This window comes from Pedobacter sp. GW456-11-11-14-TSB4 (assembly GCF_059424425.1).
This window is the reverse complement of sequence record NZ_JBWKZK010000001.1, coordinates 173014-230684: the sequence shown is the minus strand read 5'-3', so window position 1 is coordinate 230684 and position 57671 is coordinate 173014. Positions and strand designations below refer to the sequence as shown.

The window sequence follows — 57671 nt, the reverse complement described above, 5'->3', positions numbered from 1 at the left end:
GTCAACCCGAATTTGGAAGCAGCAACATCAATTAGAGGAAAGTACCCAACACAATGATGTGCAGTTTTTAAGAAAGTTTAGTAAACTAGTTGAAACGCATTACAAGACACTTCATACCGTTGCAGATTATGCCGAACTGTTATTTGTAACGCCAAAAAACCTCAGTAAAAAAATAAGTTTAATTAGCAAAAGTACTCCAAACGATATTATCAAAGACCGAATAATACTAGAAAGTAAACGTCTTCTAGCGCATACTAAAATGACGGTTAAGGAAATTGCATACAGTCTCAATTATGAAGATGATGCTTATTTTATTCGTTTTTTTACCAAGCACACAGGTTTGTCTCCAGTTTCATTCAGAAAGCAATTCTAAATCATTAGCTAATTTTGATGCATATTTAAAATAGGCATGCTTTTGAAAATTGCTTACCCTGTTTTATTGCACTATTTATATTGAAACAATCTTTCTTCTATGGTTTATTCCCCATTCTTCCATCGACGATAAAACCTTATCTAATGTCCTACTATATTCGGTCAATTCATATTGTACTGTTACAGGTTTTGTATCATTAACTGTGCGGCTTACTAATCCATTCATTTGCATTTCGTGTAATTCTTTAGATAGGATCCGGGGAGATATTCCAGCATCTCTTGATAATTCATTAAAACCTTTTTTTCCACTTCTTAATACCGAAATCAATACCAATTTCCATTTTCCTCCCACAACATCTAATGTATCTTTTATGGCCATCCTGGCTTTTGAGCAACTTTCTGGAGTATGTTCTTTCATATACTATTCTTTTAGTAAGTACTATCCTTTTTGTAACAGATAACAAAGGTATAGCAATATTTCTCAGATTTGCATTTCAATTTAAAATTTAAAATTATGTCACAAAAAACAATTACAATCATTGGGTGGGTAATGACTATTGGTCTAGCGTTTGTATTCTCAATGAGTGCTTTTATGAAAATTATACTAAATGAAACGGCAATAGCACAAGCTGCATCGTTTGGAATAGATGCTGCTACCTATAAAATCATTGGTCTTGTGGAAATCATTTCTTTGGTACTTTTTCTCATTCCTAGAACTGCCGTTTTAGGTACTCTTTTGCTAATTGCTTATTTGGGTGGAGCAATCGTTACACATCTTCAGCATCAACAACCCATCATAATGGCCGTCATTTTTCAAATTCTATTATGGGTAACCGCTTTTGTTCGTTTTCCTGAACTGAAACAACGCTTACTTTCTACTAAAAACTAATAATTGCAAACTTCTCAAATAGAGGAGATAAATATTCAAAAAAGCACGGCATTATTGTCGTGCTTTTTCTGTTTAATTAACAATTATACCCCTTTTAAATTGCTAAAATTCAGCTTTTTTATGCAAAATGAGAAAAAAGTGCAATGCAAAGCGAAAACTGTCCATTGTTGCCCTTTCCTATTTGACGCAACTTTGCTTTATCAAATAGCACTAACAATTTAAAATTTAAAATTATGAACAAGTTAACAGTTAAAGACGGAACAGAAATTTATTTCAAAGATTTAGGAAGCGGACAACCAATATTTTTTCATCATGGTTGGCCATTATCATCAGACGATTGGGATGCACAGATTATGTTTTTCTTAGAAAAAGGATTTAGAGTAATTGCACACGACCGACGCGGACATGGCCGTTCTACGCAAACGTTCCAAGGAAATGATATGAATACTTATGCAGCTGATGTAGCTGAATTGGTAGCGTTTTTAGATTTGAAAAACGTAATTCACGTTGGACATTCAACCGGGGGCGGTGAGGCTATTCGTTACGCAGCACAACACGGAAATGGTCGAGTAGCAAAAGTAGTTCTGATTAGTGCTATCACTCCTTACATGGTGGCCGATGAAAACAATCCAAACGGTGTGCCTATGTCAGTTTTTGATGATATTCGACACAATACAAGACACAACCGAGCTCAATTTTACAATGATTTAACCGTTCCTTTCTTTGGATTTAATCGCGATGGTGTTGAAATTAAAAAAAGTATTCAAGACAATTGGTGGAGACAAGGAATGATGGGTGGCATCAAAGCGCAATACGATTGTATTGAAGTGTTTTCTGAAACTGATTTTACAGATGATTTAAAAAGCGTAACCATTCCTGTTTTAGTGTTGCACGGCGATGATGACCAAATTGTACCTTATGAAACTACTGCTGTAAAAGCTGCCGAATTATTGCAAAACGGAAAGTTAATTATCTATCCTGGTTTCTCTCATGGTATGCCAACTACAGAAGCCGAAACCATCAACAAACACATTCTTGAATTTATTAACGCATAACAAGGAAAAAAGTGCAATGTAAAACGAAAAGCATCCATTGATTTGCAACTCATTTCACTTCAAATTTGCCTTATCAAATAAAAAAATTAACAATTTAAAAGTTTAAAATCATGAAAAATTTAATTTTATCAATAGGACTATTTATTACAATAGTAACAAGTACAGAAGCATTTTCACAAGAAAAAAGAACACCAGCTTCTTTTGGCAGAGCAGAATATATAGAAGTAGAAAAAAATGTAAAACTACACGTAACAGATCTAGGCGAAGGGCAACCTGTCGTTTTAATACATGGATGGCCATTAAGCGATGCGATGTACGAATATCAGTATGCTTATTTCATTGAAAAAGGATACAGAGTAATAGGAATTACTTTGAGGGGTTTTGGCTTATCAGATAAGCCTGCTGGAAAATACAATTATGATGTTTTTGCAGATGATATCAAAGTAGTTTTGGACCAACTTAAAATAGAAAATGCAACTATTGGTGGTTTTTCTATGGGCGGAGCAACAGTGTTACATTATGTGGCAAAATATAAAGCGGCTCATGTTTCTAAAATGGCTTTGTTTGGCGCAGCTGCTCCAATTTGGACTAAAAGGGCCGATTTCAATTTTGGCTTTTGGACAAAAGAAGATGTAAATGGTTTAATTAATTTGAACAATACCAACAGACCTCAATTATTAGCCAATTTCGGAACCATTTTCCCTGCTAATGAAACAAGCGTTTCTGCCGGTCAAGGTGCTTGGTTAGGAACTATTCAAGCACAAGCTTCTCCATATGCTATGGCCGAAGGTTTAAAAACGTTAAGAGATAGTGATTTGCGTGATGATTTGAAAAAAATTAATATTCCAACATTGATCTTACAAGGTAAGTTAGATAAAATTTGTTCTTATGAATTAGCAGAACAAATGAACAAAGGCATTAAAAATTCCAAATTAGTACCTTTCGAAAAAAGTGGTCACGCTTTATTTATTGAAGAGTTAGAAAAATTCAATACCGAATTATTAAATTTTATAAAATAAAAATAGAAAACGAGAAGGCTGATGTATTAATCAGCCTTTTTTTATACATAAAACTAATGAAATATCTTATTTACATTTTTGGTTTAATGGTACTGATTTCTTGCAACACTAATAAATCAATTGTTATTAATGAGCTGAATTTACCTAAGCCAATTGGGGCATACAGTTATGCGACGTATCATAAAGAATTAATTTTTGTTTCTGGACAAATTGGAATAGATCCGCAAACAAATACTTTAAAAAAAGGAATTGAAGAACAAACCTTTCAAATTTTCAAAAACTTATCAACTATTCTAGAAAACAATGGTTCTGATTTAAATCACATTGCCAAAACAACCATTTTTTTAACCGATATAAATCAATTTGAAACTGTCAATAAAATATATAGCAAGTATTTCTCTGTTCAATTTCCTGCCAGAAGCACTATAGTTGTTCTTGCATTACCAAAGAATGCCAAAATTGAAATAGAATGTATTGCGGTAAAAAAATAAGTGAATACTATTCGTTAAACTTTTTCAGAATCAATGTCCGCAATCGCACTTCGTTCTCATCGCCCCAATTTCCAATAGCCGAAATCACTGGAAGTAGTGTTTTTCCAAAATCAGTTAAGGAGTATTCTACTTTTGGCGGAACAACGGGATAAATGATTTTGGTAACCAATTCATGCTCTTCCAATTCTTTCAGCTGAATATTCAACACTCTTCGAGTAGCATCAGGGATTTTACGTTGCAATTCGCTTGGTCGTTTATGGCCTTCATTGATAAACCATAGCAAACGCATTTTCCATTTTCCATACAACACTTCTCCTATCAAATCCAAACCGCAATTTAAGTTGGGCAATGTTTTTCTTTCATACATACTACAATATTACAGCAATGTTCTAAAACGTACAATAGGGGAAAAATTTATCCCATAGCGAATCGTATTTCCGTAATTGACTGATATTCTTATATAACCCAATTTTGTACAAAAAAATAACCAATGGAAAATACATTTAATTTCAATAACGAATTATCAGGGAAGGTGGCCTTGGTAACAGGAGGCACAAAAGGAGCTGGAAAAGCAATCGCCGATCGATTATTAAAAGCGGGAGCAACCGTGATAATAACTGCAAGAAACGCGCCAGAAGAGCCAAACGAAAAACTACATTTTATCGTTGCTGATCTAAGTGATCCAACAGCAACTCAAAAAATGGTTGGGGAAATATTATTAACTTATCAAAAACTTGATATTCTTATTAACAACCTCGGTGGTTCTGAAACAAAAGGAGGTGGATTTTCGGTTTTAACAGATCAAGATTGGGAAACAAGTTTACAAACAAATTTGCTTGCACCTGTTCGCTTAGATAGGGGCTTCTTACCTCAAATGATTGCTCAAAAGAGCGGTGTTATAGTTCATATTGCATCTATACAAGGTAAATTACCGTTGTATGACAGCACTTTGCCTTATGCAGCTGCAAAAGCCGGATTGATCAATTACAGCAAAAGTTTATCAAATGAAGTTTCGCCTAAAGGTGTTCGGGTATTAACCGTGTCGCCAGGGTGGATTAATACTACCTCTTCAAAAGCAATGATGGAGCGAATTGCAGAAAGTTCGAACATCACAATGGCAGAAGCTACAAAAAGTGTAATGGATGCTTTAGGTGGAATTCCGATGGGTAGACCTGCGGAGCCAGATGAAATTGCAGAGTTTGTAGGTTTTCTGGTTTCGCCCAGAGCCAACTATTTAACGGGAACTGAATATGTTATTGATGGAGGAACAATACCAACTATTTAATCATTTAAAATAATAAAATCATGAATTTACCAATTGTAATTACAGAATTAGCAAAAGCACAAAACAATTTCGACAGCGTTTCATACGCCAATTGTTTTACAGCAACAGCTGTAGTTTTTGATGAAGGAAAAACACACAATGGAAAAGTGGCCATTGAACAATGGATTAAAAAAGCAAATGAAGATTACCAAGCTAATATGAAGCCTCTGGAGTATTCGGAAGTGGAGGAAATCCTAAAAGCTGAAGTTTCTGGAAATTTTCCGGGTAGCCCTGTAGTATTATCTTATCATTTCGAATTAAAGGATGGATTGATAGATTCGCTAAAAATAACGGGATAGGAAAAAAAGATGGTGAACAATTATGAAGTTGCGGGGCAAATTAAAACTAACATTTCGGTTTTTTAAATAATCGCTACGTGACTTTAGCTATCTGTATTGTCAATTAATATGGCCCGACTATGCTCAGCGTGGTAGGTTTTGCCATCTGCAGGTACTTTGTAATATAAACCCGACCGGATGAAAATCATTTTATTGCCAAGGATAAGAGGGAGGGAAATAAAATATTGAAAGGAGGGCGGGACAGAAATTGCCGATGTTGCATTGACCTTCATTTTCACATAAGCCTTTAAACAACTAACCAAATAACCAGCTCAACACCTAACCAATTAACCAACTTAACCTCTATCATCTCAACCCTCAACAAAATTTCACATTAACCCTTTGATTTTAAGAATAATCTCCCTACATTTGCAACCCGTTTTAAAGCGGAATTAAAAATTAATTAAACATTTAAATAACAAAGATGAATCAGTACGAAACTGTTATCGTTCTTACCCCGTTGTTATCAGAAGATGTTGCGAAAGAGGCTTTAGCCAAATTCAAAAGCATTATTACTGATAGCGGAGCCGAAATTGTTGCAGAAGACAATTGGGGTTTGAGAAAATTAGCGTATCCGATTGCAAAAAAAGCAAGTGGATTCTTTCACCTTACAGAATATAAATCTGATGGTGAAGTAGTTAGCAAATTAGAATTAGCGTTAAAACGTGATGAGCGTGTTTTACGTTTCTTAACTGTAAGATTAGATCGCCATGCGATTGCTTATAGCGAGAAAAAACGTAGCGGAGCTTTTAACAAAAAACCTAAGAAAGAGGAGGCTGGAGCATAATGGCAAAAGATCAAATACAATATGTTACCGCTCCAAAAGTGGACGATAACAGAAAAAAATATTGTCGTTTTAGAAAAAACGGTATTAAATATATCGATTACAAAGACGCAAACTTCTTGTTAAAATTCATCAATGATCAAGGTAAAATTTTACCTCGCCGTTTAACTGGTACTTCATTGAAATTTCAACGTAAAGTTGCTCAGGCTGTAAAACGTGCTCGCCACGTAGGTTTGTTACCTTTTGTTACTGACCAATTAAAATAAGCGCAGAGAAATGGAAATTATTTTAAAGCAAGATATCAAATCACTAGGTGAGAAAGATGATATCGTAACGGTAAAACCAGGTTATGGTCGTAACTACCTAATTCCACAAGGATTTGGTATTTTGGCTACAACTTCTGCTAAAAAAGTGTTGGCAGAAAACTTAAAGCAAGCTGCTTTTAAACAAGATAAAATTAAAAAAGATGCTGAAGGTATTGCTGAGCGTTTAACTGATGTGAAATTAAGCATTGGTGCTAAAGCTGGCGAAACTGGAAAAATCTTTGGTGCTGTAAATACAATTATGATTGCTGATGCTTTAAAAGCTAAAGGCTTTGAAGTTGATCGTCGTCGTATTACTTTCGAAACTGAACCTAAAATGGTTGGCGAGTACATCGCAAACTTAAACTTACACAAAGAAGTGAAAGTTAAAGTTCCTTTCGAAGTTGTAGCAGAGTAATATAGCTAATACTAATAAAAAAGTCCTTCATGATTTTCATGAAGGACTTTTTTTATGATCATTCTCGTCATTTCGAACGAGTTTTTCACGAGGAGAAATCTGTTGCACTCTCGATAGATAATGGTGGATACCGTAAAACAAAAAGCAATACAATTTAATAACAGATATCTCCTCGCTGCGCTGCGTTCGGTATGACGATTTGATTTGCTAACTCCCAGCTGGCGTAGTCGGCCTAATCTCTACTTTACTCGGTAAAGTTCTAGCTGGCATTTTTAACATGCTTACCACCAATTCGCCAATATCTTCTGGTTGTATTTTCCAGCTATCTTTTTCTTGATCTGGTTGGTGATCATTAAAATAAGTAGCTACGGAACCTGGCATGATGGTGCTTACTTTAATGCCATGTTTTCTTAAATCTAACATTACGGCTTGGGTAAAACCTGTTAAGCCAAATTTACTGGCATTGTAGGCAGAGCCACCTGCAAAAAAGTTTGTTCCAGCCAGGCTAGAGATGGTAAAAATATATCCTTTTGTCTTTTTAATGGCATCAAGCGAAGCTTTAATGCTGTAAAAAACTCCAGTTAAATTGGTGTCTATAGTTTCATTCCAGTCATCAATACTAATATCTTCTATGCTTGCAAAATTACCAACACCAGCGTTAGCAATTAATACATCAATTTGTCCCCATTTTTGGAGTACTAAATTAACAGCATCTTGTTGTGATTGATAATTTTTTACATCAGCCTCAATGGCTAAAACATCTCCAAAAGCAACTAGCTTCGCGGCGGCTTCATTGGCACTTTCTATTTTTCTACTTGTTATGGCTACACAATAGCCTTCTTTTAAAAGTGATTCGGCTACACTGTATCCAATTCCTTTACTTCCTCCTGTGATAACGGCAACTTTCATAATTTTTAATTGTTTGTTTTACAACGTATGTGTGGGTGCAAATGTTTGTGTTTAGCTTTTAGTGTTTTCTAATAATTTGCCTTAAGTAAAGTATTAAAACAAAAAAACCGAATGACAACACAAAATAAGCGATCGTTAAAATTCCACTTCTTTTCTTTGCTTTTTTTGTTTCATTTTCAAACTGCTCCATAATTCTGAAATGATAACCTCTAACGTTTAAGTAATAGTACAAAAGCAAGAGAAGCGGACAGATCGGTATTAAGGGCCAAAAGTAACCATGTGTTTCTCGGGTTGGGAATATGATGTTTTTGCCCAAGATAATGTCAAAAACTAGCGTGAATAAAGTTAAGATATTGAATAAGAAAAATACTGTGAGAGTAGTTAAAGTCCTAAACTGAGGTATATTACCGCCATTACTATAGTATTTATACATTCTAAAATAATAATAACTAAAGAGGTATTTCATTTACAAGTTATTTAGTTAGTGAAGATACAAAATCAATAAATTTAAATAATTATTTACCTTTGCCCAAATGGCAAAAAGAAAATCAGCTACTGCTAAAAAACCAAAGTTAATTAAACGAATTGCAATGATTGCGGCTAAAGTTTTGCTTTGGTTCGTAGTTTTTAGTGTAGTTTGGGTTTTGGCTTATCGGTTCATCAATCCGCCTATTACTGCTTTAATGATACAGCGTAACTGGGAGCGTAAGGCAAATGACAAGCCCGCCAAGGCTGAACGTAAATGGGTTGATTTTGAAGATATTTCTGACAACATGAAACGTGCTGCGGTTTCTGCAGAAGATCAGTTGTTTTTAAAGCACATGGGTTTTGACATTAAAGCAATTGAAAAGGCCTATGCTAACAATGCCAAAGGTAAAAAGATAAAAGGTGGCAGCACCATTTCTCAGCAGACTGCTAAAAACGTTTTTCTTTGGCCTGGTAGATCTTACATTAGAAAAGGTTTTGAAGCTTATTTTACCTTGCTTATAGAATTGCTGTGGAGTAAAGAACGCATTCTAGAAGTTTACCTAAATGTAATTGAAATGGGAGATGGTATTTATGGAGCCGAAGCTGCTGCACAAGCCTACTACGGTAAATCTTGTACAAATTTAAGAAGAGGTGAAGCAGCTCTAATTGCCGCATGTTTTCCGAACCCTAGAAAGTGGAGCCCAAAAAAGCCAACAAGTTATATCAGACACCGCCAGTATTTAATTATGCGTAACATGAGAAGGTTAGGCCCGATGGATTTTTAGAGTTTGAATGAGTGGATTTTGAATGATAGAAGTTTAAAGTTATCAGAAATATTCCTTCACTCTCTCATTCTCTCCTTCAAAATTTCCTAGTCGTGGTCTCTATTCCATCTCACTTTTAAGCCGCCATTTCCATCGTCAATAGCTTTTAGGTGTAATACAATTCCTTTCATTCTGGCTTGTCTACGTTCCTCTCTATTTGTTAATTCTTTATCTTTTGCTGGGTTTCTTAAAGGGATATCCATTGCAATATCTGTACCTCTTTCTAAACCATAAATACCTTTCATGTTAAAGTTGAGTACACTGGTATTTACTTGCATCGGACTGATCGTAATCTTATCGCCGTTTAAAATCAATGTGCCATCTAAGTTTTCTATTGCAATATTGGTAAAACCTCTATTTGCGAAAGCCAATTTTTGTACCATTTGTAAAGGCTCAAAATTAATCAAGGCTGCTTTGCTCAGATTAAAAATAACTTTACCATACATCGATCGTTTTACAATAGTACCATTATCTGTTATGCTACCGTTGGTATTCACCTTGGCTGATAAGTAACCCCTTAAGTTTTGATTGGTTATAGATGTCTGACCAAAGTTTTCGAAACCGTAAAAGAATTCTTTCACGTTTACACGACTAACGACAGCATTCATGGTAAATTTATTAATTGCACCGGTTTGCTTTAAATTGCCAGTCATGCTTAAGCTACCGCCAGCATGATTTACACTAAATTTGTTAAAATAAATTCCATCTGTGAGCATAGCGATGTTTGCATTTAAATTTGTGGCTACAAATTTTTTATAAATGGCCCTGTTTACATTGAGCTGGATATTTACTTTAGCTGCTTCTAAAACTGCACTCAACTGATCGGAAACCTCTTTAACCGAGTTTTTAGATACAGGCTTTCTAGTCACCTTTTTACGGGTTGCCAAAAACGGCATAAACTCATTTAAAGATAATTGCGGACTATTCAGCTTTAAATTCACCAATATTTTAGAGGGATCTGTATAATAGAAGTTTAGAAAATTCTCGATAGACAAGCTCATATTTACGATACTGTTGCCTAATTGAAACCGGCTTCCAGTAATATTTAGATCTTTCTGATTGAAATTTAAGGTAAGCGAGCTGTTTACCAATTTCATATTTCTTGGGATGTAAGTAATGTCGGCATCTTTAATGTCAACTGTGCCAGAAATTATGGGTTTAGTAAACATAAAATTATCAATATCAGCTTTGCAATACAGTCTCATGTTTGCAGTGCCTTTTTTAAAATTAAAAGTTTCGCCACCTATTGATTGGTTTAAATTTGTTAACGGAAACTCGGCTGTTACCAAGCCAGCAGCTAAAGGTCTGGCTAAATTAGTGATTGAAAAAGTATCAATTTTTAAAGGTGCATTGTAATAATTGCCAGTAAGCTTAAAGAAACGAATTGCCGAGTTTTCATCGCCGATAGGTTTGTTAGCTACATCTCTGTTTTTAAAAGTCCCTGTAAAACTACAATCGGTGAGTTTGCCGCTTGGTATGGTAATGGTGTTTTTCTTAACGGTCATTCTCACATCAATTAGCGGATCTGAGCTATTTTTACTTCCATCGTCAATAATATTACCTATTACCGCAATCGGTTCGTCAATAGCAAATTTTAACAGTTTAGACGAGATATTTGGCGAGAGTAAGATTGCGATGTTTTTATACAAGATTTCATCTGCTCTAACGCTAATAGCAAACGCAGATTGATCTTTAGCCAAATCTATTTTAGCGCCAATTATAAATTCATCGCCACCAATTGATAGCTTCTTAGGTTCAATGGTTACCGCTTTGGTTTCATTATTGTAATGAGCAACCAAAGTACCTTCTAACTGTTTGTCTTTTAAAAAGCTGCCCTTTTTAGTGTTAAAAGCAAAGTTTTTAACTAAGGTTTTTAATTTGATATTGCCATTCCAGCCCGAATCGGGGTAATCGATATTGCCATTTAACTCCTGCACCAAAAAATTAAACAGTTTTAAACGTTTTTGGTTATCTACAACCAAATTCACATTGTTAAAGGCAATCTTCTTAATTTCAAAAGCTTGTTTATCTTTTTCGCTAGCGGGTTCGCCAGCTTTTTTGGCCTTAAACATGCTGGTATTGGTATAGCCATTGCTATCGGTATAGAGGTAAACGCCAGCGTTATTGATGCCAATTTTATTGATTTTGATATTGCCAGCAATTAACGAGAAGATATTTAAAGAAACATCGATGTCTTTCGCATTCAACAAATCATGTTTATGTTGTGCCCATAAACTATCTCTTAATTGCACTTTTTTTAAAGAAACCGAAACACCTGGAAATCCTTTTAACAAAGTTGTTTCCATGCTACCTACTTCAATTTTACCATTTACATTGGCATTAAGTTGCGTTAAAATGGTATTTAAGATGGATTTATTATTGTGGTTGATGTAATAGGCCGCACCTAACCAAACCACTACAATAAGAGCGAATAAACCTGCTATGATTTTTAAAGAGACTTTGAGCCAGCGTTGCATAAATGGGGATTAATTATTAGTTAAGATAACAAATATCTTCCACTTATGTTTATAATTCAATTATTTGTGAAATTTTGGAAAGCAGGTGATTGAGCTTTTAGGAATAGGTAGTCCCGCTTTGCGCTACAATCTTTTACCCCTAAATCCCCTGAAGGGGAATGGTAAAAGGATTTGCGCTGCAATCGGGTTTAATTTACGCAGGTTAGTGCAGTTATGAGGGTTTGTTGTGCACCAGTCTTAGTTAAATAGCCCTGATAGGAACGAGCAGGAGCTCGATTTTTATCGGGCGACTAAAGTGGAGAGCAGGACTAACATTAATCAGTGCACTGTCTCTGCGCTTCAAATAATTTTAATACTAAGCGAAATGATCGGCAAATACCAATTTATGCCAACTATCTTTTAATGGCACTTCCCATTTCTCTTCAAACTCTGCCAAGTTTTGTACGAGGTTGTTAAAAACAATGGTTTCTGGCGTTACTTTTTTAATGGTAATTAAAGTTTCGAAATCTTCTTTACTGATGACGTGTACTTCGCCATCAAATTTATAAGCAATGTTAAAACGATCAAATAGATCTACACCGTAGGTACTTTCAATTTCTTTAATTAATCTCACCGACGAATCGATTGAGCAGCCAGTTACCGGTGATACTTGTTCATCGACTGTTAAAACAATAAAAATATTGTAGATAATTTCTGCCTTTGCTTTAAGTTGCTGTCCGTGTGCTGCCCATTGCGCTGTAAACTCATTAAGCTTATGCTGAATTGCCTGAGTTTCAGTTTCGGTAAACAGACGGTTGCTTTGGTAGATCCAAACTTTAGAATGTGGAGAAAAAATCATATTCAAATTTACTATTTTATTTAATTTACTACTACCAAAACTCCCTTGTGATGAAAAAGTTTACATTGAACTTAAAAATTGTGTTTTCTTTTGCTGTTTGTATTGTTTTTTGCGTGTTTACGGCTTTTAATGTAGCCGAAGAAAACACCATGCTGATACAAAATATATTGACTAAATACTACAATAATGATGATGAGGCAAGGGATATTAAGCGTTATGAAATTAATGTTACTAACACTGGTTTTTGTAGGTATCGTAAGGTTTTTAACAATGGAAAACAGGAGTATTTTGCCTTTAACTTCGCCCGTTTAAAAAGTATTGATTACTATGGCAGCACTTTAAAGGGGAAGCTGTATTTGCATACCAATGGTGATGACGTGATTGTACAAACGCGTAACGATAGAAAAGGTGATGTAGATTCGATGAGCAGGTTTGTGGTAATCCCTCTTAAAAATATTGACGCCGATGAATTGAATGCTCTGGCAGAGAATTTTAAACGAATGAATACGAAGGTTTTGGTGCAGAAGTAGATGGTCTGTCGGTTTCGTCATTGCCAACTCGATTGGCAATCGTAATGCGAAATAACTGACATCTAGCATTACGATTCCCGCTTTTGCGGGAATGACGCACATTCTCTTACAACCCGTTCGCTCTTGCGGTAATCTCCGCAATGTCTAAAACTTTAACTTCTTGCTCTTTATCTTTTAGTTTAACACCATCGCTTAGCATGGTCATGCAAAACGGACAACCTGCAGCAATTACTTGAGGCTGGGTTGCTAAAGCTTCTTCAATTCTTTCGATGTTTACGTCTTTTGTGCCTTTTTCTGGTTCTTTAAACATTTGTGCACCACCAGCGCCGCAGCATAAACCATTGCTTTTACAACGTTTCATCTCTACTAGCTGCGCATCTAAAACTTCTAAAGCTTTACGCGGTGCTTCATAAACACCATTTGCTCTACCCAAATAACATGGGTCGTGGAAGGTGATTTTTTTACCTTTGAAGCTTTCGCCACCTTCTGATTTCAGTTTACCTTCGTTAATTAAATCTTGGATCAGTTGCGTATGGTGAATTACCTCGTAATTGCCACCTAAACCCGGGTATTCGTTTTTAATGGTATTGAAACAATGCGGACAGCCGGTTACAATTTTTTTGATATTGTAGCCGTTCAACACTTCAATGTTGGTCATGGCTTGCATTTGGAACAAAAATTCGTTACCCGCTCTTTTTGCCGGATCGCCAGTGCAACTTTCTTCAGTTCCCAAAACGGCATATTTAATGCCCACATGATGTAAAATCTTGCAGATGTCTCTTGTAATTTTCTGTGCACGCTCGTCGTAGCTGCCTGCACAACCTACCCAGAATAATATTTCAGGCTCTTCGCCCATAGCCATCAGTTCGGCCATTGTTGGTACTTTGAATTCCATTTTATGAGTATCTAGTAGTAAGTATTGAGTATCAAGTATCAAGTATCAAGTATCAAGATTTCAACTTACTTATTTTAACATTTTTATAATTTGTTTTCTTTTATCTTCCCATCTTTCCAACTTCCCGACTTCCCGACTCCGAACTATCCCTGTTCCGCCCAATTCAATCGATCTGCTGGAGAGTATTTCCAAGGTGCTCCATTGTTTTCTACATTGCCTAACATGGCGTTAATGCTTCCTGGTGCTACCGATTCTTCCATAACGGCATATCTTCTTAGCTCAACAATAATTTCTAAAGGATCAATGTTAATCGGACAGGCCTCAGTACAGGCATTACAGCTCGTACAAGCCCAAATCTCTTCGCGGGTAATGTAATCGTCTAATAAAGCTTTTCCATCCTGATGATCCGCTCCATGTTTATCAATGTTTTTGCCAACCTCTTCCATGCGGTCGCGGGTATCCATCATGATCTTACGTGGAGATAATAGTTTGCCGGTAATGTTAGCGGGACAAACAGAAGTACATCTGCCACACTCGGTACAGGTGTAGGCATTCATTAAGTTTACCCACGATAAATCGTTTACATCTTTGGCGCCAAATTTACCCGGGGCAGTCTCTGCAGGTACAAACGAAGGATCGAGCATGGCTTTAACTTCATTGGTAACGCTTGCCATATTGGTAAATTCGCCCTTTGGCTCTAAATTAGAGAAGTAGGTATTTGGAAATGCGAATAAAATGTGGAAATGTTTGGAGTAGGGTAGGTAGTTTAAAAAGGCAAAGATCCCTACAATGTGGAACCACCAACATGCTCTTTCAATTACAACTAAAGTAGCTGCATTGGCAGGTAACAAACCTTGTAACCAGGCACTGACTGGATATGAACCAGCAGCTACATAATGTGCTTCGCCTAGGGCTTGTAATTTATAATCGGCACCATTCATGATTAAAAAGGCCGACATTAATAAAATTTCTACAATCAGAATATAGTTCGCATCAGACTTTGGCCAAGTTTTCATCTCTACACCAGAGAAGCGTTTTAATTTTACCACATTACGGCGAATTAAAAATACCACACAGGCTAATAAAACACCTAGCGCAAGCAATTCAAACGATCCAATTAAGAAATTGTATAAACCGCCCAAGCCACTAAAAACACGGTGCGTACCGAAAATACCATCAATCATGATTTCTAAAACTTCGAGATTGATGATGACGAAACCTAGATAAACCACCAAGTGCAATAAAAATGGAATAGGACGAGCCGCCATCTTGGTTTGTCCGAAGGCAACTTTAAGCATGGTGCCCCATCTTTTTGCAGGTTGATCGCTACGGTCTTTTGGGCGACCGAGTTTAATGTTGCGTATTACTTTACGCACATTAAAGCTAAAAAGGCCAACGCCTGCGATAACGAGTAGGATAAAAATAATTTGTGCTGCCATATTTTTTTACTTAAGCTAAGGCTAAGTTAAAATATTTTAGATGAATATATATTACTATGCATGCATAATTTTAAAAATTTAGAATCGATATGAATAATTTGAAAATTTTATTTGAATGTAAGTGATTGATATTTAGTGAGAATAGGTGTTTTTAAATAAAATAAGTGAAATTAATTGAAAAAATATTTCTGTTTTTAAAAAAAGAAGCTACATTTGCATTCCCAAACGGGACGATGGTGCCTTAGCTCAGTCGGTAGAGCAAAGGACTGAAAATCCTTGTGTCGCTGGTTCGATTCCAGCAGGCACCACCTTTAAAACCTCAGAGAAATCTGGGGTTTTTTCGTTTATAAGTGGTTTGCTAAATGCTGCGAACTTTCATTTGCGGGATATAAATTTTAGCTTCAAATTTAACTATAACGAAGTTTCATTATTTAAATAATCAGTCTGATTTAAGTTGGTTTTTCAAATACAAAAGCCTTTTTAAAGCACATTGGGGTAGGTTGATTTATAAATAGGAAAAAACTCAACTATACTATTACTATGCTTCATCTATACTTGATCCATACTTGAACTATGCTTAAGCTATAGGGGAGCTATGGAATGAGGGATTGAGATTTAACTTTTGGTTAATAATTTTGAAGGGGGGTTCCGAGTAGTATTTAGGTGAGTTTAGAGATTAAACTCTATCTCAGCTTTCCAGCTTCTTATCGATAACCCAAGGAAGCTTAACTTCAAATTCCACTTGGACAAGGTTATCGTTGTTAGTGAAATAACTAAGGTCATTTGCATATCTAAAGCCTAGACTGAAATGCTCGTTTATTGGCGTCATAGCAAATGTAAAATTATTGGTGTTCGGCAAAGGTACCTCACAATTTTTACCTTCAAAACTTCCTTTAAAATAAAATATCCCATTGTACACGAGCAAACCATCCTCATCTTTATACATTTTCCATACCTCACTTTCCTTCCTGTAGTCAATACCCAATTGATTGAAAAGTGATTTAATCATACTTGGGAATACAATCTCTCTATTTGCCAAATAGTTTTTGCAATCTGTGCAATCGCAGTCGGCTGCACTACCATTCGCAATAGACGAATACGTTGTTAAGGTAGCTTCTCGGTCTACAGTTAAAGTCCATTCTTTAAAATGTAAGATGACCATAATTTAATTCTTGTATTATCCAAAGCTACCTAAAATACCGTTTGTTTTTAGTGGGATTACAAATCCCAAGAATAGATGGTTCGAGATGCCTTTCAGAACATCTCGAACAGCTGGATAGTTCGAGATGCCTTGCAGAACATCTCGAACAGCTGGTGCAAATAATATGGGGTTCAAGATGCCTTTCAGAATATCTCGAACAGCTTGGATAGCAGTTTTCGTGTTATCACCTATTTCATGGGCTGATACAAATTTGGGATATACAGCTAGCTAATTGATGACATTTTCAGCTACGTATTTAATTATTCCTTTCACAAGCTCCTTAGTCACTTCTTTTTTTGCTTCCGTCAAGAACTCTCTAATATACTTTGGCCCTTGCTTTGCTATCTTTCCCCAAATCTTTATCAATCTTTTAAAAACCCACTCTCTGGAACTTTTGGTAAGTCCATCTTGCAATAGTGTTATTTCTGAGGCAATTATTTTGATTTCAGACAAGTTATCACTACCTTCATCAAAATCTAATAGTCTTAACTGAAGATTCTCTAAGTAAGCATCCAGATGCAAAATTTGTTGTATAGTAAATGGATTGGCGTTAGCTTCATCATCAATCAATTCAAAATCCGCATAAAACTCATCCTCGAATGACTTTAAAATTGGATCGTCGTAAAAAGATGCTGTATTATCATATTCTTGTAACAGTTCAATCCATTTATTAAATTGATCATGAAAAGCGTTGACATCAAACCAATGGTGGTATTCTCCAGTATCATTCAAGCTTCTTGGTGTACGCCTAACTAATACCTCATATGTTCCCTTTTGTTTTGATAATCTAAATTGTTCTATGACAAATTCAAAATTTGAACTATGATCCTTGTCAACCACATGCAAAAAGTAATCCTTAGGATCAATGACCTCAAACTTATCCCCTTTTAGTTTTACAAAAGGTTCCAATGCTTTTAAGATTGTTAATGGAAGGTCTTTTTTGTTTTTCATACTGGTATAAGTTATTAGAATCTACAATTCGATTTGAATATATGGAGTTCTATTAAATGTGCCAAAATTATTTTACTTAATGAATTACGGAGAATCACAGATTATGTACTAAAGTTGTATAACCCAGCTAGTGCGAGTTTGCAACTCGTACTAAAACAACATCAAAAAAAGATAGCCTGATCAAATCAAGCTATCCTCTTGAAAAATTTATTCCTTCGGCTTCAAAGGTTGTTCTTCTTCGACGACATCTTTGCCGTTGTTAAACTTGTTAATTCCTTTTCCTAAGCCTTTCATGAGCTCCGCGATTTTTACCGCCAAAAAACTATGATTGGTTTATTAGTAAGGGATAGGAGTAATTGGCTACTGATCGTAACACCTTGCTAAATATGGTGGAAAATTCTTCTCCAACATTTAAATCTTTTAGTAAATTTAACTTAACCGCCACCCTCACCGTGCCCGAATAGGTTCAACAACATGGAGGCTGAATGCAAGGCTCACCCCAATAATTTTATTTAACTTTAGGGTTAAAAATCCAGCCATCGCAAATCTGCAAACGTTATAAGCCATTTTAGGACTACATGAAGCAATGACAGAGACAAGACGAAATAGACGTAAAGAAAATCGAAGTAAAGTGAAACTTTCAAAACTAACGTTTCACAAACTAGAATGGCTAGAATATATCACAATCGGTATCGGACTTTGGTTTTTGCTTTACCCAGAGCCTTACGACATTCTTTTTACTGCTTTATTGTGTATGCCAGTACTTGGACTCATACTCAACGGTATAACTGGCAGACCTAGTATCGCGAGCCTTGTAGAAATATCTAAAGATGATGATGGTACGGATAAATACGATGTTGCAGACTTTATAGACTTTGCGGCTTGGATAATACTGGTAAGAGTTTTAATTGACTATGAATTTGAAAGTTTTTACAGTATGGTAATTCCTGGGGCTATAGGATTTGCTATGATGTTGGCTATACTATTTTCTACTCATAAGCTGATAACGAACACAAACAAAAGTAAAACTTGGATATACTTATCACTTATTTTCAATGTTTTTCTCTATAGCTACGCTGGAGTTTATGGAGCAAACTGTGTTTATGATAAATCTGAACCGATGGTCTATGAAACAAAAGTACTTGATAAGAGGATTAGTAAAGGAAGAAGAGGAAGAAAAACCTATTACATCAAGGTTAATCCGTGGGGACACCATTATGACAAAGAAGAAATATCGGTTGCTAGTAGTCAATATGAAGAAATTAAAATTGAACAGACCATAAAAATTGACCTTAAGAAAGGACTATTTAATATCCCTTGGTATTACATTGAGAGTGATTGAAAATAATATAAAAACAGCTTATAGAAGAGTTTTTGTATCAAGGGGTTTAACCCGAAAATCTAAGCTATTGCGAGTTTGCAACTCGTACTGAAATAACGAATCATATAAACTTGAGTCGATTATTAAATAATGATGTGGCGGGTTTTTAGAACTTTTAATAATAGCGGTCGTCACCCTGAATTTATTTCAGGGTCTTTCATGCTGGAAAGATGCTGAAATAAATTCAGCAGGACGAGTCGGCTATATTTGGAGCCAATAGAGCAACATTATAAGAAATTAAATCGAACTCAGGTTATAACTAAAAAGGATAGCCTGTTTTACCAAGCTATCCTCCTAAAAAAATCACTCCTTAGGCTTCAAAGGTTGTTCTTCTTCAACGCCATCTTTGCCGTTGTTAAACTCTTTAATTCCTTTTCCTAAACCTTTCATTAACTCGGGGATTTTTTTACCTCCAAAAAGCAATAAAACGACTAAAACGATGAGAATAATTTCTTGTGTGCCTAAAGCACCTAATATAACTGCAGTTAACATGTGTAATTTTTTTAAAATGAATAATTGATCTTAAGCCAAGTGGCGAAAGAAAACATCCCACAGGTGTGGGCAAATGATAAAAATATTAAACTGCTAACTGCGGCGGTGGAGATTCCAATACCTGAGTGTGATCTGGGTAATTTACCTGATAACTGTGGTTGTGCACAATTGGTTGTGCGTTAAAAATAATTTTTGCTGGTAATGGCGTACTTTGGTAAAAAACAATAAAAGTTTTTGCTAGAGCATGATGTGTTGCATTCTGATTTTCTGGAACATCTTTTTTAAAGACATATTCTAAAATCAACTCAGATAAACTTTCTATTTTATTTAAGCTCAAGTCTTCCTGATAAGTAAAAGCACCATTAATGTAATTTTGGTGTGTGGCGGGGTCTATAGACAGGTTTGCCAATTGTAAGAGCATAAGCCAACAACAGCACTGTTTTAAAACCGATTTTATTTTGCCAAACATCATTTTATGCTGTAAATATAAAGATAAGCCAAAAGAGAAATTTAATTTGAGCGTAAAAAGAGAGTTTGCCAAGCGCATGTTAAACGCTTAGCCATTCGGACAATTGCTACAGCGTTTACCTTTGAGGTATTTTTCGCAACATTTCTTTTTCAGTTTTTTCTTCTTGTCCTTATCTTTCTTCTTGTCTTTGTCTTTTTTCGACATGGCTATTTTAGCTTTAAAAGTTTGGTTATGGGTATAAAAAATCACAAACCAGGTGATTTATAATAACCAAAAAAGGCACACATTGTTTAGATGTATGCCTTTTAAAATTTTTTATGTTGCAAAATATAATTAAGTTAGCCTAAGGCTTTACCGCTTAAAAATGTTGCACTTAGTAGTTCTGCTGTTTAACCTGATATCTTTATGTAAACAGATGCTGAAATAAATTTAGCATGACGATCGGGACAAGCTGACACTTCAAAGACTGGTGAATGTTTTTTTTTTTAAGCCTCGCTATTGTAAACAATTTTGCCTACATGTTTGTCAATTTCCCATCTGCCGGTTCCTTCTTCGCCAATCACATCAAATAATTCTAATGCTCTACGGGCTTTATATTCTTCTTCTCTTTGCTCTTTAAAGAACCAGTTTAAAAATTCTAAGGTTACATAATCTTGCTCTTTGTGGCAACGAGCAGCAATGTTTTTTAGTGATTGAGTTACCGCAATTTCTTGATCTAAGGCATCTTCAAAAACCTCTCTAAATGAATTGTATTCTAATTTAATGTTGTTGATATCTGGCGAAACTGAATTGCCACCCATATCTAAAACATATTTATAAATTTTTAGTTGATGTTCTCTTTCTTCTTCTGCTTGTTTAAAAAAGTAATCAGAAGAATAATCGAAACCGTTTCTATTACACCACGATGCCATTGATAAATAGATGGCAGAAGAATGTGCTTCTTTTTTGATCTGTTGGTTTAATAGGTTTTCTATATCTGTTGAGAGTAACGACTTTACACGGATGATATCTTTCATGACTTTAATATTTGTTAACTGAATAACAATAAATATAAGCCGATGTTCTCCGGGAAGCGAAAAAAATGATAATATGGAAAGAGTCTAAGTCTAACTATTTAAAAAGCAATGCGATGCAAACGATCGAAAATGATATGGTTTAGCTCTAACATGGCAAAAGTACCTTGCAAAAGTTCTTTCATTTTGATAATTTGAAGTAGAGAAAGCACGTAACAATGATCGCAAGCGCAAATGAAAATGATTTCTAAATCTGCAGATTTGGTGCTGTTGAGCAATAAACCTTCAATATCAATTTGATAAACGGCTTTTTTAAGCTTCAATAAATTGCGGTAATCAAAGCGAGCTAACTTACCAGCAAAATCAATGTACCAACAACACTCACTGTCTGATTGATAGATAGCGCCATCTTTTGTGCTAAATACTTCGGTAAAATTGATAGAAGGTAAGGATAATGTTTGTTGCATATTTGCTGCTGCTCTACTAAAACAAAGATGCGAACTATTTAGACTAATTACAAATAAAAAATTGAAGAAGTGATCAGGCCACTTAAAGTTTAGACCTATTCGCGTCAACTGGCATTAACCCCCATGGCATATAAAATAATGTTAACGCCAAACTTGGTGTTATCTTCGGCTAAAAAGCGTTTGTTTTTAAAGTCGTAATCCCATTCGCAACCATAATCTTTATTGCTGTACAATACGCCAATCCTATTATTAATGGTTATTGCTTTTAAATAATCATGTACCAAGTCATCGCCCCAGCCATTTAATTCGAATGAAGTAGTAGGTGGGCCTTTCTCAAACTTAAAAAATGAATTGTATATAGCATGTGTATTTGGGATTTTCTTTAAAGCTTGTGCGCCGAATAAGTTGCTCATTTGCGTTTCGAAAGATTTGGCGAATAAGCCGTCAATATCGTGGTTGCAATCGTCTACAAAAACAAATCCGCCATTAAGAACATAACTTTTAAAATTGGCTGCCTCTTGCTTGCTAAATTGCACCAATTTATGTCCGCTTAAATAACAAAATGGATATTTAAAAATGTCATTACTGCTTAGTTCTACAATTTTTTCTTCCTCATCAAGAGGGATGGTTGTATATTCTAGTAAAGAGTTCAGTAAATTAGAAGGCATGCGTTGGTCGGTATCCCAATCTCCAGAATTATATTTTAATCTCGCAAATGTGAATTTGGCCCTATGCATCGCTCTAAATTAGCATCAATTTTTCTCATTGTTGATTTTTAATGATGATATCTTGTAAATTTTTTGATATTTGTTAGATTTAAGACTTTATTTATGCCAATATCACCCTATATTGAAGCACAATATTCATCAATCAAAAAACATTAGTTTTGGAGCTTACAGAAAATAACGTTAAAACGCTTATTGATAAAATTTCTTTATTAAAAGGCGAAATTCAAAAGGTAATTGTTGGGCAGGACACGATAATAGAAGAGATGCTAATTGCCTTAATGGCTGGTGGGCATTGTTTGTTAGAGGGTGTGCCCGGTTTGGCAAAAACCTTAATGGTTAGAACCATGTCGCAGGCCTTAGATTTGTCGTTTAGAAGAATTCAATTTACACCAGATTTGATGCCTTCTGATATTATTGGGACCGAAATTTTAGAAGAAGACCACGCCACAGGCAAACGTTTTTTTAAATTTAACAAAGGGCCACTTTTTGCCAACATTGTATTGGCTGATGAAGTGAATAGAACACCACCCAAAACCCAATCTGCCTTATTAGAGGCGATGCAGGAATTTGAGGTAACTTATGCCGGACAAACCTATCCTCTAGATCGCCCGTTTTTCATATTGGCTACACAAAATCCGATAGAACAAGCAGGTACCTATCCATTGCCAGAAGCACAATTGGATCGTTTTTTATTGTATATCAAAATTGGTTATCCTACGGCAGCAGAAGAAACGCAAATTTTAAGCAGTACAACCGGTATTAAAAAGGTAGTTGTAAATGCTGTTATTGGTGCCGAAGAAATTAAACAATTACAGCAATTAACCCGTGAGGTATCTATTAGCGATGATTTGGTAACTTACGTAAGCGATATCATTAGGGCAACCCGACCAGATACAAGCAATGTTGCATTTGTAAAAGAGTGGGTACGATGGGGAGCAGGGCCAAGAGCCGGACAAGCATTAATTTTAACTGCAAAAGCTAGAGCTTTATTTAAAGGCAGGTATGCGGTTTTAATGGAAGATTTACAGGCAATGGCCTATCCAGTTTTACGCCACAGGGTTTTAATGAATTTTAAAGCAGAGGCTGAAAACGTTTTTCCAGACCAAGTAACCTCAGAATTGATTAAAGTAATTGCTAGATCTAAAGCTGACATTTAATGAGTAAGTTGCTTGATCCGAAAATTTTAATGGCAATTAAAGACCTTAATTTAGCGGCTAAAACTACCGTTGATGGGTTTATGAATGGCATTAATAAAAGCGTGATCAAAGGTCAGGGTTTAGAATTTAGCCAATACAGAAGTTACCAGGCAGGAGACGATTTACGCTCGTTGGATTGGAAAATGTTTGCCCGTTCTGATCGTTATTACATTCGGGAATCTGAAGTTGAGACTACTATTTCCATCCGTTTTTTGGTTGATGCCAGTGCATCTATGAACCATAATGATGGAGATTTTACAAAAATTGAATATGCCAAATATCTGGTCGCCAGTTTAGCTTATTTGGCCAATTTACAAGGTGATGCTATAGGATTGTATGTTTTTAGAGATGCAGAATTATTTGCGATGGCTGCAAAGCAAGATTATCAGCATTTGAGCCGAATGTTTTTTCAATTAGAACAACTTAAGCCAGCTGGTAATTTTACCCAGCCCATTCATTATAAAGCGCTTTTTACAGGTGCACAAAAGCGAGAATTATTGGTATTTGTAACAGATGTTTACCAAACCAATACCGAGATTTTTGATTTGTTAGACACATTAAACTCGCTTCGACATGAAATCGTGGTTTTTCATCTACTAGCCAGAAATGAAGTGGAGTTAGACTTTAAAGGATATACAACTTTTGAGGATTTAGAAACAGGAGTAAAGTTGCAAATTGACCAAGCAAAAGCGAGAAAGCAGTATCAAGAAAACTTAAACAGTTTTTTGGAAGATACAAGGATTAAAATGTTAGATCGAAAGATTTATTACAGAACCTTAATTACTGATGAAGCATTGGATCAGGCATTAAGGGATTTTTTAAAACAAAGAAGTAAACTGAGAATTTAAATTGCAATTATTATATCCCATTGGTTTTTTGGCGCTTACAGGTTTACTTATTCCTGTAATTATACACCTATGGAGTGTTAAACAGGGCAAAACCTTAAAAATTGGCAGTATTGCTTTGTTAGGTGAAAGCGCAAGCGCAACCAGCAAAAGTTTAAAATTAACTGATCTGCTGTTGTTTATTTTGAGGTGTTTACTGATTGTCCTTATCGCATTTGTTTTAGCACAGCCATTTTTAAAAACGGTAATCAATCAACAAAAACCTTCTGGATGGATTTTAGTATCGCCCAATCAGCTTAATCAGGCTTACCAAAAGGATCGAAAAGTGGTAGATTCATTGTTAAGTTTAGGCTACGAGTTGCATGAGTTTAACCTTGGCTTTAAAAAAATCGAACTGTCTGATACAGCAAACTCTAATAGCCTAAGCAGCCAATTGAGTTATAGTTCTTTGTTAAAAGCACTTCAATACAAAATTCCCTCGAATTATACAGCTTATATTTATGCTGATGAGCGGTTAAGTAGCTTTAAAGGCGAAATGCCAAAAATATCTTACAAGCTTAATTGGAAAAGGATTTTATCCGCTGATAGTGCAAAAATGTGGTCGACGAATTATTTGGGCAAAACATTTGAGGCAAAATCTACCTCTAATGCAACAACATACACAGCGGTTGCCAAATCAAATTTACACTCACTTTCAGTTGTAATTTATGAGCCAAATGGTAGCGATGCACAATATGTTAAAGCAGCGCTCAATGCCATTGCAGATTTTAACAAAAGAGCGATCTCTATCAAAAATTTTAGCGGTGCAGCTGTAAAAGATGCCGATGTTATTTTTTGGTTATCAGATCAAGCTAGCAAAGCTAATTTAGCAGTGCTGAAATCAAATGCTATCATATTTGCTTATCAAAACGGGAAAGTTGAAAATGTAAGCGGCAGTACGCTGCAGCTATCTGATGGGCTAAAAGATGAGGCTTATGTAAACTTATATAAACGAGTTGGGGTGGTTGAGCAAAAAGGGAAAGTCATTTGGAAAGACAGTTTTGGGCAACCTTTGTTGTTAAGAGATTCTATCAATAAGCACGTTTATTTTAATTTTTATAGCAGGTTTAATCCGCAGTTTACAGATTTGGTGTGGAACGAACAATTTGTAACTGCATTGATGCCGATTATTTTTGGAGCAGCAAGCGTTGAAGATTTCGGTTTTGAGACAAACAACTTAGATCAAAGAAGAATTTCAGCAGCGCAACAATTGACAACAACGGCATCAGCATCAGTTTCTTCAAGTCAGGTAGAAAAGGAAGAGCCTATAAATCATATATTTTGGATTTTAGCTTTCCTTATTCTTTTGTTAGAGCGCATTTTATCATTCAGAAAAACAAATTTAAGCTATGTTAAACGCTGAGTGTAGAAATTGGTTGCATCAATTTAGAAGAAAGTGGATTGCGCTTTATTTTGCCCAAATAACGGTGCTAAGTTTGGCTATAGCGATCATTATACTCTGCATTTGCGGGATATTATTTGCTTCTGACTTTAAAATTTGGCAGTTACTTTTATCATTTGCTGTGGTGTTTATTGGGTTTTCAATTTTTAAACCTACTTGGAAAATTACTGCAGATGCGGTTGCAAAATATCTCAATGCAAATTTTTCGCAATTAGAAGAAAGCATTGATCTTTGTCTTAAATCAGCAAGTGAACTTAGTACTCTAGAAAAATTACAACTCCATAAAATTACGCAGACATTACCACTGCAAGGTAGTTTACACAAAGCATGGCGTAAATTTTGGCTTTGCGTTTTGGTATTGCTGGTTACTATAGTTGCAGCATATTTTCTAGAGCATTTTTATTGGTACGAGCGTACTGTAGAAGGAAATAGCATCGCTAAGAATGGAGATGCTGGTAAAAAAGAAGTGGTTTTACCTGAAATATCTAATTTCAAAGTTGACATTTTACCACCAACATATACCCGCAAATCTCCAAGGTTTCAAAAAAAGTTTGCCATTAGTGCAGAATTGGGAGCAGTAGTAAAGTGGAATATATCAACCAATATTGCCGTAAAAAAACTTCGTTTTATATTAAATGATAAAGTGGTTTTTACTTTTAACAAAGTTGACAGCCTTACTTGGAACTTTAGTAAAATTATTAATCAGTCTGGTTTTTATCAAATAGAAATAGATGGTAAAAAATCTGACCTCTATCAAATTGACGTGGTACCAGATTTGCCTGTCCAAATTAAAATCATCAAGCCCAAAATACAAACAACTATAGATTTTGGCCAAGTGCCAAAAGTAGATTTATCCGTTAATTTAATTGATGATTATGGAATTAAGGACGCCTACATCTCAGCAACGCTATCTAGTGGAAAAGGGGAAGGAGTTAGTTTTACAGAGAAAAAGTTAAGCTTTAACGTGAACTTTGAAGGAAAAAGAACTATCAAATTAACTCAGCTTTTAGACCTAACAAAATTAGGCATGAAACCAGGTGATGAGCTCTATTTCTTTGTTCATGCAACTGATAATCATAATCAATCCAGCAGATCTGAAGTTTATATGATCTCGATTGTTGATACCGCTGAATTGATGAGCATGGCTGGGATGACCAATGGAGTTGATTTAGTACCTGAATATTTTAGAAGTCAGCGACAAATTATTATTGACACCGAAAAATTATTGAAAGAACAAACAACGCTTAGTGAGGATGAATTTAAAAACAGGGCAAATAGCTTAGGCATGGATCAAAAACTTTTAAGGTTAAGATATGGGAAGTTTTTGGGAGAAGAATCTGAAACTGAAATTGGAGGCGAAGAACATGGAGAGCACAGTGAAGGAGATGGGCACGACCATGGAGATGCAAAATTTGGAGATGTACAAGCATTGATGGATGAATACGCACATAAACATGATATTGCAGAAGATGCCACTTTTTTTGAACCAGAATTAAAAGCTCAATTAAAGGCAGTTTTAAATGAGATGTGGAGTTCTGAATTGAGGCTGCGGACTTACAAACCTCAAGAGGCATTGCCATTTGAGTATAAAGCCTTGCGTTTATTGAAAGATTTACAGCAAAAATCTAGAGCTTATGTGGCAAAAACTACCATTAAAACGGTAAAGCTAAAGCCCGAAAAGCGTTTGTCTGGTGAATTGGATAAAATCGCAAACTCTACACAAAAAGCCACATATGACAAAAAGGATGAAGAGGCAGGGCTTAAAACGGTGTTAGCCATTTTAGAAAAAAGAAAAACAAATGATCAGTTTGGGTATGGAGAAAGAGAATTTTTACAGTCGGCAGAAGCAAAGCTAATTGGTGCTGCAGCTAAACAACCAGGCTCTTATTTACCAGCATTAAAGAGTTTAAGAAGGCTTAGTATTGCAAAAGGTGTTAGCAATAAAGATATAGAAAAGGTACAAAGTGCAATTGATAGGTTATTGGGTTTTGAAACAAGCAAACCTAATTTAGAGCAATCTATTCCTAACAAAAAGCTGTCACAGCGCTATTTCAATTACCTAAAAGATAGGAGCAGATAAATGGAATTGAAATACTACATCATTATTGCATGTGTTCTGTTAGGTATATTTCTTTTTTTTAAGGAAATCAAAAGACAAAATAAAGCACAATTGATATTTAGAGTATTAGCTACATTGGTGATGCTAATTAGTTTTGCTTTATTAATTGTGCCGATTTCATATCAAGAAAAGCAAGAAGAGCCAACAGGCGAGTTAAATTTATTTACAAAGGGTGTAAATTCTGATTCGGTTGCAAAAATCAAAAGTCAGAAATTTACTTTAGATTCTGCTGTGTTAAAATCAAACCCTCGTTCACAAATTAGTTTTATTGCTGATTTAGCCTATCATCTTAAAGAACATCCATCGGTTAAAAAGATTAATATTTACGGTTACGGAATGAGTGATGATGAGTTAGCGCTCCTCAAAAATCATCAGCTTACCTTTCATCCATCACCTCTACCAGCAGGATTTATTTCGGCCAGTTGGCCAAAAAAAATAAGCGCCACCAAACCATTGGTTGTACAAGGTATATATAACAATACGAGCAATACAAACGTTTGGCTAAAATTTTATGGCATGGGTTTTACACAAGATTCACTCCGAATAGAAGCAAACGCTAAAGTGAAATTTACTTTAAAAGCACAGCCTAAACTAATTGGTAAGGCCGTTTATCAACTCTATGCCCTATCTACCAACGATACCTTGGCAAAAGAACCAATTCCTTTTGAGGTTAATGCCAAGCAAACATTGAAGGTATTGATTTTAGCCTCTTTCCCAGATTTTGAGTACAAGTTTTTAAAAAAATGGATGTACGAAAACCAATACGCAGTTATTTTTCGCAGTCAGATTAGTAAAAATAATTACAGTGTAGATTATTTGAATAGCAATGCTGCAGACGTTAATCGAATAACAACATCATTATTAAAAAAACAGGATTTGCTTATCGTTGATGAGGATGAATTTAATGCGCTAAGTGCAACAGAACGTGCTGTAATTGATGCTGCGGTGGTAGATGGAATGGGTTTGTTGGTTAGAATTACCAATGCTAAAGCGAATGGAGCTGCCCAAAAATTTAAGCGTACTGAAACGCAACAAACTCCGTCAAAAGTTACTCAGTTAAAAGATGTAGTGGGTGAATTTGAATTACGCGAACTTCCTTATGCACAAACACTTTTTTTAACAACATCGGCTGATGAGCAGCCATTATTTAAAACCTCTACTGGTAAAACAATAGTAAATAGTGGTATTAGAGGAGAAGGGAAAATATTAACATCAACATTAACATCTACTTACCAATGGCAATTGAGCGGTAATCATTCAGACTATGCTAAATTTTGGTCGCTATTGTTTGATAAAGCTGCAAGAAAACTAGAGACGTCGCAATCATTTGAAATTTTACCCAATCTCTTAGCGGTTAATGAAGATGCAAGGTTATTGGTTAGTGTGTCATCAAACCAAATTCCAACACTACAATACAACGAGATCAATTTAGCACCAAGGCAAAACATGGAAATCCCTTACCAATGGGATGGAAAATTTTGGCCATCAAAAGCGGGTTGGAACAGCATAGCCATTAATAGAACTGAGGCAAATGTATTTGTTTATCAAAATTTTGATTGGCAGCAGCTTAAAAATGCAAAAAAATTGAACTTAACATCAGCTTTTGTACAAAAGCAAGCCTCAGGCAATTATCAAGTAGAAAAAACAGACTTTACAGTAATAAAGGAGGTGTCTAAATGGTGGTTTGTGCTATTATTTTTATGCTCAATTTCTTATTTATGGTATGAACAGCGGTTTTTATCAAGCATTTAATGTATTGAAACTAAAATGTTATACTTTTTTTGGTGTTAAGCCAAGCATAATTAACTAACTTAACTCACTGAACCGAAAGCGAGCTTTTAACAAATGCTCGAAACCAAGAAGAAACTTAATTAACCGATAAAACTAAATCATTTTGAAAAGAAAAGACTTTCTCTACTTATCAGGAATTGGTGCGGGTGCTTTGCTATTGCCAGATTTTGGCGCTTTTGCAAATCCGATAGATCCGCTACAAGCCCTTGAAAAAATAGACGTAAAAATTAAAAAAGAATTGGCCGATGTAGCCTTAAACGCTGCCAAAGCCAAAGGCGCAAGCTATACCGATGTTCGTATTGGAAGGTATTTAAATCAATTTGTATCTACCAGAGATAAACGAGTACAAGGCGTTGCCAATACCGAATCTTTTGGTGTTGGTATTAGAGTAATTGCCAATGGTTGTTGGGGTTTTGCTGCTACGAATACAGTAACCAAAGAATCTATCGCTAAAACTGCCGAACAAGCAGTTGCTGTGGCAAAAGCTAATGCAAAAATACAAGGCGAATCAGTACAGTTGGCACCTCAAAAAGGTTATGGAGAGGTTAGCTGGAAAACACCATTTGAAATTAATGCCTTTGAAGTTCCGATAAAAGAAAAGGTAGATTTATTGATGAATGTGAATGACATTGCGATACAGAATGGTGCTAGTTATGTTAACGCTGCCTTATTTGCTGTTAATGAGCAAAAATACTTCGCATCAACAGATGGATCTTATATTGATCAAGATATTCACCGCATTTATCCAACTTTTGGCGTTACGGTAATTGATAGAGCATCTGGTAAATTTAAAACACAATCTGCTTTAAGTTCGCCAATGGGTATGGGCTACGAATATATGAATGCCAGACCAGAAGATAAAGTTGCGGGTGTAATTACCCGTTACAAAAATAGGTATGATATTTTGGGTGATGTGAAAGAAGCTACCCGTGTTGCCAAAGAAAAAATTACTGCAAAATCTGTTGAAGCTGGTAAGTATGATTTGGTATTAGATCCATCGCACTTATGGTTAACTATTCACGAATCTGTTGGTCACCCTACAGAGTTGGATCGCGTTTTAGGCTATGAAGCCAATTATGCGGGTACTAGTTTCTTAACCTTGGATAAATGGCAGTCTAAAAACTTCAAATTTGGTAGCGATAAAGTAAACATTCTTGCAGATAAAACTCAGGTAGGTTCATTAGGCGCAGTAGGTTATGATGATGAGGGGGTAAAATGTAAAGAATGGAATTTAATTAAAGACGGTGTATTGGTTAATTATCAAACCATCAGAGATCAAGCACACATCATTGGCTTAAAAGAATCGCAAGGTTGTTGTTATGCCCAAGGTTGGAATGATGTTCAATTTCAGCGAATGCCGAATGTTTCATTAGAATCGGGTAAAGCAAAATTAAGCGTTGATGAGATGATAAAAAATGTAGAAAAAGGAATTTACATTATTGGCGATGGAAGTTATTCGATTGATCAACAGCGTTACAATTTCCAATTTGGTGGTCAGCTTTATTATGAAATCAAAGACGGAAAAATTGCAGGTATGCTAAATGATGTTGCCTACCAATCGAACACGCAAGAATTCTGGAATTCATGTTCTGCCATTTGCGATGCAAGCGATTATCGTTTAGGTGGCTCATTTAACGATGGTAAAGGTCAGCCCGGACAAAGTAGTGCCGTATCTCACGGTAGTTCTACAACAAGATTTAATGGAGTTAATGTTATCAATACAGCTAGAAAAATATAATTATGGCCATATTAAGTAAAGAAGAAGCCCAAGCAATATTAAAAAAAGTAATCAGTTACTCTAAGGCCGATGCTTGTGAAGTAAGCTTAAACGGATCTAACGGAGGAAACATTCGTTATGCCCGTAATGCAGTTTCAACTGCCGGACAAGTAGATGTAATGAGTTTATCTGTGAATTCTACCTTCGGTAAAAAAACAGGATCAGCCTCAATTAATGAGTTTGATGATGCATCACTTAAAAAAGTAGTGAGCAGAGCTGAAGAATTGGCGCAATTGGCGCCAGAAAACCCTGAATATATGCCATTGTTAGGTGCGCAAACTTTTCAGGAATCTAAAACATTTAATGAAAATACTGCAGCCATGACACCAGATACCAGAGCAGAAATGGTGGGTAAAAGTTTAGGTGTAGCCAAAGCAGCAAACTTAGATGCAGCAGGATTTTTAGAAAATTCTACCCGTTTCAATTCGGTAATGAATTCTAAAGGTTTATTTGCTTACAATAAATCAACTAACGTTTCATTTTCTGTAACCATTAGAAACAAAGAAGGAACCGGATCTGGTTACGTGGAGCAAGATTTTAACGATCTCAGCAAAATGGATGTACTTGCATTAAGCAAAATTGCGGCCAGCAAAGCCACAGGATCTGCAGGAGCAAAAGCAATTGAGCCAGGAAAATACACCGTTATTTTAGAACCTTTAGCTGCTAGTGACATATTGAGTAATATGTTTAGAGGTTTTGATGCCCGCAGTGCGGATGAGGGTAGAAGTTTTATGAGTAAAAAGGGTGGAGGCACGCGTTTAGGAGAACAATTGTTTTCTGAAAATGTAAATATCTACTCAGACCCAATGAACCCAGAATTACCTTCAGCAACATGGAATGGTGATGGATTGGCATTAAAAAGAACAGATTGGGTAAAAAATGGTGTAGTTAAAAATTTAGCTTACTCTAGATATTGGGCCGAAAAGAAAGGCGTAGAACCTATTCCTTTTGGTAGAAGCATGGTAATTGAAGGAGGTACACAATCGTTACAAGATTTAATTAAGAGTACTGAAAAGGGAATATTAGTTACTCGTTTCTGGTATATCCGTTCGGTTGATCCTCAAACATTATTATTAACGGGGCTTACACGAGATGGTACTTTTTACATTGAAAATGGAGAAATTAAATTCCCGATTAAAAACTTTAGGTTTAATGAAAGCCCGATCATTATGTTAAACAATGTTGAAGCTTTAGGTAAACCAGTTAGAACCGGTAGTGGAATGATCCCGCCAATGAAAATTAAAGACTTTACTTTCTCATCATTATCTGATGCGATTTAGTTTTAAAATGATTAGTTAAGAAGTTTGTCATCCTGAACTTGTTGAAGGACTTTATTTATTTAAGGTATTTCGACGAGCTCAAGATGACATTAAAATTTAAATCCATTGAGAAGAAGAGATTTTTTATATATGACAGGTGTGGGTGCGGGAGCAGCCATGTTACCAAGCCTAAATACTTTTGGCAGAATGATTTCTGTTGAAGAAGCTTTAATGCCTGTTGATGTGAAGTTGAAAAAGCAAATGGCTGACGTTGCTCTTAATGCAGCCAAATCTAAAGGTGCTTCTTATGCAGATGTGCGTATTGGGAGATACTTAAATCAGGTGGTGGCTACAAGAGATAACAGAGTTGATAATGTAGCAAACGGAGAATCTTATGGCTTGGGTGTAAGGGTTCTAGTAAATGGATGTTGGGGTTTTGCTGCCACCAATAATATGGATAATACTAACATCGCTAAAGCAGCGGAATTGGCGGTGGCTATTGCCAAAGGTAATGCTAAATTAATGACGGAGGCCGTACAACTTGCTCCGCAAAAAGGCTATGGAGAAGTAAGCTGGAAAACACCTATCGAGGTTAATGCGTTTGTGGTGCCAATTCCAGAAAAGGTAGAAATGTTGCTAAATATTAATAGTGAAGCACTAAAAGGCGGGGCTAAATATGTAAACTCAAATATTTTTATGATTAATGAGCAGAAGTATTTTGCATCAACTGATGGTTCTTATATCGATCAGGATATTCATCGCATTTGGCCAAATTTTACAGTCACTAAAATTGATGCTGCGAGTGGCAAATTTGAAACCAGAAATGCTTTAAGCGCCCCAATGGGGATGGGATTTGAATATCTAACACCAAAAGATGAAGAAAAAATAAAAGGCGGACCAGTAACGATGTACAAAAAACGTTACGATATGCTGGAAGATGTAAAAGAAGCGACTGTTCATATTAGCGAAAAGCTAAAAGCAAAGCCAGTTCCAGCCGGTAAATACGATTTAATTTTAGATCCCTCTCATCTATTCTTAACTATTCACGAATCTGTTGGTCACCCTACAGAATTAGACCGTGTATTGGGTTATGAAGCAAACTACGCAGGTACTAGCTTCTTAACGTTAGATAAATGGGAAACTAAGAAATTTAACTTTGGTAGCGATCAAGTAAATGTAATTGCAGATAAGACTGAAATTGGTTCATTAGGTGCAGTTGGCTATGACGATGAAGGAGTAAAATGTGGTAAATGGGATATTATCAAAAATGGTATTTTAGTTAATTATCAAACCATTAGAGATCAAGCGCATATATTAGGATTGAAAGAATCGCAAGGATGTTGCTATGCAGATAGCTGGGATAGCATTCAATTTCAGCGGATGCCAAATGTATCATTAGCGCCTGGTAATACCGAATTAACTGCTGCAGATATGGTTAAGGATGTAGAAAAAGGGATTTACATGTTTGGGCGTAATTCTTATTCTATTGATCAACAGCGCTACAATTTCCAATTTAGTGCTCAATTAGCCTACGAAGTAAAGGATGGAAAAATAGTTGGCATGTTTAAAGATGCATCTTACCAGTCAAACACCCAAGAATTTTGGAATTCTTGCGCTAAACTTTGTGGCAAAAGTGATTACCGTTTAGGAGGTACTTTTTCTGATGGTAAAGGTCAGCCAAGCCAAGTCAGTGCAGTTTCTCACGGCAGTGCAACTACCAGATTTAACGGTGTAAAAGTGATTAATACGGGTAGGAGTTTAGGTTAAGTTATATATTGTTGTTCTAGCCAAAAAATTCACGTCATTTCGAACGAGGAACGAGGGGGAATCTATTATAAAGTCTCTTGTGAAATAGATTTCTCACTACGCTTTACTTCGTTTCGAAATGACGATTATTATTATCCTTCTGCCAATTCTTTAACCTTTGCTAAAGCTTTTGGCCACATCTCAGCAAACATGTCAATCATAGGTTTATTGGCTTCAGACTCATCCATCTCCATGAAAATATGTAAGTTAGTTTTACCGTTTTCATTTTTCAAAGTGTAGTTTTCTTTCGCCCCTGCCCACATTTTTACATGTTCACTTTCAAAATCTTCTACACCTTTATCGTACATGCCCAAATGTTCTATAGACATAAATTCATTTGGTACGTTTTCAGCTATTCTAGAAACCATCCCTCGGTCGTTACCGTCTAAAAACAAAGCTTTGCTGCCTTTTTGCCAATCGGTAACTACTTTAGAATCTTCACTAAAAGCTTTTGTCCATTGCGGATAGGTATCTACTCCAAAAAGTATATCCCAAACCTTTTCTTTGGTTGCGTTTATTTCTACATTAAAATCCATATTCCAAGTATTTAGTTTACTAGTTTTTGTTTATCGGCTGTTTTCTCCGCATGCCGAAATTACTGGATTGTTTCGGTCGGTGAAACACCGACCGATAGAGCGCTTTTTCAACTCCTAACTCCCAACTCCCAACTCCCAGCTCCCAACTCCCAACTCCCAACTCGATTTTAACCTTTCATCTTGCTAAAATCCATATGAAGCAAATTCCATCTATGCCCATCTAAATCTATAAATCCCCCACCATACATCCAGCCATCTTTTTCTCCACCATGGGCAAAAATTTTGCCGCATGCATCTTCAGCTTTTTGAAGCATTTCATCTACCTCTTGTGGGCTTTCGGCGTCTATAGAAAATAATACTTCTGTTCCTTTACTCTTATCAGCAACTTTATTGCCACAAAAACCTTCTATCACATCATTTCTAAATAACATCATTACAAAACGACTTTTTTCGCCAATAAAAAATGAAGCCATGGTATCTGTAAATAGAAATCTTTCGTTCTTTTCGAAACCCATTTTGGTAAAAAATTCTACAGATTTGTTGATGTTAGCAACGTATAAATTAGCCCAGATTTCTTTTGTCATTACGCTGTTTTTAGTTTGTACTAATCTAGGTAATGATTTGAAATAAGTAGGTGGTACTTTGAGACTATGTTTGGGTACAAAAGAGACAGCCTATTGTTAGCTGTTTGATGTTAGTTGGGTAATGATAGATTTGATCAACAGGTTGGAATAATCTTTTTAACTTGAATAAATCCGCCGCCTATTAGGTTAAAAGTATACTCCCAATAACCATCTCCACTTGCAAAATCAATAGAATGAACTTCTCCAAAAGTTCCTATTCCGTTACTAATGGTATCACCAACTTTTATGTCGTTTAAATCGCCAGTTGGCGTATCTTGATTGAGGATTTTCATTTTTTGAAATTGAAAACTGTTAACTGAAAATTGCAGACTGATTAGCCCATTGTATTGTAACAAGCACGGCAGCGTGGTTCGTAGCTATCTTTTTCTCCTAACAGGATTTTTGTGTCGTTAACCACAGTGCGGTAAGAATAAACCGCTGGACTGCCGCATTGCATACAAACCGCGTTTACTTTGGTAACATGTTCGGCAATAGCGAGTAGGGCGGGCATTGGACCAAAAGGCTTACCCTGAAAATCCATATCTAAACCTGCAATAATTACTCTAATTCCTTTTAAAGCAAGTTTATTGCAAACTTCAGGTAATTCATCATCAAAAAATTGAGCTTCATCAATACCAACAACTTGCGTATTTGTGCCCAATAATAAAATGGCTGATGAGCTGTTTACCGGAGTGGATTGAATTGAATTGAGATCATGAGAAACAACAGCAGTTTCATCGTATCGTGTATCAGTTTTTGGTTTAAAAATCTCCACATTCAGTTTCGCAATCTGTGCTCTTTTTAATCGTCTAATTAATTCTTCGGTTTTGCCAGAGAACATAGAGCCGCAAATTACTTCGATGCTTCCACAAAATTCTCCTCTTCTAAAGTTTTGCTCGCTGAATAACATTTGTAAAGGTATTTTAGCCAAATATAAAAGAAATTTATAGTACTTTTGATTGTCATTTATTAACATAAATCGCCCATTTTTTCGTTAAGCTACCATGATAAAACAAGAAGATCTTTTTAAGAAATTAGGATTGATACTAAGCGAGTTAAACGATCAATATCAATATCTATCTCAAAACCCTCAGCAGTTCAACGAGTTAGAGCTAGAGCTTTTTCATGCAAATGCCAATTTTTTGGCCGACCATGTGCAAATCATTAAAAAATTAATTGCTAAGGCAGAAGGCAATCATCATTCAGAGTTGGCAACGCAAGAAAATGCAGATCAGTTTAATGAATTGGTTTTGCCAGAAGATACCCATGAAGAAAACCAATTGGCCGAAATTACTTTTGCTGATGATAACAACGATACGTACACCGAAGAAGTGCCTGAAGAGAGAGAGGAAATAGTTGAGCAGGAAGACGCGATTTTTGATCAAGATATAGTTGAAGAACCAGTTGTAAGATTTCAAGAAATAGAAAAAGAGGTTTTTAAATTAGATCCAGAACCTTCTACATTTGAATTTATTTTGAATGATCATAGCGAACATGATAAATTCGAATTTGAAGAGAAAAGTGTTGACGAACTTTTTAACAGGCCTTTAAGTGATGAAGAGGAACGTGTTTTAGCTGAAAAGATAAAGTTGAGAGAACAACTAAAAAATGATGAAACATTGGAGAATGATGTTGAGGATGAGATTGGACCAGAACCATTTTTAGTTCACAAAGAGGAAGAAAAAGAATTTGTCATTGATCAGGAAGAGCTTACGCTTACAGCTGCTCCTATTGAAACTGTGCAGGTAAACCATGCTGAACCAGTTGAGGACCCAACTTATAAGGCAACATTAAACGACTTATTGGCGAAATCTAGAAGCACAAATGTGAATACAGCAAATACAGCTAAAGTTGATGATTTAAAGCAGGCTATTAACTTAAATGATAAGTTGCTGTATATTAAAGATTTGTTTAATGGCTATAATTTAGCTTACGCAGAAGCTATTGATTTGGCTAATAAACTCCCTGATTTTGAAAGTGCAGATAACTTTTTTCAGAAAAACTATGCGATTAAGAACAATTGGGCAGCTAAACAAGCTACGGTTGATAAATTTTATCAGTTGTTAAATCAAAGGTTTAGATAGGTTTTCTAATCGTCACTTCGATAACAGCATTTCGCGAATAAGAAGTCTCTGAGCTTATTTAGCATTGAATGTTGTTGTGCTTGAAATAAGTTTGTGATCCCATTAGCAAAGAGATATCTTTCCGATGCTTCGGAACTGGCTCTCGCTTCGCTGCGTTCGATAAGATGTGATTTTGTTAAATAAATCCCATTCTATTCGAATCTAACTTCAAAAAGATAAATAGCAATACTGTAAAGCTCCATAAAGATGAGCCGCCATAGCTTATAAATGGAAGTGGGATACCAATTACGGGCATAATTCCTATCGCCATGCCGATATTTATAAATACGTGGAAGAATATAATACAGGCCATGCAATATCCGTAAACTCTAGAGAATGAAGATCGCTGTCGCTCTGCAATATTAATTACCCTAAGCAATAAGAAAATGTAAAGCGATATGACCACAAAACAACCTGCAAAACCCCATTCTTCGCCAACAGTTGAGAAAATAAAATCTGTGCTTTGTGCAGGTACAAATTTAAATTTAGTTTGCGTTCCTTGTAAAAAACCTCTGCCAGTTAACTGACCAGCACCAATTGCCGTTTGAGACTGGATCACATTATAACCAACCCCTTTATTGTCTGTGGTTAAGCCTAAAATGAGTTCGATACGGGCACGTTGATGTTTCTGTAAAACATGCTCAAACAGAAATTTAGCAAAAAATAAATAACCAATTGCCAATAAAGTAATTATACCAATACTGATTATTTTTTGCTGCTTTTTACGATTGAAATAAATGAATAAGGCACCCAATACTATAATTGAACCTATCAAAACAGTTGGTGCTAAATACAAATTTAAGATGAACAGCAATACCATCCCCCAAAAAAGGATTAGTAAATAGCCTGGTAAACCCTCTCTGTACAAAGGAAACATGAATGATAAAAACACCAATGTTGAACCCGCATCAGGTTGTAGCATGATTAACAACATTGGTAAAACGATAATCGCGGCAGCAATTAATATTGGTTTTAAAGTGTTAAGCTTTACGTTAAAAGAGCTGATATAACGGGCCAATAGCAAAGCAGTACCAAATTTAGCAAATTCTGATGGCTGTAGCCTAAACGAGCCAATTGCTATCCAAGCTTGGTTACCACCCACATCACGCCCAATTACTAAAACTACCAATAGCAATACCATGGTAACTCCATAAATTACAGGAGCAAACACACTAAAGAATTTGGCGTCGAATAATAGAATGGAGAAGCCAAGAACTAGTCCAGTTCCAATAAAAATTAACTGTTTACCGTAACTGGCATTAAAGCTAAAACTTGTAGAAATATCTGGGTTAAACTCTGTTGCATAGATGTTTACAAAACCTATAGCGCATAAAGCCATGTAAATTAATATGGTTATCCAATCTACATTAAAGAAAAATTTATTGCTTTGCTGCTGCATTGTTCCTTGGTAAAATTGCTTCTCTATTAGTATTATTTACAGCGATGTTTTGCTTTGCTGGGATAGGTTTCTTTTTTAAACTGTCAACTTTTGCGCTATCAACCTTAGTTAATGGTTTTTTAGGTTTATCCATTTTTAAAGCAGGCAGCAAATTAGCCTCTTTATATTGCTGCAAAGTTGCCCCATTTATTCTTCTAGGTTCAAGCGAATCTGTTAAATATTTTTCAGTAATAAAACTGGCAATAGGAGCGGCATAGGCACCACCATAGCCACCGTTTTCAATAATTACGGCAATGGCAATTTTTGGGTTATCTCTTGGGGCAAAGCCGATAAATACGGAGTGATTTTTGCCACGGTTATTTTGTACAGTTCCGGTTTTGCCGCACATTAAAATATTTCTAATTCTAGATTCTGTTGCCGTACCTGTACCTGTGTTTACCGCATCCTGCATACCATCAATAACTGGTTCAAAATGTTTGGCATCAATATCTACAAAATGTTTTTCCTTGTATTTGGGATCTATTTTTTTATCATCACCTATGGCTTTTACAACATGGGGTTTAATGTAATAACCCCGGTTAGCGATAATGGCCATAATGTTTGCCATTTGCAAAGGTGTAGTACTAATTTCACCTTGTCCAATAGCTACAGACATAATTGTAGTATTACCCCAACGTTTGCCATACATTTGGGCATAATCTTTTGGTCGGTACAATTTAAATGCTTTTTCGCTTGGTAAATCTATACCTAAAGTATCACCAATGCCAAACTTCCTTACTTTATTTTGCCATACATCATAAGCAGCTTGCTGTTTTGATCTTGATAGACCATTTTTGGTCATCATTTTCGCGAAAATATTGTAGAAATAAGTATTGCATGATCGGGAAATTCCCCAGCGCAAAGAAGTGTTCCCGTCAACGTGTTCACATTTAAATTTTCTATTCCCTGCAATATAATAACCTGGACAATTAAAAGTCGTATTCGGGTCAACAACACCTTCTTGTAGTGCCAATAAGGCATCTAGTGGTTTAAAAGCAGAACCTGGTGAATATTTTCCTTGCAGAGGTCTGATAAATAATGGTCGGTAGGGGTTGGCTGTAAACTGTCCGTAATTTGAACTAAAATTATTACCTACCAATTTGTTTGGGTCATAACCCGGACTGCTTACAAAAGCTAAAATTTCTCCAGTATTTGGTTCAATGGCCACAACACTCCCTACTTTGTTTGCCAACAGTTCTTCGCCTAATTTTTGTATTCTACTATCAATTGTAGACACGATATTATCACCAGCGATAGAAAGGGAGTCTAAACGACCATTGTCATAGCTACCTTGGGCTACATTTTTTGCGTTATACAAAATATGTCTAACTCCTTTTGTGCCTCTTAAGTATTCCTCATATGATTTTTCGATGCCTGTTTTTCCAATATAATCACCAGGTTTATAATAACCTTCATACTTATCTATGTCTAATTGGTTAACTTCCCTCATAAAACCCAAAAACTGAGCGGCAACACTATCTGGGTAATATCTTATGGTTCTTTTCTGCACCTCGAAACCAGGAAAATTAGAAAGTTTTTCTTGCAGGGCAGCATAAGTTTGTACAGAGAGCAATTTCTGGAATATGGAAGATTGAAACCTTGATCTTACGGTAGCTCTTCTCAGTTTTTCTCTAAAGGTTGGCATATCAATACCTATCAGGTTACTAAGAGAAACTGTGTCAAAAGGCTTTACCAATTTCGGTGTTACCAATAAATCGTAAGTAGGTTGGTTTTGAGCTAATATTTTGTTGTTTCTATCTAAAATAACACCTCTGGCAGGGAAAACGTATGATTTACGCAAGGCATTACTATTGGCGTTCACAAAATATTTATCGGTAGCTACCTGTATATAAAAAAGCTTGCCTATTAAAATTAATGCAAGCAAAACAAATAAACCTTGGATGATATATTTTCTGTTAAACAGCTGATCCATTTAATTCGATTTTCTGTTATGGAATGTGAACTCTACTAATAGAACAATAAACAGCGTAAATATAACACTAATTAGGGCTCTGCCTAAAGTGTAGCCAATTTCGCTTAATTTAAATGCTTCCAATACAAAAACGATGATATGATGTACAATTGTACATAAGAATGCATAAAGCATAAACCATTTAAAACCCATGTTACCTAATGAAGGTTCAGGTTCATCAAATGCATCTCTGTTAACACTTACAGAAATAAATAGTATCCTAACAAAGGCAAGAGCCACACATGCAGTGGTATGTACACCTAAAGTATCGTAAAAAGCATCAATAGTTAAGCCTGTGCCAAATGCCAATAAAAACAAAAGCAAATTTGGTATCCTAAAAGGAAGCACAAGAATAAAAAGGATGTAGATAAATGGGGTTGATAAATTGTAGTAGTTTAAGTTGCGCAATAAAAATATCTGCACAAATAAAAGTACAATCCATCTAAATATATTTAATAAAATGGTTTTACTGTTCATTAGGCAATTGTTCTTCTAAAGCTTTTTGTTCGGTAGCAAATCTATCTTTTACAACATAAACATATTGTAGGGTGCTAAAATCATTAAATAAGCTTACTTCTAAGGTCATAAAACTATCACCTGTGCTAATACCAGTTTTTAAAACTTTACCAATTTCAATTCCTTTCGGGAAACTACCTACGCCAGATGTAATCACGGTATCACCAACTTTTACATTAAAATGGTTTGGGATTTCTTTTACCAAGGCTTTTTTAAAATCAAAATTTCCATCGCCCCAAACTAATGAACCAAAAGCGTTATTTTTTTTAATGAAAACACTAATTGCAGTATTCTTATTAAGTAGTGATCTTATGGTTGCTAAATGTGCAGAAACATCTTGCACAAAACCAACTACACCACTTTGCGGAGAAATAACCGCCATGTCTTTAACAATTCCATCAGCGCTACCTTTATTTATGGTGATGTAATTATTTCTTAAGCTGATAGAGTTTTTGATCACTTTGGCAGCCATTAAGGTGTATTGTTGCTGATTTACGCTGTCGGTAATTTTAACAACTTTGCTGCTATCAATATTTTGTAACGCAAAAAGCTGGGTTTTAAGTTTGGCATTTTCCATAGCCAAACTATCATTTACCTGCCCCAAATTTAAATACCTTTTAAGCACATTTAAATTTCCATAAGCATTACCAACAAGCTCATTGGTAGAGTTTAGGGTTACGCTTCGCTGATAAGAGTTGTTTTTAATGGTTAAAACAATCCCTATGGTAAAAAAAATGAAGAAAAAGAAAAATGCGTTATATCTACTGATGAAAATCCAAAGGTTACGCATTGCTTAAAAGATAGGAGATATGAGATATGAGATATGAGTTTGGCACTTAGTCTCAAATCTCAAATCTAATTTCTCACATCTAGTTTATTGCATTAAAAATTTATAGTTACCAATATTTTTTAAGGCGATGCCTGTACCGCGTACTACCGCACGTAATGGATCTTCGGCAACGTGAACTGGCAGTTTGGTTTTTGCAGCTACACGTTTATCTAAACCACGTAACAATGCACCACCACCTGTTAAATAAATACCTGTTTGGTAAATATCAGCAGAGAGTTCTGGAGGGGTAATCTCTAAAGCTTTCAAAATCGCTTCTTCAATTTTAGAGATCGATTTATCTAAACAATGCGCAATTTCAGTATAAGAAACGGTAATTTGTTTAGGTACACCCGTCATCAAATCTCTACCTTGTACAGCAAAATCAGCAGGTGGATCAGCTAACTCTGGCAATGCAGCACCAACCTCAATTTTAATTTTTTCGGCGGTACGGTCGCCAATCATAATGTTGTGTTGTCTACGAATATAATTTACGATATCGCTATCAAAGTTATCGCCAGCAACACGGATCGATTGGTCGCAAACAATACCAGACAAAGCAATAACCGCAATTTCTGTAGTACCACCACCTATATCAATAATCATGTTACCCATTGGTTCTTCCACATCAATACCAATACCTACAGCAGCAGCCATTGGCTCATGAATTAGGTAAACTTCTTTGGCACCGGCAATTTCTGCACTATCTCTAACTGCACGTTTTTCAACCTCAGTAATACCCGATGGAATACAAATTACCATTCTTAAAGATGGAAACATCCAGCCTTTACCGCCGTTAAGCATCCTAATCATTCCTTTAATCATGGCTTCTGCAGCATTAAAATCTGCAATTACACCATCTTTTAAAGGTCTAACTGTTCTAATATTATCGTGTGTTTTACCTTCCATTTGCATGGCTTGGCGGCCAATTGCAATAATTTTGTTGGTTTGTCTATCAAAAGCAACTATCGAAGGCTCGTCAACTACTACTTTGTCGTTATGTATAATAAGGGTATTCGCTGTGCCTAAATCAATGGCAACTTCTTGCGTAAACCAATTAAATAATCCCATTTATATGTGATGTTATATTGTATTAAAATTCTGTGTACTTATACAATGTAAAAATACACCTTTTTATTGTATTTAAAATTTAAAAATCTGTTCAGTCTAAAATAAATTATATCGAAGGATTTGAAAATCAATGTTCTATTTCAATAGGTTCCTTCATTCCCGCTTTTCCTGCTGCCATGAAGAATGGCAGCAGGAAAAGCGGGTTTATTTAACCTGAGCTTATGCAATTATTAACAGCTGCAAGTAGCCAAAAGCCCCACCCCAACCCTCCCCAGAAGGGAGGGAGTGGATGTCGCAAAACTTATTTGACCTAATCAACTTTCCGACTTTCGGTCTTCCCGACTTTCCTAGTGTTTAAAATGTCTCACTCCAGTTGTTACCATAGCAATACCTTTTGCATTACACATGTCAATTGAGTCTTGATCTTTAATTGAGCCACCTGGTTGTAGCACTGCAATAATTCCCGCCTCTGCCGCTAGTTCAACGCAATCAGGGAAAGGGAAAAAAGCATCTGAAGCCATCACAGCGTCTTTTAAGCTAAAACCAAATGCTTCTGCTTTAACTACAGCTTGTTTTAAGGCATCAACTCTTGATGTTTGTCCGACGCCACTTGCAATTAAAACATTGTCTTTAACAAAAACGATGGTATTAGATTTGGTGTGTTTTACAATTTTATTTGCGAAAATTAAATCTTGTATCGAAGCTTCGCTTGGCGCTTTTTCGGTAACTGTTTTCATTTGCTCAGCACCTTCTAAGCTTAAATCTTTATCTTGTTCAATCACACCGTTCAATAAAGTTTTAAATTGTTTTTTACTCAATTCAACTTCATTACGTTGTAAAATCACTCTGTTTTTCTTTGCTTTAAACAATTCTACAGCCTCTGGTTGGTAAGATGGAGCAATTAAAACTTCGAAAAATAAATTATTAATTTCTTGAGCTGTGGCCAAATCAACTTCTTGGTTGGTAATTAAAACGCCACCAAAAGCAGAAACTGGGTCACATGCCAAAGCATCTTTCCAAGCTTGTAAAACAGTTGATCTCGATGCTAAACCGCAAGCGTTGGTGTGTTTTAAAATGGCGAAAGTTGGTTCAGTAAATTCATCAATTAAGGCCACTGCTGCATCCACATCTACCAAATTATTATAGCTTAATTCTTTACCATTTAATTTGGTAAACATCTCATCTAAATTGCCATAAAAAGTACCTTGCTGATGAGGGTTTTCGCCATAACGTAAAGTTTGTGCTTGTTTTACACTGTGTTTAAAAACGTTTAATGGTTCTTCGGCATTAAAATAATTGAAGATTGCTGTATCATAATGAGAAGAAGTGTGGAAAGCTTTTTTAGCATACGATTTACGTTGAGCTAAAGTTGTAGCGCCATCCTGGTTTTGTAATTCTGCTAGTAAAGTTCCATAATCGTCTTTTGACGCAATGATTACCACGTCATTAAAGTTTTTCGCGGCAGCTCTAATTAAAGAAATACCACCGATATCAATTTTCTCAATAATTTCTGTATCTGTACCACCAGCTTTTACAGTTTCTTCAAAAGGATAGAGATCTACAATAACTAAGTCAATCTCAGGGATTTCGTATTGTGCAATTTGCTCTTGATCGCCGGGTAAACTTCTGCGGTTTAAAATTCCACCAAAAACTTTAGGATGCAAAGTTTTTACTCGTCCGCCCAAAATAGAAGGGTAGCCAGTTAAGTCTTCAACAGCAACTACAGGCAGATTTAAATCTTTAATAAACTGTTCTGTACCGCCAGTAGAATATAGCGTTACGCCTTGTTGGGCTAGATATTGAACAAGTGGTGCTAAACCATCTTTGTAATAAACTGAAATTAAAGCGTTTTTGATCTTTACTTGCTGACTCATGAAGGGTGTTGTTTTAAGCCGCAAAGGTAAGAAAACGAGATCGTTTTTTGAGGAGGTTTTTTAAATAAAAATGAAGAAATTTAAGATGTAAAATGTAAGAGGCAAGATGGTTTGCCTTTCGGACTTTCTGACTTCCGACTTTTCTGACCTTTTTTACTTCTTAATCTTTTTAATAATGCTTTCAACAATACGTGGATAATGTAAATGCTCCAATTGTTGCCCTTTAAATTTTACCATCTCTAAATTATCGCCTTTATCAATACGATATTTAGCCTGATAGATGTATTCACCCTCATCGTAATTTTCATTCACATAGTGGATGGTTATACCACCCTCTTGTTCGCCAGCGGCCATAACTGCTTTGTGTACATGGTCGCCATACATGCCTTTGCCACCAAATTTAGGTAAAATTGCAGGGTGGATATTGATAATTCTGCCTGGATATTCTTGCAGCAGGTTTTGAGGGATTAACCATAAAAAACCAGCAAGCACTATTAAATCGATATCAAGATTTTTTAGTAAATCAATGATGTTTTCGGTTTTATAAAACTCGTGTTTATCAAAAATATGCGATGGTATTTCGAAGCTATCAGCACGTTGAAGCACATATGCATCAGGGTTATTGGTTAAAACCAAGGCAACTTCCACCTCTGTGTTGCGTTTAAAATGCTCCATTAATTTTTGGGCATTAGAACCTGAGCCCGATGCAAAAATTGCGATACGTTTCTTCAAAATGCTTAATCTTTTTTTCAAAAATAGCATTTTACCTTTTTAATGAAAGAGTTTTCGTGATTTTATGCAATATTGCTCGTCATTTAAAGTATATTTGATAACATTAGCAGGTGGAGTTTATAGTATTTTAACTACTGTAAAGCAAGTTTTTAGCCTTTTGTTAAATAATATAAAAATATTTTCAAAAGCATTTTGCATTTTAAAAACATTAACTCTATATTTGCAGTCCGAAAAATAGTAAACACAGAAGATATAAAAGGCTAAACAATAATGGCAAATCATAAATCGTCTTTAAAAAGAATTAGAGCAAACGCGACAAAACGTCTACGTAACAGATATCAAGCAAAAACTACTCGTACTTTCATCAAGAGATTACGTGCTGCTGAAGATAAAAAAACTGGTACTGAGTTATTACCAAAAGTAATTTCGATGTTAGATCGTTTAGCTAAGAAAAACGTAATTCACAAAAACAAAGCTGCTAACAATAAATCTAAATTAACGAAATTCGTTAACGGTTTAAAATAGTCGGTTTTTTCTCGATATTTAAACGGTATTGCTTTTAGCGATACCGTTTTTTTTGTGTTTATATTTTTATAATATTTTCTGGATTTATAGTAAGGAAAGAAGCATATACAAAAAAAACTTATTTTATTTCTCTTTACCAATCTTTAAATCATCAACATTTAATTTATTGTTTTATTTAATACTATTTCTATATTAGTCAATCAATCCATCCCGATTGGTATTTTTTAAAAAAAATGGGATGGATAATTACGATCAAAAATTAGGCATAAAAGCTTGGGCAGAAGCCGATAGACCACGTGAAAAACTGCTTTTACAAGGGCGAAGACAGTTAACCGATGCTGAGCTTATTGCCATTTTGATAAGCTCTGGTAACCGCACAGAAACCGCTGTTGATTTAAGCAAACGTATTCTTAATTTCTATAATAACGATTTAGCTAAAGTTGCGAAGTTAAGTGTAAATGAACTTTCAAAATTTAAGGGAATAGGTGAGGCTAAAGCAATTTCGATAGTTGCGGCGTTAGAATTGGGTAGAAGAAGAAAAGAAACCGAAAAAGAAGGGGCGCTTAAAATTACTTCATCGCTAGATGCTTACCATCAACTTAAACCTGAGTTAGAAGATCTTCAGCATGAGGAGTTTTGGATTTTACTACTCAATAGAGCAAATTTTGTAATCAGTAAACAGTTTGTAAGCAAAGGTGGGCTGTCTGGTACAGTGGCAGATCCAAAAATAATCTTCAAAATTGCAATTGAGCATAATGCTGCTCATATTGTATTGGCACACAACCATCCCTCTGGTAATTTAAAGGCAAGTGCCGCAGATATTTCGTTAACAAAAAAAATGGTTCAATCTGGTTTGTTATTAGAAATTCCAATTTACGATCATCTAATTATTACCGATCATTCGTATTTGAGCATGGCTGATGAAAGTTTAATGTAAATTGATCAAAATGCTTATTAACAAAGCATAAAAATTTTACCGATCAGAAGCGTTAATGATTATATAATTGAATGAAGAAAACAATCATCGCACTTGTTGTGCTTACCATTTTAATTTTGCTTTTTATAGAAAAATGTAGTTTGGTAAACCTAAGCACAGCTGATGTTTTTATGCCAAGTGCTTATAAAAATGCTAAAGGCTTGAAAGATACTTCTCGATCAAAAAAATACGAAATTGTACCCGTTGCTGGTGATTTTCCGATATTGTTTGATGGTTTTAAAAATGAATTTTATCTCAGCAATAAAAAAGGATTAACAAAAGTTAATGCTCGAGGAAATGTGATGTTTGCTGATGATTTATTAGCAGAGAAATATACTTCTGTATTTACCTTCGCAAATTTTACACCTTATGTTTTTGTAGAAAAGGGTGTGTACGATTTTTCGGGAGAAAAGCTGATTTTTTATCCATTCTCTAAAGTACAAAATGCTAAAAATGAAATGAGTAACGCAGATTTCAAAGTCATCTTCGAAAATTATTACCAAAATGCTGAATTGGTTATTTATGGTAGCGATGAGAATATCGACTTAGAGAGCGATTTTTACCCAATGTATTTTAAGATTAATAATGAATGGATTTTGCTCTTTTCTCAAAAAGGCGACTATAGATTTAATAATACCACCATTGGGCAGAGGGATTTTGAAAAATTCCCTGCAAAGTTTGCCAATAAAAGATTGATTGTACTCAAAGAGAATAGAAATGGTACATATTCGACCAATCAAGTAAGTGAAAAAATTGACGATGAATATTTGAAAACCAATTACACGCAGGTATTAAAAGAACAAAAATTAGCTTATCAAAGTGATAATGATGTTAAGATAGTTGCCCATAAAAAACACGGCTATCATTTTACAGGAAGTTATCTTAGTTTGCCAAATTGGGTTTATCCTACATTTTTAAATACCGCTTACTTTCAGTTAACTTACCATAACGACAAGCTCTATTTTAAAGAACAAGCGCTACAAAAAAGTACTGATTTTAACTGTGAAAATGAGATGTATTTGTACGAGTTGCCCAAGAAATTTAGGAAAAATAACAAAGTTGCTTTTTTAGCTTACGAATTAAATTTGGGCGGTTTTTCGGATAGTTTGGACAACATTATTCAAGTAAATAAAAATGCTGGTTTGTATATCATCAGAGCAAAAAATTCAAACAAATAATTTGGTTCGTTATTTTATTTCATCTTTAATACAATCATTTCTTTACAGTTATTTAATATCAGAATTTGTATTTTAGCCATATGAAAAAGTTCCTATTCGTTGTCTACGTTTGCCTGTCAATTATTTCAGTAACAAATGCGCAAAAAAATCAGCCTATCAATATTATCTCTTATAACATTAGGTTAAATACATCATCAGATGGAGTAAATGCATGGCCAAATAGAAAAGATAATGTGAAAGCCCTTGTAAAATTTTATGATGCAGATATTTTATGTGTACAAGAAGCTTTACCAGAGCAGTTTGATTATATTGCTGAAGGAACTGATTTTGATGTGGTTGGTGTGGGCAGAGATGACGGAAAACGCAAAGGAGAATTTTCAGCAGTTTATTATAATAAAAATCGTTTTACAAAAAAAGATGGCGGTACTTTTTGGCTTTCAACAACTCCAGATGTGCCGAGTAAAGGCTGGGATGCGGCTTTAAACAGAGTTTGCTCTTGGGTGAGATTGTATGATAAATCTAACAAGAAGGAGTTTTTAGTTTTCAATACACATTATGATCATGTTGGCGTACAGGCCAGAATAGAATCAGCGAAATTGCTTAAGCAGAAAATTCAAGAAATTGCTCCAAAATTGCCTGTTGTTTTTACTGGCGATTTAAATGTAACTCCAGAAACTGAAGCTATAGCAACCATTAAATCATTTCTAACAGATAGCAAAGAAGTTTCTATAGAGCCACCTTATGGCCCAGATGGAACTTTCAATGCGTTTAAGTGGGATAGTCCTTTGAAAAACAGGATTGATTATATTTTTGTAAATAAGGCATTCAAGGTTCAAAAATATGCGGTATTGTCTGATAGTAAAGATCAACGCTATTATTCTGATCACTTGCCCGTATTTGTAAGGTTGATGTTTTAACTCGAAGTTTTGAGTTTGATTAGCTTTCCTGTACAGTTTTCGATTAATGGACAGTATTACCATTATCATTATATCTTAGAAACGTTAGCTTTTATAATTGGTGTAAGAGTTTATTATTTTTTAAAGAAAAAGGTTAAAGATCCTATCTCTGATGAGAATAGACTTTGGATTATGCTTGGTGCAATGCTTGGTGCACTTATCGGCTCTAGATTAGTAGCTATTTTAGAAACGCCAGGCCAACTCAGCGAAATCACTTTTATGACTTTGTATGCCAGTAAAACCATTGCAGGTGGTTTGCTTGGAGGCTTACTTGGTGTAGAAATTATCAAGAAATTTATTGGGGTAAGAGTTGCTTCTGGCGATTTGTATGTAGTGCCAATTCTTGTTGCCTTATTTATAGGAAGAATTGGTTGCTTATTAATGGGAGTTGAAGAACCTACATTTGGCGTAAAAACTAATTTTTTTATGGCAATGGATTTGGGCGACGGTATTAAAAGACATCCTGTTGCGCTGTATGAAATGATTTATATAGTTACACTTCTTTTACTATTTCAAGCAATTAAAAACAAAGATTTGATTAACGGTGACCGGTTTAAACTTTTTATGGTTTTGTATTTTCTTTACCGATTTTTAGTTGAGTTTATCAAACCTTATCAGCCATTATTTTTTAATTTAAGTAGCATACATTGGTCGGCGATATTAATTTTTTTGTATTATTATAAATTCATACCCAGGTTAATAATACAAATTTTAACTAATAAGCAAACTTATGGCTAACACGAGAGATTATATTTATTACGACTACACTAAAAGCTTGTGTCCAGAATGTTTGATGCTTTGCGATGCAAAAATAGTTTTTCAAGATGCCAAAGTATTTATGCTTAAGCATTGCAAAGTGCACGGAGATAGTAAAGTGATGATTGCTGATGACGTTGAGTATTACAAACAAATCAGAAATTACAATAAGCAATCAGAAATTCCTTTAAAATTTAATACAAAAGTGCATTATGGTTGTCCGTACGATTGCGGTTTATGTACCGACCACGAACAACATTCATGCTTAACGGTTATTGAAGTTACTGATCGATGCAATTTAGCTTGTCCTACCTGTTACGCCATGTCATCCCCAAATTATGGTAGACACAGAACTTTAGAGGAAATTGAACGAATGATGGATGTGGTTGTAGTTAATGAAGGTGAGCCGGATGTTGTGCAACTCTCTGGTGGTGAACCAACTGTACATCCTGACTTTTTTAAGATTTTAGATTTGGCCAAAACAAAGCCCATTAAACATTTAATGGTAAATACCAATGGTATCCGCATTGCAAAAGATATCAACTTTGTTAAAAAATTGGCGACTTACATGCCAGATTTTGAAATTTATTTGCAGTTCGATAGTTTTAGCGCTGATGTTTTGACAAAATTAAGAGGTGAAGATTTAACTGAGGTAAGGCGCAAAGCAATTGAGCATCTTAATCAATTTAATGTATCAACAACATTAGTGGTTACTTTACAAAATGGATTAAATGACCACGAGATAGGTGCGATATTAGCTTATGCGCTCAAGCAAAAATGTGTTAGAGGGGTAACTTTTCAGCCAACACAAGTTGCAGGTAGAAATGATGATTATAATGACCAACATGGAAGAATAACGCTAACAGAGGTAAGGAGAAAAATTTATGAGCAGCATCCAATATTTACTCCTCAAGATTTAATTCCTGTTCCTTGTAATCCAGATGCTTTATGTATGGCTTATGCGTTAAAAATTGGCGATGAAGTGATACCGATGACACATTTGATTAATCCTGAAGATTTATTGAATAACTCTAAAAATACCATCGTTTTTGAGCATGATGAAAAGTTAAAGGAACATATGCTTAATTTATTTAGCACCGGCGTTTCGGTAGATTGTGCAGAAGATACATTTGGCGAATTGATGTGTTGTTTGCCAAGAGTTAAATCTGATAATTTGAGTTATGATAATTTATTTCGCATCATTATCATGAATTTTATGGATCCTTTAGATTTTGATGTACGTGCGGTAAAAAAATCTTGTGTGCATATTGTGAGCGATAAGTATAAAATTGTTCCATTCGAAACGATGAATATTTTTTATCGAGATCAAAAAATTGATGGAATAAGAGAAAAATTAAACTTAAATTAGCATATGGGTTTGGCTGTTATAAGTATAATTTATTGGATAGCAGTAGCTATCATTTTTTTAATTGGTTTAGTGATGTTGATTGTAAAGTCTAGCAATAACTTGCCCTTAAAACCTGCATTAAGATTGCTAATAATTTCTGTAGTAATGTTAGTTATAGGCGTTGGCGCTTGTGCAGCAATTTTAGGAAGTTTAGGTGGGATGCATTAATCTTTCTTTTTACCTTCATCCTTTTTCCTTACAAAAACCATTGTATTTTTCGATGTTTCCCTAAGCCATTTTACTTGTTTGTTATTTACATGCTGGGTTTTTAGCGAGTCTGTTCCCATAAATTTAATCAGATAATATGATGTGATGGTTTTTGTGCCATCTTCTTTGGGTGTATGGCTAATGATTAAGCGGTCTTGATTTCCAATTTTATCGAAAATATAGCTGCCATCCATCAAGGTTTCAGTTTCTTTTCGCTCAGTAATACTTGTAAATTTATTATCCTCAGCAAACTTATAATTCAATTTCGTTTTACCCTTCGGACTTTTATAATCCCAAGTACCTTCAATAGTTTTGTAATTTACATCTTGAGCGTACAGAGGCATTGTGTAAATGCAGATCATTAAAAGAGTAACTAGAGATTTCATATCAAAGAATGTTATATAACTATATACAAAACAAACAGCACTTTGTTTGCACAACGGCTTTTTGCTTTCGGCTTTAAAATATATCTTTGCGTTTTACAAAATTTGTGTCTTATGAGTTTGAGGGTTTTATCTCATATCTCATATCTCACATCTCATATCTCAAAAAATGAAAATATCATATAGTTGGCTTAAACAATTTATACAAACCGATAAAACTCCGCAAGAAATTTCTTTAATCTTAACCGATATTGGTTTAGAAGTAGAAAGCTTGGAAAAAGTACAGTCAATTGTTGGTGGTTTAGAAGGCTTAGTAATTGGCTACGTAATTTCATGCGAGCAACACCCAAATGCAGATCGTTTACGTGTAACTAAAGTTGATGTTGGGACTGGCGAAAATTTGCAAATTGTTTGTGGAGCATCAAATGTATCAGCAGGTCAAAAAGTTGTAGTAGCAACTGTAGGTACAATGGTTTATCCAAATACCGGCGAACCTTTTCAAATCAATAAATCTAAAATTAGGGGCGAAGTTTCTGAAGGGATGATTTGTGCCGAAGATGAAATTGGTTTAGGCGATTCGCATGCTGGCATTATGGTTTTACCAGCAGACACACCTGTTGGCATTGCAGCTAAAAGCTATTTTAAAATGGAAGATGATTTCATGTTCGAAATTGGATTAACCCCAAACCGAGCAGATGCAGCCTCTCATTTAGGTGTAGCTAGAGATTTGGCCGCTTATTTAAGAATCCCTTACCAAATGCCAGATGTATCTGGATTTAAAATTGATAATGAGAATTTAACAATTGCCGTAAAAGTTGAAGATAACTTAGCTTGTAAACGTTACAGCAGTGTTACAATAAGTGGTGTAAAAGTACAATCATCACCAGATTGGTTAAAAGATAAATTGAAAGTTATCGGCATACGCCCGATAAACAATATTGTGGATGTAACCAATTACGTTTTGCATGAGCTTGGGCAACCTTTGCATGCTTTTGATGCAGACCAAATTAAAGGAAAACAAGTTATAGTTAAGAAATGCGATGAAGGCACACCTTTTGTAACCTTAGATGGTGTAGAGCGTAAACTTTCTGCAGATGATTTGATGATTTGCAATGCAGATGAACCGATGTGTATTGCTGGTGTTTTTGGCGGTAAAACTTCGGGCGTTAATGATGAAACAACTAATGTCTTTTTAGAAAGTGCTTATTTCGATTCGGTTAGTGTGCGTAAAACTTCTAAAAGACATAACCTTAAAACAGATGCCTCTTTTAGGTTTGAACGTGGAACTGATCCAGAAGTTACGGTAATCGCTTTGCAAAGAGCTGCATTATTAATTAAGGAAACTGCTGGTGGAGAAATTTCTTCATCAGTTTCTGATATTTATCCAGTTAAATCTAAACCTTTTGATGTTGAGGTTAGCTATGCCAATATTGTAAAACTCATAGGACAAGAAATTGCTGCTGAAGAAATTAAGGCGATCATTTTAGCTTTAGGAATTGAAGTTTTTGCAGAAACAGCAGAAAGCTTAAGTTTAAAAGTTCCGGCTTATAAGGTTGATGTTACCCGTGAGTGTGATGTAACTGAAGAGGTTTTGCGTATTTATGGTTACAATAATATCCATATCCCAACAAAAGTTAACGCGTCTTTGGCTTATACGGCAAAGCCGAATAAAGAAAATGTACAAAATCTAATAGCCGATATGCTAACTGCAAATGGCTTTTTAGAAGTTTGGTGTAACTCTTTAACCCGCTCATCATTTTCTAAAAATCCCGATGAAGCAGTACAGATTTTAAATCCACTAAGTTCTGATTTAAATGTAATGCGCCAAAGTTTATTGCAGCCCGCTTTAGAAAGTGTTGCCTACAACCAAAACAGAAGAAATATCGATTTAAAGTTATATGAATTTGGTAAAACTTATCATTTAATTGGCGAGCAATACATAGAAAGACCTCGCTTGTTGGTTTTAATTAGCGGAGCAAAACAAACTGAGCAATGGAACCAGGTTTCAACACCATCAAATTTTTATAATTTAAAAGCTGCGGTTGATGGCATTTTGGGTCGTTTAGGTTTAGCTAATTTCCAAACAGAAGAAATTAAAAATGATGAGTTTGCTTTTGGTTTAAGGTATTTTAGGGGAAACCAGACTTTGGTAACTTATGGCGCAGTTACTGCAGCAGATAAAAAACAAACTGGGGTTGATAAGGATGTTTTCTATGCAGATTTCGATTGGGCATATATGTTGGATGCCATCCGCAAAAATAAAATTGTAAATAAAGAAGTAGCTAAATATCCGGCAGTAAGACGAGATCTTTCTATGTTGGTTGATAAAGAAACAACTTTTGATCAGCTGAAATCTATTGCCTTTAAAACCGAGAAAAAGCTATTAAAAGAAGTACAAATATTTGATGTTTTTGAGGGTGATAAATTACCTGAAGGCAAAAAATCTTATGCATTAAACTTTACTTTACAGGATGAAGAACAAACTTTAACTGACAAGCAAATTGATGCAATTATGCAAAAGATTATCGCTAACTTAGCCCAAACTGCGAAAGCAGAAATACGATAAAAGAAATGACAGAATAATTGAGGGATAGAATTATTGAGTTTTAGCATTCATTCTCTCATTTAAAATTCGCTCATTCAAAATTAAATTTAATAATGTCATCAATTGCAGAACAATTAGATAGTGTAATTCATAAAACAGCTCGCTTAATTGAGCTTTGCAATGCTTTGCAAGAAGAAAATGACTTATTAAAAAAAGAAAATGAACAAACAAAAGCAGCTTTAGAAACTGCTAAAATAAAGCATAATGATCTTGATGAAAAGCTAAGAGTACTTAAATTAGCTAAAAGTATTGAGGGAACAAGTGAAAAGACACTTGATATAAAGCAAAAAATTAACGAATTTGTGCGGGAGATTGATAAGTGTGTAGTGTTGCTTAAAAAATAAGTAACATCAAAAAATTGAAACAAAGCTAAAAAATGGGAGAAATCTCTATTAAAATAACTATCTCCGACCGTATTTACCCGCTAAAGGTGAATATGGAAGAAGAAGAAATTGTTAGACGAGCGGCTAAGATTATCAACGAGCGTATAAAAGACTACCAAGAAAATTATGCGGTTAGAGATAAGCAAGATTTGCTCTCGATGGCGGTGTTGCATTATGCAACAGCGGTTTTGAGAACAGAGTATAAGGTGCAGAATCAAGATACTGCAGTTGCCGATAAAGTTGAAGAATTAGATAGTTTATTAAAAGGGTTTTTCTCTAAATAAAACGTTCTTTATAAATAATTTGGATAAAGATAAATTCATTTTATTCGAGTTATATAGCTAATAAAATTTGGCCGTGGCTAAGTTTTTATGTTTCAATATTTGTAGTTTAAAATCTTTCAGCTGTGCTGTGAGATCATCAACCTACACATGATTCATAAATATTTAGTTACGGTTTTTTTATTTAAAACAACCGCCATGATTGTCAATTACAATACAATAACAAATTATGGCAGCTTGATCATAAATAAAGAAAAATTTAAACAAATCAAAAAATGGACATAATAGACATAGCAGGTATAATTGGAGGAGTTTTAGCCAGCTTAGCCTTAGGTATAGTAATAGGAAGATACCTACTGCGCAATCTTTTGAAACAGCAAGAAATAGCTGCTCAAAACAAAGCGAAAAAAATATTAAGAGATGCAGAAAGTAATGCAGAAATTTTAAAAAAAGATAGATTACTTGAAGCGAAAGAGAAGTTTTTACAGTTAAAAGCTGAGCATGAGCAGCATGTAAATTCACGTAACAATGAAATCAATCAACGTGAAAATAGCATTAAACAAAAAGAGCAATCATTAAATTCTAAATTAGAAAACCTTAACCGTAAAGAACAAGAGTTAGATACCCATAAATCTAATTTAGAAAAACAAACTGCTCTTGCCGTTAAAAAACAAGAAGAAGTTGATTTGTTAAAAAATCAGCATGTAAAACAATTAGAAACTATTGCAGGACTGAGCGCCGAAGAAGCTAAAAATCAATTGGTAGAGAACATGAAGAGCGAAGCTCGCTCTCAAGCCATGATGCAGGTTAAAGATATTGTTGATGAGGCCAAATTAACAGCTAGTAAAGAAGCCAAGAAAGTGGTTATCCAAACCATACAGCGTACTGCTTCAGAAGCTGCAATTGAGAATTCAGTTTCTATTTTCCATATTGATAGCGATGAAATTAAAGGTCGTGTTATTGGTAGAGAGGGAAGAAATATCCGTGCATTAGAAGCTGCAACTGGAATTGAAATTATAGTTGATGATACCCCAGAAGCCATTATTTTATCTGGTTTTGATCCGGTAAGACGTGAGATTGCTCGTTTGGCTTTACACCGTTTGGTTACCGATGGTCGTATTCACCCAGCTCGTATTGAAGAGGTGGTTGCCAAGACCAAAAAACAAATTGAAGATGAGATTGTAGAAATTGGTGAACGTACAGTAATTGATTTGGGTATACACGGTTTGCATCCAGAATTGATTAGAATGGTTGGGCGTATGCGTTACCGTTCATCATACGGACAAAATTTATTACATCACTCTCGTGAGGTAGCTAATTTTTGTGCAACCATGGCGGCTGAGCTTGGCTTAAATGCGAAAATGGCTAAACGTGCTGGTTTGTTACATGATATAGGTAAAGTGCCTGATGATAATCCTGAATTGCCACACGCAATCTTAGGGATGCAATTGGCAGAAAAATATAAAGAGCATCCAGAAATCTGTAATGCTATTGGAGCTCACCATGATGAGATCGAGATGACATCAATGATTTCTCCAATTATTCAGGCTTGCGATTCTATTTCTGGTGCAAGGCCAGGTGCTCGTCGTGAAGTTGTAGAAAGTTACATTAAACGTTTAAAAGAATTAGAAGAACTGGCACTTTCATATCCTGGTGTTGAGAAAACTTTTGCGATACAAGCAGGTAGAGAGTTGCGTGTAATTGTAGAAAGTGAAAGAATTACTGATGCACAGGCAGAATTGTTAGCAGCAGATATTTCTAACCGAATCCAAACCGAAATGACTTATCCTGGTCAGATTAAGGTTACCGTAATTAGAGAAACTAGGTCTGTAGCATTTGCGAAGTAAAAAATTGATTACACAGATTTAAAAGATTACACAGATTTTTTTAAGCGTTCCGTTTTAACGGAACGCTTTTTTTATATTTACTTAAATTTTAACCATCACTTTGTGTACTTGGTGCCTCTGTGGTAAAATTACCAATATGAAAACTGT

The 57671-nt window shown here is 35.2% G+C and carries 61 protein-coding genes and 1 tRNA gene (2 of these 62 only partly in view); 35 read left to right on the top strand and 27 right to left on the bottom strand.

Going from position 1 to position 57671, the window contains the following annotated elements; translation table 11 throughout:
- On the top strand, positions 1-373 hold the 3' end of the coding sequence (locus tag AC07XU_RS01060; RefSeq protein WP_494941770.1) for a helix-turn-helix domain-containing protein. It extends 452 nt beyond the left edge of the window; the window shows 373 of its 825 coding nt (coding positions 453-825); the start codon falls outside the window, past its left edge; its stop codon occupies positions 371-373.
- A gap of 75 nt (positions 374-448) precedes the next feature.
- Here the strand turns inward: AC07XU_RS01060 and AC07XU_RS01055 are convergent, their stop codons facing one another.
- The gene (locus AC07XU_RS01055; RefSeq protein ID WP_494941769.1) at positions 449-790 is read right to left on the bottom strand and encodes a winged helix-turn-helix transcriptional regulator; all 342 of its coding nucleotides are present in this window, start codon (positions 788-790) and stop codon (positions 449-451) included.
- A 96-nt stretch (positions 791-886) separates the two neighbouring features.
- On the opposite strand from AC07XU_RS01055, the gene AC07XU_RS01050 reads away from it, so the two are divergent.
- From AC07XU_RS01050 to AC07XU_RS01035, 4 genes are all read left to right on the top strand, one after another.
- A complete protein-coding gene (locus AC07XU_RS01050; protein WP_494941768.1) occupies positions 887-1261 on the top strand; it encodes a DoxX family protein in 375 nt (124 codons plus the stop codon).
- Between the two features lie 233 nt (positions 1262-1494).
- On the top strand, positions 1495-2316 hold the full coding sequence (locus AC07XU_RS01045) for an alpha/beta fold hydrolase (protein ID WP_494941767.1): 822 nt from the start codon (positions 1495-1497) through the stop codon (positions 2314-2316).
- A gap of 110 nt (positions 2317-2426) precedes the next feature.
- Positions 2427-3335, top strand: coding sequence for an alpha/beta fold hydrolase (locus tag AC07XU_RS01040; protein WP_494941766.1), 909 nt, complete (start codon positions 2427-2429; stop codon positions 3333-3335).
- A 56-nt stretch (positions 3336-3391) separates the two neighbouring features.
- Positions 3392-3826 carry a Rid family detoxifying hydrolase gene (locus tag AC07XU_RS01035; RefSeq protein ID WP_494941765.1) on the top strand — a complete coding sequence of 145 codons (435 nt, stop codon included), beginning with the start codon at positions 3392-3394 and terminating at the stop codon, positions 3824-3826.
- Positions 3827-3833: 7 nt separating this feature from the next.
- Here the strand turns inward: AC07XU_RS01035 and AC07XU_RS01030 are convergent, their stop codons facing one another.
- The gene (locus tag AC07XU_RS01030) at positions 3834-4154 is read right to left on the bottom strand and encodes a winged helix-turn-helix transcriptional regulator (RefSeq protein WP_494941764.1); all 321 of its coding nucleotides are present in this window, start codon (positions 4152-4154) and stop codon (positions 3834-3836) included.
- Positions 4155-4316: 162 nt separating this feature from the next.
- Here AC07XU_RS01030 and AC07XU_RS01025 point away from each other — a divergent pair, with 162 nt between their 5' ends.
- From AC07XU_RS01025 to rplI, 5 genes are all read left to right on the top strand, one after another.
- Entirely contained in the window at positions 4317-5111 is a 795-nt protein-coding gene (locus AC07XU_RS01025) for an SDR family oxidoreductase (RefSeq protein WP_494941763.1), read from the top strand.
- Between the two features lie 20 nt (positions 5112-5131).
- Positions 5132-5449 (top strand): nuclear transport factor 2 family protein, encoded by a 318-nt coding sequence (locus AC07XU_RS01020; protein ID WP_494941762.1) that lies wholly within the window; start codon positions 5132-5134, stop codon positions 5447-5449.
- Between the two features lie 463 nt (positions 5450-5912).
- The gene (gene rpsF / locus AC07XU_RS01015) at positions 5913-6275 is read left to right on the top strand and encodes a 30S ribosomal protein S6 (protein WP_136878469.1); all 363 of its coding nucleotides are present in this window, start codon (positions 5913-5915) and stop codon (positions 6273-6275) included.
- The gene (gene rpsR / locus AC07XU_RS01010; RefSeq protein ID WP_136843636.1) at positions 6275-6538 is read left to right on the top strand and encodes a 30S ribosomal protein S18; all 264 of its coding nucleotides are present in this window, start codon (positions 6275-6277) and stop codon (positions 6536-6538) included. Before rpsF ends, rpsR begins: the two co-directional genes overlap by 1 nt.
- Positions 6539-6548: 10 nt before the next feature.
- Positions 6549-6992: a 50S ribosomal protein L9 gene (rplI, locus tag AC07XU_RS01005; protein ID WP_494941761.1), complete on the top strand. Its 444-nt coding sequence runs from the start codon at positions 6549-6551 to the stop codon at positions 6990-6992.
- A gap of 207 nt (positions 6993-7199) precedes the next feature.
- On the opposite strand, the gene AC07XU_RS01000 is transcribed toward rplI, so the two are convergent.
- Entirely contained in the window at positions 7200-7901 is a 702-nt protein-coding gene (locus AC07XU_RS01000) for an SDR family oxidoreductase (RefSeq protein WP_494941760.1), read from the bottom strand.
- Positions 7902-7959: 58 nt separating this feature from the next.
- Entirely contained in the window at positions 7960-8367 is a 408-nt protein-coding gene (locus AC07XU_RS00995) for a hypothetical protein (RefSeq protein ID WP_494941759.1), read from the bottom strand.
- A gap of 67 nt (positions 8368-8434) precedes the next feature.
- Between AC07XU_RS00995 and mtgA the strand changes: the two genes are divergently transcribed.
- Positions 8435-9154: a monofunctional biosynthetic peptidoglycan transglycosylase gene (gene mtgA, locus AC07XU_RS00990; protein ID WP_494941758.1), complete on the top strand. Its 720-nt coding sequence runs from the start codon at positions 8435-8437 to the stop codon at positions 9152-9154.
- Between the two features lie 86 nt (positions 9155-9240).
- On the opposite strand, the gene AC07XU_RS00985 is transcribed toward mtgA, so the two are convergent.
- Positions 9241-11670 carry an AsmA family protein gene (locus tag AC07XU_RS00985; protein ID WP_494941757.1) on the bottom strand — a complete coding sequence of 810 codons (2430 nt, stop codon included), beginning with the start codon at positions 11668-11670 and terminating at the stop codon, positions 9241-9243.
- Positions 11671-12025: 355 nt separating this feature from the next.
- The gene (locus tag AC07XU_RS00980) at positions 12026-12508 is read right to left on the bottom strand and encodes an ABC transporter ATPase (protein ID WP_494941756.1); all 483 of its coding nucleotides are present in this window, start codon (positions 12506-12508) and stop codon (positions 12026-12028) included.
- Positions 12509-12558: 50 nt separating this feature from the next.
- On the opposite strand from AC07XU_RS00980, the gene AC07XU_RS00975 reads away from it, so the two are divergent.
- Positions 12559-13038 carry a hypothetical protein gene (locus tag AC07XU_RS00975; RefSeq protein ID WP_494941755.1) on the top strand — a complete coding sequence of 160 codons (480 nt, stop codon included), beginning with the start codon at positions 12559-12561 and terminating at the stop codon, positions 13036-13038.
- A 106-nt stretch (positions 13039-13144) separates the two neighbouring features.
- Here AC07XU_RS00975 and AC07XU_RS00970 read toward each other — a convergent pair whose 3' ends face one another.
- Positions 13145-13933, bottom strand: coding sequence for a (Fe-S)-binding protein (locus tag AC07XU_RS00970; RefSeq protein ID WP_494941754.1), 789 nt, complete (start codon positions 13931-13933; stop codon positions 13145-13147).
- A 143-nt stretch (positions 13934-14076) separates the two neighbouring features.
- Entirely contained in the window at positions 14077-15372 is a 1296-nt protein-coding gene (locus tag AC07XU_RS00965) for a 4Fe-4S dicluster domain-containing protein (protein WP_494941753.1), read from the bottom strand.
- 235 nt (positions 15373-15607) lie between these two features.
- On the opposite strand from AC07XU_RS00965, the gene AC07XU_RS00960 reads away from it, so the two are divergent.
- Positions 15608-15680 (top strand) — tRNA-Phe (locus AC07XU_RS00960).
- Between the two features lie 380 nt (positions 15681-16060).
- Here AC07XU_RS00960 and AC07XU_RS00955 read toward each other — a convergent pair.
- Entirely contained in the window at positions 16061-16534 is a 474-nt protein-coding gene (locus AC07XU_RS00955; RefSeq protein ID WP_494941752.1) for a hypothetical protein, read from the bottom strand.
- Positions 16535-16801: 267 nt separating this feature from the next.
- Positions 16802-17524 carry a hypothetical protein gene (locus AC07XU_RS00950; RefSeq protein WP_494941751.1) on the bottom strand — a complete coding sequence of 241 codons (723 nt, stop codon included), beginning with the start codon at positions 17522-17524 and terminating at the stop codon, positions 16802-16804.
- 586 nt (positions 17525-18110) lie between these two features.
- On the opposite strand from AC07XU_RS00950, the gene AC07XU_RS00945 reads away from it, so the two are divergent.
- Entirely contained in the window at positions 18111-18866 is a 756-nt protein-coding gene (locus AC07XU_RS00945; protein ID WP_494941750.1) for a hypothetical protein, read from the top strand.
- A 342-nt stretch (positions 18867-19208) separates the two neighbouring features.
- On the opposite strand, the gene AC07XU_RS00940 is transcribed toward AC07XU_RS00945, so the two are convergent.
- From AC07XU_RS00940 to AC07XU_RS00920, 5 genes are all read right to left on the bottom strand, one after another.
- On the bottom strand, positions 19209-19397 hold the full coding sequence (locus tag AC07XU_RS00940) for a Sec-independent protein translocase subunit TatA/TatB (protein WP_494941749.1): 189 nt from the start codon (positions 19395-19397) through the stop codon (positions 19209-19211).
- An 85-nt stretch (positions 19398-19482) separates the two neighbouring features.
- Positions 19483-19818, bottom strand: coding sequence for a hypothetical protein (locus AC07XU_RS00935; protein WP_494941748.1), 336 nt, complete (start codon positions 19816-19818; stop codon positions 19483-19485).
- 533 nt (positions 19819-20351) lie between these two features.
- Positions 20352-20882 (bottom strand): ferritin, encoded by a 531-nt coding sequence (locus AC07XU_RS00930; protein WP_494941747.1) that lies wholly within the window; start codon positions 20880-20882, stop codon positions 20352-20354.
- A 98-nt stretch (positions 20883-20980) separates the two neighbouring features.
- The gene (locus tag AC07XU_RS00925; RefSeq protein ID WP_494941746.1) at positions 20981-21346 is read right to left on the bottom strand and encodes a hypothetical protein; all 366 of its coding nucleotides are present in this window, start codon (positions 21344-21346) and stop codon (positions 20981-20983) included.
- Positions 21347-21450: 104 nt separating this feature from the next.
- Positions 21451-22083 (bottom strand): DUF4159 domain-containing protein, encoded by a 633-nt coding sequence (locus AC07XU_RS00920; RefSeq protein ID WP_494941745.1) that lies wholly within the window; start codon positions 22081-22083, stop codon positions 21451-21453.
- A gap of 149 nt (positions 22084-22232) precedes the next feature.
- Here AC07XU_RS00920 and AC07XU_RS00915 point away from each other — a divergent pair, with 149 nt between their 5' ends.
- The 8 genes from AC07XU_RS00915 (at position 22233) to AC07XU_RS00880 (ending at position 34269) form a co-directional block, all read left to right on the top strand.
- Positions 22233-23231, top strand: a complete 999-nt coding sequence (locus AC07XU_RS00915; RefSeq protein WP_494941744.1) for an AAA family ATPase — start codon at positions 22233-22235, stop codon at positions 23229-23231.
- On the top strand, positions 23231-24118 hold the full coding sequence (locus AC07XU_RS00910; RefSeq protein ID WP_494941743.1) for a DUF58 domain-containing protein: 888 nt from the start codon (positions 23231-23233) through the stop codon (positions 24116-24118). Before AC07XU_RS00915 ends, AC07XU_RS00910 begins: the two co-directional genes overlap by 1 nt.
- A 1-nt stretch (position 24119) precedes the next feature.
- Positions 24120-25517 (top strand): BatA domain-containing protein, encoded by a 1398-nt coding sequence (locus AC07XU_RS00905; RefSeq protein ID WP_494941742.1) that lies wholly within the window; start codon positions 24120-24122, stop codon positions 25515-25517.
- Entirely contained in the window at positions 25504-27636 is a 2133-nt protein-coding gene (locus AC07XU_RS00900; protein WP_494941741.1) for a hypothetical protein, read from the top strand. Before AC07XU_RS00905 ends, AC07XU_RS00900 begins: the two co-directional genes overlap by 14 nt.
- The gene (locus AC07XU_RS00895; protein ID WP_494941740.1) at positions 27637-29427 is read left to right on the top strand and encodes a hypothetical protein; all 1791 of its coding nucleotides are present in this window, start codon (positions 27637-27639) and stop codon (positions 29425-29427) included. It begins immediately after the preceding gene.
- Between the two features lie 142 nt (positions 29428-29569).
- Positions 29570-31204: a TldD/PmbA family protein gene (locus AC07XU_RS00890; protein WP_494941739.1), complete on the top strand. Its 1635-nt coding sequence runs from the start codon at positions 29570-29572 to the stop codon at positions 31202-31204.
- Between the two features lie 2 nt (positions 31205-31206).
- Complete coding sequence (locus tag AC07XU_RS00885) at positions 31207-32523, top strand: TldD/PmbA family protein (RefSeq protein WP_494941738.1); 1317 nt, start codon at positions 31207-31209, stop codon at positions 32521-32523.
- A 105-nt stretch (positions 32524-32628) separates the two neighbouring features.
- A complete protein-coding gene (locus AC07XU_RS00880) occupies positions 32629-34269 on the top strand; it encodes a TldD/PmbA family protein (RefSeq protein ID WP_494941737.1) in 1641 nt (546 codons plus the stop codon).
- 131 nt (positions 34270-34400) lie between these two features.
- Here the strand turns inward: AC07XU_RS00880 and AC07XU_RS00875 are convergent, their stop codons facing one another.
- From AC07XU_RS00875 to AC07XU_RS00860, 4 genes are all read right to left on the bottom strand, one after another.
- The gene (locus AC07XU_RS00875; RefSeq protein WP_494941736.1) at positions 34401-34844 is read right to left on the bottom strand and encodes an SRPBCC domain-containing protein; all 444 of its coding nucleotides are present in this window, start codon (positions 34842-34844) and stop codon (positions 34401-34403) included.
- Between the two features lie 167 nt (positions 34845-35011).
- Positions 35012-35428, bottom strand: coding sequence for a VOC family protein (locus AC07XU_RS00870; RefSeq protein WP_494941735.1), 417 nt, complete (start codon positions 35426-35428; stop codon positions 35012-35014).
- A 134-nt stretch (positions 35429-35562) separates the two neighbouring features.
- Entirely contained in the window at positions 35563-35760 is a 198-nt protein-coding gene (locus AC07XU_RS00865) for a hypothetical protein (RefSeq protein ID WP_494941734.1), read from the bottom strand.
- 41 nt (positions 35761-35801) lie between these two features.
- Positions 35802-36377, bottom strand: a complete 576-nt coding sequence (locus AC07XU_RS00860; RefSeq protein ID WP_494941733.1) for a thymidine kinase — start codon at positions 36375-36377, stop codon at positions 35802-35804.
- A 94-nt stretch (positions 36378-36471) separates the two neighbouring features.
- On the opposite strand from AC07XU_RS00860, the gene AC07XU_RS00855 reads away from it, so the two are divergent.
- On the top strand, positions 36472-37551 hold the full coding sequence (locus tag AC07XU_RS00855) for a DUF8457 domain-containing protein (RefSeq protein WP_494941732.1): 1080 nt from the start codon (positions 36472-36474) through the stop codon (positions 37549-37551).
- A gap of 175 nt (positions 37552-37726) precedes the next feature.
- Here the strand turns inward: AC07XU_RS00855 and rodA are convergent, their stop codons facing one another.
- From rodA to purN, 7 genes are all read right to left on the bottom strand, one after another.
- A complete protein-coding gene (gene rodA, locus AC07XU_RS00850) occupies positions 37727-38989 on the bottom strand; it encodes a rod shape-determining protein RodA (RefSeq protein WP_494941731.1) in 1263 nt (420 codons plus the stop codon).
- A complete protein-coding gene (gene mrdA, locus AC07XU_RS00845) occupies positions 38970-40961 on the bottom strand; it encodes a penicillin-binding protein 2 (protein WP_494941730.1) in 1992 nt (663 codons plus the stop codon). Before mrdA ends, rodA begins: the two co-directional genes overlap by 20 nt.
- Positions 40962-41477, bottom strand: coding sequence for a rod shape-determining protein MreD (locus AC07XU_RS00840; protein ID WP_494941729.1), 516 nt, complete (start codon positions 41475-41477; stop codon positions 40962-40964).
- Complete coding sequence (gene mreC, locus AC07XU_RS00835; RefSeq protein WP_494941728.1) at positions 41467-42306, bottom strand: rod shape-determining protein MreC; 840 nt, start codon at positions 42304-42306, stop codon at positions 41467-41469. Before mreC ends, AC07XU_RS00840 begins: the two co-directional genes overlap by 11 nt.
- Positions 42307-42390: 84 nt before the next feature.
- Positions 42391-43413 carry a rod shape-determining protein gene (locus tag AC07XU_RS00830; protein ID WP_131555670.1) on the bottom strand — a complete coding sequence of 341 codons (1023 nt, stop codon included), beginning with the start codon at positions 43411-43413 and terminating at the stop codon, positions 42391-42393.
- A 347-nt stretch (positions 43414-43760) separates the two neighbouring features.
- Positions 43761-45287, bottom strand: coding sequence for a bifunctional phosphoribosylaminoimidazolecarboxamide formyltransferase/IMP cyclohydrolase (gene purH, locus AC07XU_RS00825; RefSeq protein WP_494941727.1), 1527 nt, complete (start codon positions 45285-45287; stop codon positions 43761-43763).
- A gap of 153 nt (positions 45288-45440) precedes the next feature.
- Positions 45441-46019 carry a phosphoribosylglycinamide formyltransferase gene (gene purN / locus AC07XU_RS00820; protein WP_494942985.1) on the bottom strand — a complete coding sequence of 193 codons (579 nt, stop codon included), beginning with the start codon at positions 46017-46019 and terminating at the stop codon, positions 45441-45443.
- A 270-nt stretch (positions 46020-46289) separates the two neighbouring features.
- On the opposite strand from purN, the gene rpsT reads away from it, so the two are divergent.
- The 7 genes from rpsT to AC07XU_RS00785 all read left to right on the top strand — a co-directional run bounded on the left by rpsT (position 46290) and on the right by AC07XU_RS00785 (position 51986).
- Positions 46290-46544: a 30S ribosomal protein S20 gene (gene rpsT / locus AC07XU_RS00815; RefSeq protein WP_136843686.1), complete on the top strand. Its 255-nt coding sequence runs from the start codon at positions 46290-46292 to the stop codon at positions 46542-46544.
- Between the two features lie 238 nt (positions 46545-46782).
- The gene (radC, locus tag AC07XU_RS00810) at positions 46783-47481 is read left to right on the top strand and encodes a RadC family protein (RefSeq protein ID WP_494941726.1); all 699 of its coding nucleotides are present in this window, start codon (positions 46783-46785) and stop codon (positions 47479-47481) included.
- Positions 47482-47552: 71 nt separating this feature from the next.
- Positions 47553-48698 carry a hypothetical protein gene (locus tag AC07XU_RS00805; RefSeq protein ID WP_494941725.1) on the top strand — a complete coding sequence of 382 codons (1146 nt, stop codon included), beginning with the start codon at positions 47553-47555 and terminating at the stop codon, positions 48696-48698.
- 80 nt (positions 48699-48778) lie between these two features.
- Positions 48779-49615: an endonuclease/exonuclease/phosphatase family protein gene (locus AC07XU_RS00800; RefSeq protein WP_494941724.1), complete on the top strand. Its 837-nt coding sequence runs from the start codon at positions 48779-48781 to the stop codon at positions 49613-49615.
- Positions 49616-49624: 9 nt separating this feature from the next.
- Positions 49625-50392 (top strand): prolipoprotein diacylglyceryl transferase, encoded by a 768-nt coding sequence (locus AC07XU_RS00795; protein WP_494941723.1) that lies wholly within the window; start codon positions 49625-49627, stop codon positions 50390-50392.
- Positions 50385-51779 carry a radical SAM protein gene (locus tag AC07XU_RS00790; protein WP_494941722.1) on the top strand — a complete coding sequence of 465 codons (1395 nt, stop codon included), beginning with the start codon at positions 50385-50387 and terminating at the stop codon, positions 51777-51779. The genes AC07XU_RS00795 and AC07XU_RS00790 overlap by 8 nt, the downstream gene beginning before the upstream one ends.
- A 3-nt stretch (positions 51780-51782) precedes the next feature.
- Complete coding sequence (locus AC07XU_RS00785) at positions 51783-51986, top strand: hypothetical protein (RefSeq protein WP_494941721.1); 204 nt, start codon at positions 51783-51785, stop codon at positions 51984-51986.
- Here the strand turns inward: AC07XU_RS00785 and AC07XU_RS00780 are convergent.
- Positions 51983-52411, bottom strand: coding sequence for a hypothetical protein (locus AC07XU_RS00780; protein ID WP_494941720.1), 429 nt, complete (start codon positions 52409-52411; stop codon positions 51983-51985). The two genes, AC07XU_RS00785 and AC07XU_RS00780, sit on opposite strands and share 4 nt — an antisense overlap.
- A 166-nt stretch (positions 52412-52577) precedes the next feature.
- Here AC07XU_RS00780 and pheT point away from each other — a divergent pair, with 166 nt between their 5' ends.
- From pheT to AC07XU_RS00755, 5 genes are all read left to right on the top strand, one after another.
- On the top strand, positions 52578-54974 hold the full coding sequence (pheT, locus tag AC07XU_RS00775; protein WP_494941719.1) for a phenylalanine--tRNA ligase subunit beta: 2397 nt from the start codon (positions 52578-52580) through the stop codon (positions 54972-54974).
- 92 nt (positions 54975-55066) lie between these two features.
- The gene (locus tag AC07XU_RS00770) at positions 55067-55357 is read left to right on the top strand and encodes a hypothetical protein (RefSeq protein WP_494941718.1); all 291 of its coding nucleotides are present in this window, start codon (positions 55067-55069) and stop codon (positions 55355-55357) included.
- A gap of 32 nt (positions 55358-55389) precedes the next feature.
- Positions 55390-55680 carry a cell division protein ZapA gene (locus tag AC07XU_RS00765; RefSeq protein ID WP_494941717.1) on the top strand — a complete coding sequence of 97 codons (291 nt, stop codon included), beginning with the start codon at positions 55390-55392 and terminating at the stop codon, positions 55678-55680.
- Between the two features lie 272 nt (positions 55681-55952).
- Positions 55953-57524 carry a ribonuclease Y gene (gene rny, locus AC07XU_RS00760; RefSeq protein ID WP_494941716.1) on the top strand — a complete coding sequence of 524 codons (1572 nt, stop codon included), beginning with the start codon at positions 55953-55955 and terminating at the stop codon, positions 57522-57524.
- 136 nt (positions 57525-57660) lie between these two features.
- Positions 57661-57671: the 5' end (the start) of an Mpo1 family 2-hydroxy fatty acid dioxygenase gene (locus tag AC07XU_RS00755; protein WP_494941715.1), read on the top strand. It continues 493 nt past the right edge of the window; the window shows 11 of its 504 coding nt (coding positions 1-11); its start codon is at positions 57661-57663; its stop codon lies beyond the right edge, outside the window.

Coding starts and splice junctions, on each gene's coding strand:
- AC07XU_RS00910 (WP_494941743.1), top strand. CDS start 23,231: ATGAGTAAGTTGCTTGATCCGAAAATTTTAATGGCAATTAAAGACCTT.
- AC07XU_RS00885 (WP_494941738.1), top strand. CDS start 31,207: ATGGCCATATTAAGTAAAGAAGAAGCCCAAGCAATATTAAAAAAAGTA.
- AC07XU_RS00955 (WP_494941752.1), bottom strand. CDS start 16,534: ATGGTCATCTTACATTTTAAAGAATGGACTTTAACTGTAGACCGAGAA.
- purH (WP_494941727.1), bottom strand. CDS start 45,287: ATGAGTCAGCAAGTAAAGATCAAAAACGCTTTAATTTCAGTTTATTAC.
- AC07XU_RS00930 (WP_494941747.1), bottom strand. CDS start 20,882: ATGAAAGATATCATCCGTGTAAAGTCGTTACTCTCAACAGATATAGAA.
- AC07XU_RS00855 (WP_494941732.1), top strand. CDS start 36,472: ATGATAAAACAAGAAGATCTTTTTAAGAAATTAGGATTGATACTAAGC.
- AC07XU_RS00805 (WP_494941725.1), top strand. CDS start 47,553: ATGAAGAAAACAATCATCGCACTTGTTGTGCTTACCATTTTAATTTTG.
- mtgA (WP_494941758.1), top strand. CDS start 8,435: ATGGCAAAAAGAAAATCAGCTACTGCTAAAAAACCAAAGTTAATTAAA.
- pheT (WP_494941719.1), top strand. CDS start 52,578: ATGAAAATATCATATAGTTGGCTTAAACAATTTATACAAACCGATAAA.
- AC07XU_RS00875 (WP_494941736.1), bottom strand. CDS start 34,844: ATGGATTTTAATGTAGAAATAAACGCAACCAAAGAAAAGGTTTGGGAT.
- AC07XU_RS01035 (WP_494941765.1), top strand. CDS start 3,392: ATGAAATATCTTATTTACATTTTTGGTTTAATGGTACTGATTTCTTGC.
- AC07XU_RS01025 (WP_494941763.1), top strand. CDS start 4,317: ATGGAAAATACATTTAATTTCAATAACGAATTATCAGGGAAGGTGGCC.
- radC (WP_494941726.1), top strand. CDS start 46,783: ATGGATAATTACGATCAAAAATTAGGCATAAAAGCTTGGGCAGAAGCC.
- AC07XU_RS00765 (WP_494941717.1), top strand. CDS start 55,390: ATGGGAGAAATCTCTATTAAAATAACTATCTCCGACCGTATTTACCCG.
- AC07XU_RS01045 (WP_494941767.1), top strand. CDS start 1,495: ATGAACAAGTTAACAGTTAAAGACGGAACAGAAATTTATTTCAAAGAT.
- AC07XU_RS00920 (WP_494941745.1), bottom strand. CDS start 22,083: ATGCATAGGGCCAAATTCACATTTGCGAGATTAAAATATAATTCTGGA.
- rny (WP_494941716.1), top strand. CDS start 55,953: ATGGACATAATAGACATAGCAGGTATAATTGGAGGAGTTTTAGCCAGC.
- AC07XU_RS00975 (WP_494941755.1), top strand. CDS start 12,559: ATGAAAAAGTTTACATTGAACTTAAAAATTGTGTTTTCTTTTGCTGTT.
- AC07XU_RS00970 (WP_494941754.1), bottom strand. CDS start 13,933: ATGGAATTCAAAGTACCAACAATGGCCGAACTGATGGCTATGGGCGAA.
- AC07XU_RS00830 (WP_131555670.1), bottom strand. CDS start 43,413: ATGGGATTATTTAATTGGTTTACGCAAGAAGTTGCCATTGATTTAGGC.
- AC07XU_RS00925 (WP_494941746.1), bottom strand. CDS start 21,346: ATGCAACAAACATTATCCTTACCTTCTATCAATTTTACCGAAGTATTT.
- rpsR (WP_136843636.1), top strand. CDS start 6,275: ATGGCAAAAGATCAAATACAATATGTTACCGCTCCAAAAGTGGACGAT.
- AC07XU_RS00995 (WP_494941759.1), bottom strand. CDS start 8,367: ATGAAATACCTCTTTAGTTATTATTATTTTAGAATGTATAAATACTAT.
- mreC (WP_494941728.1), bottom strand. CDS start 42,306: ATGCGTAACCTTTGGATTTTCATCAGTAGATATAACGCATTTTTCTTT.
- AC07XU_RS00780 (WP_494941720.1), bottom strand. CDS start 52,411: ATGAAATCTCTAGTTACTCTTTTAATGATCTGCATTTACACAATGCCT.
- AC07XU_RS00940 (WP_494941749.1), bottom strand. CDS start 19,397: ATGTTAACTGCAGTTATATTAGGTGCTTTAGGCACACAAGAAATTATT.
- AC07XU_RS00840 (WP_494941729.1), bottom strand. CDS start 41,477: ATGAACAGTAAAACCATTTTATTAAATATATTTAGATGGATTGTACTT.
- rpsT (WP_136843686.1), top strand. CDS start 46,290: ATGGCAAATCATAAATCGTCTTTAAAAAGAATTAGAGCAAACGCGACA.
- AC07XU_RS01050 (WP_494941768.1), top strand. CDS start 887: ATGTCACAAAAAACAATTACAATCATTGGGTGGGTAATGACTATTGGT.
- AC07XU_RS00785 (WP_494941721.1), top strand. CDS start 51,783: ATGGGTTTGGCTGTTATAAGTATAATTTATTGGATAGCAGTAGCTATC.
- AC07XU_RS00965 (WP_494941753.1), bottom strand. CDS start 15,372: ATGGCAGCACAAATTATTTTTATCCTACTCGTTATCGCAGGCGTTGGC.
- AC07XU_RS01055 (WP_494941769.1), bottom strand. CDS start 790: ATGAAAGAACATACTCCAGAAAGTTGCTCAAAAGCCAGGATGGCCATA.
- AC07XU_RS00865 (WP_494941734.1), bottom strand. CDS start 35,760: ATGAAAATCCTCAATCAAGATACGCCAACTGGCGATTTAAACGACATA.
- AC07XU_RS00895 (WP_494941740.1), top strand. CDS start 27,637: ATGGAATTGAAATACTACATCATTATTGCATGTGTTCTGTTAGGTATA.
- AC07XU_RS01000 (WP_494941760.1), bottom strand. CDS start 7,901: ATGAAAGTTGCCGTTATCACAGGAGGAAGTAAAGGAATTGGATACAGT.
- AC07XU_RS00860 (WP_494941733.1), bottom strand. CDS start 36,377: ATGTTATTCAGCGAGCAAAACTTTAGAAGAGGAGAATTTTGTGGAAGC.
- AC07XU_RS01020 (WP_494941762.1), top strand. CDS start 5,132: ATGAATTTACCAATTGTAATTACAGAATTAGCAAAAGCACAAAACAAT.
- AC07XU_RS00770 (WP_494941718.1), top strand. CDS start 55,067: ATGTCATCAATTGCAGAACAATTAGATAGTGTAATTCATAAAACAGCT.
- rodA (WP_494941731.1), bottom strand. CDS start 38,989: ATGCAGCAGCAAAGCAATAAATTTTTCTTTAATGTAGATTGGATAACC.
- AC07XU_RS00980 (WP_494941756.1), bottom strand. CDS start 12,508: ATGATTTTTTCTCCACATTCTAAAGTTTGGATCTACCAAAGCAACCGT.
- AC07XU_RS00900 (WP_494941741.1), top strand. CDS start 25,504: ATGTTAAACGCTGAGTGTAGAAATTGGTTGCATCAATTTAGAAGAAAG.
- AC07XU_RS00935 (WP_494941748.1), bottom strand. CDS start 19,818: ATGCTCTTACAATTGGCAAACCTGTCTATAGACCCCGCCACACACCAA.
- AC07XU_RS00985 (WP_494941757.1), bottom strand. CDS start 11,670: ATGCAACGCTGGCTCAAAGTCTCTTTAAAAATCATAGCAGGTTTATTC.
- AC07XU_RS00800 (WP_494941724.1), top strand. CDS start 48,779: ATGAAAAAGTTCCTATTCGTTGTCTACGTTTGCCTGTCAATTATTTCA.
- rpsF (WP_136878469.1), top strand. CDS start 5,913: ATGAATCAGTACGAAACTGTTATCGTTCTTACCCCGTTGTTATCAGAA.
- rplI (WP_494941761.1), top strand. CDS start 6,549: ATGGAAATTATTTTAAAGCAAGATATCAAATCACTAGGTGAGAAAGAT.
- AC07XU_RS01040 (WP_494941766.1), top strand. CDS start 2,427: ATGAAAAATTTAATTTTATCAATAGGACTATTTATTACAATAGTAACA.
- AC07XU_RS00945 (WP_494941750.1), top strand. CDS start 18,111: ATGACAGAGACAAGACGAAATAGACGTAAAGAAAATCGAAGTAAAGTG.
- AC07XU_RS00870 (WP_494941735.1), bottom strand. CDS start 35,428: ATGACAAAAGAAATCTGGGCTAATTTATACGTTGCTAACATCAACAAA.
- AC07XU_RS00790 (WP_494941722.1), top strand. CDS start 50,385: ATGGCTAACACGAGAGATTATATTTATTACGACTACACTAAAAGCTTG.
- mrdA (WP_494941730.1), bottom strand. CDS start 40,961: ATGGATCAGCTGTTTAACAGAAAATATATCATCCAAGGTTTATTTGTT.
- AC07XU_RS00950 (WP_494941751.1), bottom strand. CDS start 17,524: ATGAAAAACAAAAAAGACCTTCCATTAACAATCTTAAAAGCATTGGAA.